Origin of the sequence: Endozoicomonas sp. ALE010, from assembly GCF_049310165.1 — a bacterium.
Lineage (GTDB): Bacteria > Pseudomonadota > Gammaproteobacteria > Pseudomonadales > Endozoicomonadaceae > Endozoicomonas.
Genome location: NZ_JBLYNV010000004.1, coordinates 57,672 through 114,329, shown reverse-complemented (window position 1 = coordinate 114,329; position 56,658 = coordinate 57,672). Strand labels below are relative to the sequence as shown.

General features: G+C 49.7%; 56 protein-coding genes, 5 tRNA genes and 1 pseudogene (2 of these 62 running past the window's edge). 29 read left to right on the top strand and 33 right to left on the bottom strand.

Annotated elements, in window-relative coordinates:
- On the top strand, window positions 1–1,336 hold the 3' portion of the coding sequence (locus tag ACO6UY_RS03470) for an F-box/WD repeat-containing protein (RefSeq protein WP_422449349.1). 758 nt of this gene lie to the left of the window's left edge; 1,336 of the gene's 2,094 nt are visible here — the last part of the coding sequence; its start codon lies off the left edge, out of view; its stop codon occupies window positions 1,334–1,336.
- 78 nt (window positions 1,337–1,414) lie between these two features.
- Here the strand turns inward: ACO6UY_RS03470 and rsuA are convergent, their stop codons facing one another.
- The gene (rsuA, locus tag ACO6UY_RS03465) at window positions 1,415–2,116 is read right to left on the bottom strand and encodes a 16S rRNA pseudouridine(516) synthase RsuA (RefSeq protein ID WP_422466747.1); all 702 of its coding nucleotides are present in this window, start codon (window positions 2,114–2,116) and stop codon (window positions 1,415–1,417) included.
- Window positions 2,117–2,345: 229 nt separating this feature from the next.
- Between rsuA and ACO6UY_RS03460 the strand changes: the two genes are divergently transcribed.
- The 4 genes from ACO6UY_RS03460 (at window position 2,346) to ACO6UY_RS03445 (ending at window position 6,250) form a co-directional block, all read left to right on the top strand.
- Window positions 2,346–3,698: a DEAD/DEAH box helicase gene (locus ACO6UY_RS03460; RefSeq protein ID WP_422466745.1), complete on the top strand. Its 1,353-nt coding sequence runs from the start codon at window positions 2,346–2,348 to the stop codon at window positions 3,696–3,698.
- A gap of 5 nt (window positions 3,699–3,703) precedes the next feature.
- Window positions 3,704–5,038, top strand: coding sequence for a DEAD/DEAH box helicase (locus tag ACO6UY_RS03455; RefSeq protein WP_422449355.1), 1,335 nt, complete (start codon window positions 3,704–3,706; stop codon window positions 5,036–5,038).
- A 103-nt stretch (window positions 5,039–5,141) separates the two neighbouring features.
- The gene (locus tag ACO6UY_RS03450) at window positions 5,142–5,543 is read left to right on the top strand and encodes an SMI1/KNR4 family protein (protein ID WP_163370593.1); all 402 of its coding nucleotides are present in this window, start codon (window positions 5,142–5,144) and stop codon (window positions 5,541–5,543) included.
- Window positions 5,543–6,250 carry a hypothetical protein gene (locus ACO6UY_RS03445; protein ID WP_422449358.1) on the top strand — a complete coding sequence of 236 codons (708 nt, stop codon included), beginning with the start codon at window positions 5,543–5,545 and terminating at the stop codon, window positions 6,248–6,250. The genes ACO6UY_RS03450 and ACO6UY_RS03445 overlap by 1 nt, the downstream gene beginning before the upstream one ends.
- A gap of 7 nt (window positions 6,251–6,257) precedes the next feature.
- On the opposite strand, the gene ACO6UY_RS03440 is transcribed toward ACO6UY_RS03445, so the two are convergent.
- Both ACO6UY_RS03440 and nfsA read right to left on the bottom strand, forming a co-directional pair.
- A complete protein-coding gene (locus ACO6UY_RS03440) occupies window positions 6,258–7,709 on the bottom strand; it encodes an NAD-dependent succinate-semialdehyde dehydrogenase (RefSeq protein ID WP_422449360.1) in 1,452 nt (483 codons plus the stop codon).
- A gap of 238 nt (window positions 7,710–7,947) precedes the next feature.
- The gene (gene nfsA, locus ACO6UY_RS03435; RefSeq protein ID WP_422449362.1) at window positions 7,948–8,685 is read right to left on the bottom strand and encodes an oxygen-insensitive NADPH nitroreductase; all 738 of its coding nucleotides are present in this window, start codon (window positions 8,683–8,685) and stop codon (window positions 7,948–7,950) included.
- Window positions 8,686–8,826: 141 nt separating this feature from the next.
- On the opposite strand from nfsA, the gene ACO6UY_RS03430 reads away from it, so the two are divergent.
- Complete coding sequence (locus tag ACO6UY_RS03430) at window positions 8,827–9,858, top strand: rhodanese-related sulfurtransferase (protein ID WP_422449364.1); 1,032 nt, start codon at window positions 8,827–8,829, stop codon at window positions 9,856–9,858.
- A 66-nt stretch (window positions 9,859–9,924) separates the two neighbouring features.
- Complete coding sequence (locus ACO6UY_RS03425; protein WP_101744843.1) at window positions 9,925–10,119, top strand: DUF4250 domain-containing protein; 195 nt, start codon at window positions 9,925–9,927, stop codon at window positions 10,117–10,119.
- A 49-nt stretch (window positions 10,120–10,168) separates the two neighbouring features.
- Here the strand turns inward: ACO6UY_RS03425 and ACO6UY_RS03420 are convergent, their stop codons facing one another.
- Entirely contained in the window at window positions 10,169–10,780 is a 612-nt protein-coding gene (locus ACO6UY_RS03420; protein WP_422489065.1) for a hypothetical protein, read from the bottom strand.
- Window positions 10,781–11,027: 247 nt separating this feature from the next.
- On the opposite strand from ACO6UY_RS03420, the gene ACO6UY_RS03415 reads away from it, so the two are divergent.
- Window positions 11,028–11,420, top strand: coding sequence for a DUF2750 domain-containing protein (locus ACO6UY_RS03415; RefSeq protein ID WP_422449368.1), 393 nt, complete (start codon window positions 11,028–11,030; stop codon window positions 11,418–11,420).
- 315 nt (window positions 11,421–11,735) lie between these two features.
- Here ACO6UY_RS03415 and ACO6UY_RS03410 read toward each other — a convergent pair whose 3' ends face one another.
- Together ACO6UY_RS03410 and ACO6UY_RS03405 are read right to left on the bottom strand one after the other, a co-directional pair.
- Window positions 11,736–12,233 (bottom strand): copper chaperone PCu(A)C, encoded by a 498-nt coding sequence (locus ACO6UY_RS03410; RefSeq protein ID WP_422489063.1) that lies wholly within the window; start codon window positions 12,231–12,233, stop codon window positions 11,736–11,738.
- Window positions 12,234–12,303: 70 nt separating this feature from the next.
- On the bottom strand, window positions 12,304–12,831 hold the full coding sequence (locus ACO6UY_RS03405) for a hypothetical protein (RefSeq protein WP_422489061.1): 528 nt from the start codon (window positions 12,829–12,831) through the stop codon (window positions 12,304–12,306).
- A 103-nt stretch (window positions 12,832–12,934) separates the two neighbouring features.
- Here ACO6UY_RS03405 and ACO6UY_RS03400 point away from each other — a divergent pair, with 103 nt between their 5' ends.
- Complete coding sequence (locus ACO6UY_RS03400; protein ID WP_422489060.1) at window positions 12,935–13,750, top strand: TatD family hydrolase; 816 nt, start codon at window positions 12,935–12,937, stop codon at window positions 13,748–13,750.
- Between the two features lie 3 nt (window positions 13,751–13,753).
- Here the strand turns inward: ACO6UY_RS03400 and ACO6UY_RS03395 are convergent, their stop codons facing one another.
- On the bottom strand, window positions 13,754–14,227 hold the full coding sequence (locus tag ACO6UY_RS03395; protein ID WP_422489058.1) for an Hsp20 family protein: 474 nt from the start codon (window positions 14,225–14,227) through the stop codon (window positions 13,754–13,756).
- Window positions 14,228–14,370: 143 nt separating this feature from the next.
- Window positions 14,371–14,859, bottom strand: a complete 489-nt coding sequence (locus tag ACO6UY_RS03390; RefSeq protein ID WP_422489056.1) for an 8-oxo-dGTP diphosphatase — start codon at window positions 14,857–14,859, stop codon at window positions 14,371–14,373.
- Between the two features lie 231 nt (window positions 14,860–15,090).
- Between ACO6UY_RS03390 and ACO6UY_RS03385 the strand changes: the two genes are divergently transcribed.
- Entirely contained in the window at window positions 15,091–16,770 is a 1,680-nt protein-coding gene (locus ACO6UY_RS03385) for an ankyrin repeat domain-containing protein (RefSeq protein ID WP_422489054.1), read from the top strand.
- 118 nt (window positions 16,771–16,888) lie between these two features.
- Window positions 16,889–17,545, top strand: a complete 657-nt coding sequence (locus ACO6UY_RS03380) for an NAD(P)H-dependent oxidoreductase (protein ID WP_422489052.1) — start codon at window positions 16,889–16,891, stop codon at window positions 17,543–17,545.
- Between the two features lie 7 nt (window positions 17,546–17,552).
- Here ACO6UY_RS03380 and ACO6UY_RS03375 read toward each other — a convergent pair whose 3' ends face one another.
- Together ACO6UY_RS03375 and ACO6UY_RS03370 are read right to left on the bottom strand one after the other, a co-directional pair.
- Complete coding sequence (locus ACO6UY_RS03375) at window positions 17,553–18,218, bottom strand: metallophosphoesterase (protein ID WP_422489050.1); 666 nt, start codon at window positions 18,216–18,218, stop codon at window positions 17,553–17,555.
- Window positions 18,219–18,266: 48 nt separating this feature from the next.
- A complete protein-coding gene (locus ACO6UY_RS03370) occupies window positions 18,267–19,640 on the bottom strand; it encodes a hypothetical protein (RefSeq protein WP_422489048.1) in 1,374 nt (457 codons plus the stop codon).
- Window positions 19,641–20,020: 380 nt separating this feature from the next.
- Here ACO6UY_RS03370 and ACO6UY_RS03365 point away from each other — a divergent pair, with 380 nt between their 5' ends.
- The 3 genes from ACO6UY_RS03365 to ACO6UY_RS03355 all read left to right on the top strand — a co-directional run bounded on the left by ACO6UY_RS03365 (window position 20,021) and on the right by ACO6UY_RS03355 (window position 22,954).
- Window positions 20,021–20,455 carry a YybH family protein gene (locus ACO6UY_RS03365; RefSeq protein ID WP_422489047.1) on the top strand — a complete coding sequence of 145 codons (435 nt, stop codon included), beginning with the start codon at window positions 20,021–20,023 and terminating at the stop codon, window positions 20,453–20,455.
- Window positions 20,455–21,771, top strand: coding sequence for an MFS transporter (locus tag ACO6UY_RS03360; RefSeq protein ID WP_422489045.1), 1,317 nt, complete (start codon window positions 20,455–20,457; stop codon window positions 21,769–21,771). The genes ACO6UY_RS03365 and ACO6UY_RS03360 overlap by 1 nt, the downstream gene beginning before the upstream one ends.
- Before the next feature lie 178 nt (window positions 21,772–21,949).
- Window positions 21,950–22,954, top strand: coding sequence for a phospholipase A (locus ACO6UY_RS03355; protein WP_422489043.1), 1,005 nt, complete (start codon window positions 21,950–21,952; stop codon window positions 22,952–22,954).
- 251 nt (window positions 22,955–23,205) lie between these two features.
- On the opposite strand, the gene nhaC is transcribed toward ACO6UY_RS03355, so the two are convergent.
- Window positions 23,206–24,633, bottom strand: coding sequence for a Na+/H+ antiporter NhaC (gene nhaC, locus ACO6UY_RS03350; protein WP_422449392.1), 1,428 nt, complete (start codon window positions 24,631–24,633; stop codon window positions 23,206–23,208).
- A gap of 273 nt (window positions 24,634–24,906) precedes the next feature.
- Here nhaC and ACO6UY_RS03345 point away from each other — a divergent pair, with 273 nt between their 5' ends.
- From ACO6UY_RS03345 to ACO6UY_RS03325, 5 genes are all read left to right on the top strand, one after another.
- Window positions 24,907–25,032: a hypothetical protein gene (locus ACO6UY_RS03345; protein ID WP_422449394.1), complete on the top strand. Its 126-nt coding sequence runs from the start codon at window positions 24,907–24,909 to the stop codon at window positions 25,030–25,032.
- A gap of 230 nt (window positions 25,033–25,262) precedes the next feature.
- Complete coding sequence (locus tag ACO6UY_RS03340) at window positions 25,263–25,628, top strand: hypothetical protein (RefSeq protein WP_422449396.1); 366 nt, start codon at window positions 25,263–25,265, stop codon at window positions 25,626–25,628.
- Between the two features lie 7 nt (window positions 25,629–25,635).
- Window positions 25,636–26,085 (top strand): hypothetical protein, encoded by a 450-nt coding sequence (locus ACO6UY_RS03335; protein WP_422449398.1) that lies wholly within the window; start codon window positions 25,636–25,638, stop codon window positions 26,083–26,085.
- A gap of 9 nt (window positions 26,086–26,094) precedes the next feature.
- Window positions 26,095–26,454 (top strand): hypothetical protein, encoded by a 360-nt coding sequence (locus tag ACO6UY_RS03330; protein ID WP_422449400.1) that lies wholly within the window; start codon window positions 26,095–26,097, stop codon window positions 26,452–26,454.
- Window positions 26,455–26,640: 186 nt separating this feature from the next.
- Complete coding sequence (locus tag ACO6UY_RS03325) at window positions 26,641–26,985, top strand: STAS domain-containing protein (protein WP_422449402.1); 345 nt, start codon at window positions 26,641–26,643, stop codon at window positions 26,983–26,985.
- A 159-nt stretch (window positions 26,986–27,144) separates the two neighbouring features.
- Here the strand turns inward: ACO6UY_RS03325 and ACO6UY_RS03320 are convergent, their stop codons facing one another.
- The 3 genes from ACO6UY_RS03320 to ACO6UY_RS03310 form a co-directional block, all read right to left on the bottom strand.
- Window positions 27,145–28,434, bottom strand: coding sequence for a uracil-xanthine permease family protein (locus ACO6UY_RS03320; RefSeq protein ID WP_422489041.1), 1,290 nt, complete (start codon window positions 28,432–28,434; stop codon window positions 27,145–27,147).
- Between the two features lie 23 nt (window positions 28,435–28,457).
- Window positions 28,458–29,084, bottom strand: a complete 627-nt coding sequence (upp, locus tag ACO6UY_RS03315) for a uracil phosphoribosyltransferase (RefSeq protein ID WP_422489039.1) — start codon at window positions 29,082–29,084, stop codon at window positions 28,458–28,460.
- Between the two features lie 172 nt (window positions 29,085–29,256).
- Entirely contained in the window at window positions 29,257–29,460 is a 204-nt protein-coding gene (locus ACO6UY_RS03310) for a hypothetical protein (protein WP_422489038.1), read from the bottom strand.
- Window positions 29,461–29,484: 24 nt separating this feature from the next.
- On the opposite strand from ACO6UY_RS03310, the gene ACO6UY_RS03305 reads away from it, so the two are divergent.
- Window positions 29,485–30,042: a hypoxanthine-guanine phosphoribosyltransferase gene (locus ACO6UY_RS03305; protein WP_209275615.1), complete on the top strand. Its 558-nt coding sequence runs from the start codon at window positions 29,485–29,487 to the stop codon at window positions 30,040–30,042.
- A gap of 74 nt (window positions 30,043–30,116) precedes the next feature.
- On the opposite strand, the gene ACO6UY_RS03300 is transcribed toward ACO6UY_RS03305, so the two are convergent.
- Both ACO6UY_RS03300 and ACO6UY_RS03295 read right to left on the bottom strand, forming a co-directional pair.
- Window positions 30,117–31,571, bottom strand: coding sequence for a coiled-coil domain-containing protein (locus ACO6UY_RS03300; RefSeq protein ID WP_422449408.1), 1,455 nt, complete (start codon window positions 31,569–31,571; stop codon window positions 30,117–30,119).
- A 53-nt stretch (window positions 31,572–31,624) separates the two neighbouring features.
- A complete protein-coding gene (locus ACO6UY_RS03295) occupies window positions 31,625–32,917 on the bottom strand; it encodes a hypothetical protein (RefSeq protein WP_422449410.1) in 1,293 nt (430 codons plus the stop codon).
- A gap of 354 nt (window positions 32,918–33,271) precedes the next feature.
- Here ACO6UY_RS03295 and ACO6UY_RS03290 point away from each other — a divergent pair, with 354 nt between their 5' ends.
- Window positions 33,272–33,562: a PA4642 family protein gene (locus tag ACO6UY_RS03290; protein ID WP_422449412.1), complete on the top strand. Its 291-nt coding sequence runs from the start codon at window positions 33,272–33,274 to the stop codon at window positions 33,560–33,562.
- A gap of 41 nt (window positions 33,563–33,603) precedes the next feature.
- Here the strand turns inward: ACO6UY_RS03290 and brnQ are convergent.
- The 3 genes and pseudogenes from brnQ to ACO6UY_RS03275 form a co-directional block, all read right to left on the bottom strand.
- Window positions 33,604–34,883 (bottom strand): annotated as a pseudogene (gene brnQ, locus ACO6UY_RS03285) (branched-chain amino acid transport system II carrier protein).
- A gap of 337 nt (window positions 34,884–35,220) precedes the next feature.
- A complete protein-coding gene (cls, locus tag ACO6UY_RS03280; RefSeq protein ID WP_422449416.1) occupies window positions 35,221–36,687 on the bottom strand; it encodes a cardiolipin synthase in 1,467 nt (488 codons plus the stop codon).
- A gap of 244 nt (window positions 36,688–36,931) precedes the next feature.
- Window positions 36,932–37,708, bottom strand: coding sequence for a TSUP family transporter (locus tag ACO6UY_RS03275; protein WP_422449418.1), 777 nt, complete (start codon window positions 37,706–37,708; stop codon window positions 36,932–36,934).
- Between the two features lie 467 nt (window positions 37,709–38,175).
- On the opposite strand from ACO6UY_RS03275, the gene ACO6UY_RS03270 reads away from it, so the two are divergent.
- Window positions 38,176–38,655 carry an Lrp/AsnC family transcriptional regulator gene (locus ACO6UY_RS03270; protein WP_422449574.1) on the top strand — a complete coding sequence of 160 codons (480 nt, stop codon included), beginning with the start codon at window positions 38,176–38,178 and terminating at the stop codon, window positions 38,653–38,655.
- A gap of 60 nt (window positions 38,656–38,715) precedes the next feature.
- Here ACO6UY_RS03270 and ACO6UY_RS03265 read toward each other — a convergent pair.
- The 7 genes from ACO6UY_RS03265 to trpR all read right to left on the bottom strand — a co-directional run bounded on the left by ACO6UY_RS03265 (window position 38,716) and on the right by trpR (window position 42,318).
- Window positions 38,716–38,790, bottom strand: a tRNA-Gln gene (locus tag ACO6UY_RS03265).
- Between the two features lie 31 nt (window positions 38,791–38,821).
- Window positions 38,822–38,898: transfer RNA gene (locus tag ACO6UY_RS03260), tRNA-Met, on the bottom strand.
- Between the two features lie 117 nt (window positions 38,899–39,015).
- Window positions 39,016–39,090: transfer RNA gene (locus tag ACO6UY_RS03255), tRNA-Gln, on the bottom strand.
- A gap of 103 nt (window positions 39,091–39,193) precedes the next feature.
- A tRNA-Met gene (locus ACO6UY_RS03250) sits at window positions 39,194–39,270 on the bottom strand.
- 169 nt (window positions 39,271–39,439) lie between these two features.
- Window positions 39,440–40,531: a redox-regulated ATPase YchF gene (gene ychF, locus ACO6UY_RS03245; RefSeq protein WP_209275607.1), complete on the bottom strand. Its 1,092-nt coding sequence runs from the start codon at window positions 40,529–40,531 to the stop codon at window positions 39,440–39,442.
- 146 nt (window positions 40,532–40,677) lie between these two features.
- Window positions 40,678–41,940, bottom strand: a complete 1,263-nt coding sequence (locus ACO6UY_RS03240) for an aromatic amino acid transport family protein (protein WP_422489036.1) — start codon at window positions 41,938–41,940, stop codon at window positions 40,678–40,680.
- A 105-nt stretch (window positions 41,941–42,045) separates the two neighbouring features.
- The gene (gene trpR, locus ACO6UY_RS03235; RefSeq protein WP_422489035.1) at window positions 42,046–42,318 is read right to left on the bottom strand and encodes a trp operon repressor; all 273 of its coding nucleotides are present in this window, start codon (window positions 42,316–42,318) and stop codon (window positions 42,046–42,048) included.
- Between the two features lie 256 nt (window positions 42,319–42,574).
- Here trpR and ACO6UY_RS03230 point away from each other — a divergent pair, with 256 nt between their 5' ends.
- A complete protein-coding gene (locus ACO6UY_RS03230; RefSeq protein WP_422489033.1) occupies window positions 42,575–43,816 on the top strand; it encodes a hypothetical protein in 1,242 nt (413 codons plus the stop codon).
- 70 nt (window positions 43,817–43,886) lie between these two features.
- Entirely contained in the window at window positions 43,887–44,888 is a 1,002-nt protein-coding gene (locus ACO6UY_RS03225; RefSeq protein ID WP_422449426.1) for a D-alanine--D-alanine ligase family protein, read from the top strand.
- Window positions 44,889–44,908: 20 nt separating this feature from the next.
- Here ACO6UY_RS03225 and pth read toward each other — a convergent pair whose 3' ends face one another.
- The 5 genes from pth to ispE form a co-directional block, all read right to left on the bottom strand.
- Window positions 44,909–45,523, bottom strand: coding sequence for an aminoacyl-tRNA hydrolase (pth, locus tag ACO6UY_RS03220; RefSeq protein ID WP_422449428.1), 615 nt, complete (start codon window positions 45,521–45,523; stop codon window positions 44,909–44,911).
- A 15-nt stretch (window positions 45,524–45,538) separates the two neighbouring features.
- Window positions 45,539–46,150 carry a 50S ribosomal protein L25/general stress protein Ctc gene (locus tag ACO6UY_RS03215; RefSeq protein WP_209200009.1) on the bottom strand — a complete coding sequence of 204 codons (612 nt, stop codon included), beginning with the start codon at window positions 46,148–46,150 and terminating at the stop codon, window positions 45,539–45,541.
- Window positions 46,151–46,296: 146 nt separating this feature from the next.
- The gene (locus ACO6UY_RS03210; protein ID WP_209275601.1) at window positions 46,297–47,238 is read right to left on the bottom strand and encodes a ribose-phosphate pyrophosphokinase; all 942 of its coding nucleotides are present in this window, start codon (window positions 47,236–47,238) and stop codon (window positions 46,297–46,299) included.
- 144 nt (window positions 47,239–47,382) lie between these two features.
- Window positions 47,383–47,457 (bottom strand) — tRNA-Gln (locus ACO6UY_RS03205).
- Between the two features lie 85 nt (window positions 47,458–47,542).
- Complete coding sequence (gene ispE, locus ACO6UY_RS03200; protein WP_422449430.1) at window positions 47,543–48,511, bottom strand: 4-(cytidine 5'-diphospho)-2-C-methyl-D-erythritol kinase; 969 nt, start codon at window positions 48,509–48,511, stop codon at window positions 47,543–47,545.
- Window positions 48,512–48,700: 189 nt separating this feature from the next.
- Here ispE and ACO6UY_RS03195 point away from each other — a divergent pair, with 189 nt between their 5' ends.
- Window positions 48,701–49,009, top strand: a complete 309-nt coding sequence (locus ACO6UY_RS03195; protein WP_422449432.1) for a hypothetical protein — start codon at window positions 48,701–48,703, stop codon at window positions 49,007–49,009.
- A 58-nt stretch (window positions 49,010–49,067) separates the two neighbouring features.
- Here ACO6UY_RS03195 and lolB read toward each other — a convergent pair whose 3' ends face one another.
- Together lolB and ACO6UY_RS03185 are read right to left on the bottom strand one after the other, a co-directional pair.
- Window positions 49,068–49,697: a lipoprotein insertase outer membrane protein LolB gene (lolB, locus tag ACO6UY_RS03190; protein WP_422489031.1), complete on the bottom strand. Its 630-nt coding sequence runs from the start codon at window positions 49,695–49,697 to the stop codon at window positions 49,068–49,070.
- An 80-nt stretch (window positions 49,698–49,777) separates the two neighbouring features.
- Entirely contained in the window at window positions 49,778–51,607 is a 1,830-nt protein-coding gene (locus ACO6UY_RS03185) for a tetratricopeptide repeat protein (RefSeq protein WP_422449436.1), read from the bottom strand.
- A gap of 415 nt (window positions 51,608–52,022) precedes the next feature.
- On the opposite strand from ACO6UY_RS03185, the gene hemA reads away from it, so the two are divergent.
- The 4 genes from hemA to nhaA all read left to right on the top strand — a co-directional run.
- The gene (gene hemA / locus ACO6UY_RS03180) at window positions 52,023–53,327 is read left to right on the top strand and encodes a glutamyl-tRNA reductase (RefSeq protein ID WP_422449438.1); all 1,305 of its coding nucleotides are present in this window, start codon (window positions 52,023–52,025) and stop codon (window positions 53,325–53,327) included.
- A gap of 45 nt (window positions 53,328–53,372) precedes the next feature.
- Window positions 53,373–54,458 carry a peptide chain release factor 1 gene (prfA, locus tag ACO6UY_RS03175; RefSeq protein ID WP_422489030.1) on the top strand — a complete coding sequence of 362 codons (1,086 nt, stop codon included), beginning with the start codon at window positions 53,373–53,375 and terminating at the stop codon, window positions 54,456–54,458.
- A gap of 3 nt (window positions 54,459–54,461) precedes the next feature.
- Window positions 54,462–55,325 (top strand): peptide chain release factor N(5)-glutamine methyltransferase, encoded by an 864-nt coding sequence (prmC, locus tag ACO6UY_RS03170; protein ID WP_422489028.1) that lies wholly within the window; start codon window positions 54,462–54,464, stop codon window positions 55,323–55,325.
- A gap of 209 nt (window positions 55,326–55,534) precedes the next feature.
- A protein-coding gene (gene nhaA / locus ACO6UY_RS03165; protein WP_422449444.1) for a Na+/H+ antiporter NhaA crosses the window boundary here: on the top strand, window positions 55,535–56,658 show its 5' portion. The gene runs 52 nt beyond the window's last position; 1,124 of the gene's 1,176 nt are visible here — the first part of the coding sequence; the start codon lies at window positions 55,535–55,537; its stop codon lies off the right edge, out of view.

Sequence of the window (56,658 nt, the reverse complement as noted above, 5' to 3'; positions counted from 1 at the left end):
GTCAGCGAAGAACCTTGACCACAGGGAGATCTCCATTCATCGCTGGGGCTGCGTCAGGGCGGTCTCCCTCAGCGCTGATAAACGCCATATAATGAGCCGCTGTGGCTACCGGGCGGTAAAAATCTCCAGCCGTACTGCCACTGACTGCTGGGCAGGGCAACTCTTCGTTGCCCATGAAAAGGAGATCGTATCGGCCACCTTCAGCCCCGATAGTCGCCATGCAGTGACGGCCAGCGAAGATATGAGTGCATACATCTGCTCAGTGGATCAAACTGGCTGCTGGGCATCAACAGCGAGGATTACCCATGAGGGGATTGTTAATTCAGCTGAATTCAGCCCTGATAGCCGCCTGCTAGTGACTGCCAGTGATGATCACACCGTAAAAATCCATGAGTTTGCCAACGGCACATGGCTGACAAGAACCACCCTGAACCATAATGGCAGGGTGTTCTCAGCCAGGTTCAGCCCGGATGGCAACCATATCATCACCGTCAGCCTTCATCAGAATGGCGGCCAGACAGCAACGATTTACAGCGTTAATGCCGATGGCCGTTGGACAAAAAAAGCCGACATCACCCACTCAGAACGGATTTGGACAGCTTTCTTCAGCCCTGACAGCAGACATGTCGTGACGGCCAGTAGTGATCATACCTGCAAAATCTTCAGTTGTGACACCGGCAACAATTGGCAGTTTAAAGCGGTTATTCACCATACCGGGCGGGTTAGATCTGCCCACTTTAGTCCCAATAGTCTCCTGATAATAACAGCCAGTGATGATTGCTCGGCGAAAATCTACGAGTTTGATGTAGACCACAGGAGTTGGTCACAGCAATATTCCATTACCCATAAACGTCAAATCACCTCCACCCAATTCAGCGCTGATAGCTGCCGAATTTTGACCCTGTCCGGAAACAACTCAACAAAACACAGCGTCAATCACCAAGCCAGAATCCACTCTCGTAATGCCAGTGGCCAGTGGTTGCAAATCGGCAATATTGTACCAGAAAGCGGGGTTCAATCAGGTCAGTTTAACCACGATGGCTCCCATGTTGCCATCTGTGACTGTAGCGGCAACGCTCTGATCATTGGCATTGAGGCTGATCGCAAAGAGTTACAGGTAAAAGCCTCCCTGCACCACTCTTACCGGCTCGGCCTGGCAGAATTCAATGCCAACAGCAGCCATATCGTCACCATAAGCCTTGATACCACGCAATTTAAAGTCTGGTGCCTGTATGGGAAGGATTTAGCGCCACCGTCGCCCTCGAAAATTACCTGTTTGCCGTTGCCGCCTCCATGCAAAAAAAGTCCGCAAGCTGATCCACAGTTAAATGATTAAAGACTGTCTGAGCATAGCGCCCGTGGCGAGGTGGCATTCATTAGCAGGGCTTATTTGCTATTCTTCCGGGTCAGCCGATCACACTGAGTCGATTTCATCCTGAGTCAGATAGCGCCACTCCCCGGGCCTCAGAGATACATCAAGGCCAATATCCCCAACCTGTTCGCGATGCAGACTCACCACTTTATTGCCAATGGTCGCAAACATACGCTTAACCTGATGATATTTACCCTCAGTAATGGTCAACAATACCTCTGAGGGTGTCAGAACTTTCAGCAAGGCAGGCTTGGTCGGTGCTTTCTCACCTTTCAATTCAATACCGCTGGCAAACCGCTCAATCAGTTCTGCGGTCTTATCTTCTGGCAGAGGGTCGGCTAATTGCACGCGATAGCGCTTGCCACACACTTTTACGGGCGAGGCCAAGCGATGGGACCATTGCCCATCATCGGTAATCAATACCAGCCCTGTCGTATCTGCATCCAGGCGGCCAGCGATATGGAGTGAATAAGCCTTGGGAATATCCAGCAACGAGAGAACCGATGGATAGACCTCATCCACATTGGAACAGAGCGTATCTTCGGGTTTGTTGAGCATGATATAGCGCAGCCCGCGAGCTTTGACCAGCTCACCCAGCAAACGGACTTCACAGGTATCCGGCACTTTGAAGGCACTGTTTTTTACCACAATGCCATCACAGGTCACTTCACCTCGGTGCAAACATTTTTTGGCATTGGCACGTGAGAGTTCGGTACTTTCGCAGAGGTATTTATCTAAACGCATTCGGGGAAGACTATGCCTGAAAAACGGGATGTTAATATCAAAGGAGCGTTATAGCCAGTAACAATGCAGGGAGTTGGGTAACTGAAACCCCATTGCTTCAGCCACCGCAAACCACTCACTATTTATGAATTTTCACATATTGGCTTTCCAAGTCATCAGTCATAGAATACTTCACCATTTATCTCCCTTCTAGAAAACCGTATTTCACCTATGGTCGAGGAACTCCCCATTGCTTTTTTCTGAGCTGGCTCTCCATGAACGGGTGCAAAAAGCACTCTCTGAACTCGGGTTTGAACAGGCCACCCCGGTTCAGGAACAAACCCTACCTCTGGCTATGACCGGCAAGGATCTGATGGTCAGCGCAGAAACCGGCAGTGGTAAGACCGCAGCGTTTCTGCTGCCCATGCTCAACCATATGCACACCACCCCTTCGCCCAAAACCAGTACCCGGGCACTGGTGCTCGTGCCTACCCGGGAGTTGGGCCTGCAGGTGTTAAAAGAGTGTGAAGCCCTGGCACGCTATACCTACATCAAGGCAGGGCTGATCGTTGGTGGTGAGGACTATCGCCATCAGGTAAACACTCTGCGGAAAAACCCCGAAATCATTATTGCCACCCCCGGCCGCCTGATTGAGCATATAAAAAACGGCAACCACGATTTCAGCGACCTGGAATACCTGGTACTGGATGAAGCGGACCGCATGCTGGATATGGGCTTTGGTCCCGATGTTTTGAGTATCGTGGAAGAGTGCCATGGCGATCGCCAGACCTTCCTGTTCTCAGCAACCCTGGAAGCCCGGGGCCTGGGTGAAATGGCCTACCAGGTATTGAACGACCCAGCCCGTCTGAAGCTGAACTCTGTCCAGGAAAAGCACGCCAATATCCACCAGCAGATTATTCTCTCGGACGATGCCGCCCATAAAGAAAAACAGCTGATCTGGCTGCTTCGGAATGAAACCTATGACAAAGCCCTGGTGTTCACCAATACCAAAGCCCGGGCTGAGGAGTTTGTCGGCAAAATCCGGGTTAAAGGCCTGAAGGTCGGCGTACTCCACGGGGATATGGACCAGCGGGAGCGCAAGCACGTTATGCGCCTGCTGCTGGATGGCAAGATCAACATTCTGATTGCTACCGATGTGGCAGCCCGAGGCCTGGATATCAAAGGTGTGGAACTGGTTATCAACCTGGAAATGGCCCGTAACGGTGATGACTATGTCCACCGGATTGGCCGTACCGGACGTGCCGGAGAACAGGGGCTGGCCATCTCCCTGATTGGACCGGACGAATGGAACCGGATGTCGGGTATTGAACGCTACCTCCGGCTGCGGTTTGAGAAACGCACCATCAAAGAACTGCCGGGCAGCTATAAAGGCCCCAAAAAGCTGAAAAGTTCTGGCAAAGCCGCCGGCAAGAAAAAACCGGCCGGTAAAAAAGGCGCTGGTAAAAAACAACCGGCGGATAAACAACGTCACCGGGAGCAGAAGAACGTGGGCAAACGTCGTACACCGGCGGCCGAAGCCAAACCCACCACTGCAACCACCTCAACCGATTCCGGTTTTGAACCACCCAGGCGCAGGAAATAATACACATGAGCAATAACCTACCTTTTTCCGCTCTTGGGCTGGATGAGTTGCTGATTCAGGCAGTCAATGAAGCGGGCTACCAGAATCCCACCCCAGTTCAGGCCAAAGCGATTCCCATGGCTTTAACTGGCCGTGACCTGATGGCATCTGCCCAGACCGGCACCGGTAAAACCGCCAGTTTCACTTTGCCAATCCTGCACCGGCTGGCGCAGATGAGAACCAGTAAAGCGATCCGCGCCCTGGTGCTGGTCCCTACCAGGGAGCTGGCCATTCAGGTTGATAATAGTTTCCAGACCTATGGCAAGCACACGGCTATCAAGACAGCTGCCGTCTATGGTGGCGTAGATATTGACGATCAGTTGCAGGTTCTGAAAGAAGGCGTTGATGTCCTAGTGGCGACACCCGGTCGCCTGGTGGACATGATCAACCGGAAGCATATCCAACTGGACAGTTTGAGAATACTGGTGCTGGATGAAGCCGACCGGATGCTGGACCTGGGTTTCCGTGACGATATTCAACACATTGTGCAAAACGCGCCGACAAAACGTCAGAACCTGTTGTTCTCCGCCACCTTTTCCAAAGACATTAAACAGCTGGCCCATGAATTCATGCGCCATCCGGTCAAGATTGAACTGGAAAACCCCAACTCTGCTGCTAACACCGTATCCCAGTCTTTCTACCCGGTGGACCAGCAGGACAAACCGGAGATTCTCAGCTATCTCATCCATGGTGGTCGCTGGCAGAAAGTGCTGGTGTTTGTCCGCACTAAAAAAGCCGCCAACAAGGTTGCCGAGTTGCTGGCAGAAGACGGCATCAATGCCCAGCCCATTCACAGCGATAAAAGTCAGTACCTGCGTATTCGCACACTGGAAGATTTTAAGGATAACTATTTTGATGTTCTGGTAGCAACGGATGTGGCCGCCAGAGGCCTGGATATCGAACAGCTGCCGCTGGTCATCAATTATGACCTGCCCAAAGTTCCCCAGGACTACGTGCACCGCATTGGCCGCACCGGCCGCGCCGGACAAAAAGGCAGGGCTATCTCCCTGGTGAACCCGGAAGAGAAAAAGTTATTGGCCGGTATCCAGCAGCTGATCAAAAAACCACTGGAAATAGAACCTCTGCCCTACTTTGAAGATGGCGAGGTGCGTCCTGCTGAGATTGATGAGCCAGCCGGTAAAACCCGCAACAAGCGAAGCAAACCTGACCTGAAAACAGGAAAGCCTGCGATAAAACAGCGTTCGGGTAATAAATCACGCAATGGCAGCACCAGAAAGCCTTCAGGTACTGCGTCAAAGAAAAGGCCTGCTGTTTTCTCAGGGAAAAAACGGAAGTCCTGACCAGGCTGATTCATTTCAGCCAGGTGAAAAGCAATAAGCTGGGAATACCCTGCCTCTGCCGGGTATTCCCACCGTAGAAAGCGGGTGACAAAGGTCGCATACAATGGAAGATATTATTGAAGAACTGCGGGAACGGGCCCTGGATGTGTCAGTCCCACTGGAACTGCCGGATGAAGACCAGCTGGTGGAAGTGGAAGAACAGATTCTGATTCCCCTTCCCTACGAACTCCGGGAGTTTCTGCTGCACGTCAGTGATGTTATTTATGGCTCCATTGAACCGGTGACGGTTACTGATCCCCAATCCCATACTTATCTGCCGGAAGTCGCAGCCAATGCCTGGGCTGAAGGTCTGCCGAGAGAGCTGATCCCCATTTGTGAATGCAATGGTGAATACTATGGCATTTCCGAAGAAGGAGAAGTGGTTCGCTGGGCTGACGGTGAAGTGACTGACGACAGCTGGCCATCCATCTGGTTATGGGCCAGGGATATCTGGCTGGAGAGCTAATGTCGAAACGAATTCTGATCATTATGGCCATGGCAGCGGAAGCCCGGCCAATCATTGATCAATTGGGTCTCAAGGCACTGCCCGCCGATCCCCGGTTGCAAAGTCACTTCCCCCGCTTTCAGGGTGAGTTTGCTGGTAATACCATCATGATCTCCCTGAATGGCACATCCAGTGAGTACGGTGTCGACAGGATAGGCACCGAGTTTGCCGCGCTGAATACCCAGTCCGCCATTATTGAGTTTGCTCCGGAGCTGATCATTAATGCGGGCACCTGCGGTGCTTTTTCAGCCGATGCTGATATTGCAGATATCATCACTTCCGACCAGCCGGTGGTTTACCATGACCACCGGGTTCCCCTGAAAGGCTTTGACCGTTTTGCCATGGGCGCTTATCCAACCGCCTATCGCCCCGAATACTTTCAGGGTATTGAGCATAAGCTTGGAGTGGTCACCACAGGCAACTCCCTCGATATGCCGGATATCGACAGGCAGTGGATCAGGCAAAACCAGGGTATGGCCAAAGAGATGGAGTGTGCCGCCGTTGCTGCCACCGCTCATCTTTACGGCATCGACTTCCTGCCGATCAAATCCGTGACCGATCATATCGATATCGAACTGGATAATGTTGAGCAGTTTCTGAACAATCTGGGCAAGGCCAGCCAAAAGCTGAGCGAAACCTTGATCAGGGTATTAACCAATATCAAATAAAACCCGATTATTCTCCTACACCAAGACAAACATATTTGATTTCAAGATAGTCTTCGATGCCATATTTTGAGCCTTCCCGCCCGATGCCGGACTCTTTGATGCCGCCAAATGGTGCTGCCTCGGTGGAAAGGATACCTTCATTAACAGCGACCATGCCATACTCCAATGCTTCGCTGACCCGCCAGACTCGTGACAGATCACGGGAATAAAAATAGGCAGCCAACCCAAACGGCGTATTATTTGCCCGATGGATGACGTCAGCTTCTGACTTGAACCGGAACACCGTAGTGACCGGTCCGAACAGTTCCTGGTGAGCCACATCCATGCTTTCATCAACACTGGTCAATATGGTGGGTTCAAAATACAGGTCTCCGACATTGGATCGGGACCCGCCCATATGCACGGTAGCCCCCTGTTCTTTTGCCAGGTTAACGAGGTACGCAATTTTTTCTATTGCGCGGCTATTTATCATAGGGCCTATGTCTGTCTCTTTATCAAGGCCATTACCCACCTTAAGTGCCGCAACAGCTGCAGTGTACTTCTCCAGGAACTCATCGTAGACCCCGTCCTGTACGTAAAGGCGGTTCGTACATACACAGGTCTGGCCAGCATTCCTGTATTTTGAAATCAACGCCCCTTGCACTGCCTTGTCGATGTCTGCGTCTTCAAAGACGATAAATGGAGCATTTCCGCCCAATTCCATGGAAACTTTTTTTACCGTATCGGCACTCTGACGTATAAGATGCTTACCAACCGGCGTTGACCCCGTAAAGGAAACCTTTCGAACCAAAGGGTGCGTGGTTAGCACCGAACCAGTCTCTACAGCAGACGACGACGTAATAACATTAATCACACCCGCAGGAATTCCGGCCTGCTGCGCAAGCCTGGCCATCGCAAACGCACATAATGGGGTGTCTTCAGCTGGCTTGATAACAATAGTACAGCCAGCTGCCAGTGCCGGTGCTGCTTTTCGAGCAATCATGGCAACGGGAAAATTCCATGGCGTTATGGCACTGACCACCCCCACCGGTTGCTTCATCGTTAAATAGCGGGCAGTTGCCATCGTAGAGGGAATGATATCACCATAGGTTCTCTTGCCTTCCTCGGCGAACCATTCGATAAAGGATGCGCCATACAATACTTCACCATATGCCTCCTTATAGGGTTTTCCCTGCTCAAGGGTTAACAGTTGAGCAAGGTCCTCCGCATACGAAGTCATGAGCTGGAACCATTTCATCAAAAGCCCTGCCCGCTCTTTGGCTGTGGTTCTTTTCCATGAACTAAAGGCCTCACTGGCTACTTCAACAGCCTGTTCAGCATCTGCTGCCCCCATATCCGGTACTTCCGCAATCTGTTGTCCGGTAGCGGGATTTGTTACCCAATAGGTGCGGCCACTTTGTGCACCAACCCACTGACCGTTAATAAATGCCTCGTTACTCTCAAAGAGAAATGGGTTCATTAGCTTGCCTCATTTTTTCTTGCATCAGTTTATAAAGTTTGATGTGTACAATCTCCGTTCACCCTGAGCGCCCTTCGGCTCCGCTCAGGATGCACGGACGAAGGGGGCTTGGCACGATCTATCGGGGGCCGGAGTTTGCGCCCTTCGACAAGCCTCAGGAAGAAAGGAATGCGGAGGCACGACAACCCGTCAAACTCATTGAAACAATGTACTAAAGCAACAGCTTATCTCAGTTGAATCAGCGCATCCTGAACCCTTTTTTCTCCAGAAACGACCTCATGTGAGGGCGGGATTCTTTACCCAGCAAGGCCGACATTTCCTGAGACCAGACCCGATCCAGCTTGCCTTTGGTCCGCCGCTGGTAATAGGCTCTCATAGTTTCATCATATTCAGCCACCAGCGCCTTATTCACTGGCTGGTAATGCTCCTCCATCAGCACAGCTTCCAGCGGCAGTCTGGGTTTACACTCCGGATCCTGATCCGGGTACCCAAGGCAGAGGCCAAAAACGGGGTAGACATATTCCGGCAACGCCAGCAAATCACTGACCTGTTGCGGGTCATTGCGCAGACCTCCGATATAGCAGATACCCAGCCCTTCTGACTCAGCAGCGACCACCACGTTCTGGGCAAACAGGGCAACATCAACCGTGGCAATAATGAAATGCTCGGTCATTCCGTCTGCCATGGTGTTGCCCGACTGTTCACAGCACCAGCCAGAGCGATGCAGGTCAGCACAGAACACCAGAAACTCAGCCGCCTGCTGCACATAGGTCTGGCCACCGGCAAGCTCTGCCATGGCTTTGCGGGTTTCAGGGTTTCTGACCCGAATAACACTGACACCCTGCAAATTGCTGGATGTGGCGGCACTTTGGCCCGCGCTGATCAAGTCTCTCAACAAGGACTCTGCGATCGGCTGTTCCGTGAATTTGCGAATGGATCGGTGCGATTGCAGCAGTTCAATTACCGGTTGGGTCATGGTGTTATTCTTAATCTGGCCATTATTATTCTGCACTATTGTAGCCTTGGCTGGATTTTTCAAGGCTGCCTGCCTCTGCTAGAATTCCTTTCCTAGCTCCGGACTTACGCTCCGGACCGCTAACCAAGGACAATAAAGACAATGACACTCTCGCCTCCAGAAAACACTCAAACAGACGCTCATATCGTGGTCTGTGCCCTCTATAAATTCGTTACCCTGAAGAACTTCACCAGCCTGCGGGAACCCCTGCTCAGAACCATGGAAGCAAACCATATCAGAGGGACGCTGCTGCTTGCCCGGGAAGGCATTAACGGCACCGTGGCCAGCACCCGGGAAGGCATCAATGCGCTGCTGGCCTGGCTTAACCGGGATACCCGTCTGAACCCCATTGAATACAAAGAGTCCCTCAGTGAATCCATGCCGTTCAAAAGAACCAGGGTCAAACTCAAAAAAGAGATTGTCACCATGGGAGTGGAAGACATTGACCCACAAAAGGCCGTCGGGACCTATGTGGAACCGGCAGACTGGAATAGCCTGATCAGTGACCCTGAAGTCCTTGTGGTGGATACCCGTAACGATTACGAAATTCAGGTGGGCACCTTCAAGCACGCCATCAATCCAAAGACAGATTCCTTCCGGCAGTTTCCGCAATATGTCAATGCCAACCTGAATCCTGAAACTCATAAAAAGGTGGCCATGTTCTGCACTGGCGGCATACGCTGCGAGAAGTCCACGGCCCTGCTCAAAGAACAAGGCTTTGACGAGGTTTACCATCTGAAAGGCGGCATCCTGAAATACCTGGAAGAGGTACCGAAAGCGCAGTCACTCTGGGAAGGTGAATGCTTTGTCTTTGATGAACGGGTGACGGTGAATCATGACCTTGAGCCGGGCTCCTACGACCAGTGCAACGCCTGTCGTTTACCCATTACGGAAGCCGATAAGCAAAGTGATATGTACCAGCAGGGTGTCAGCTGCCCGCACTGTTTTGACCTGCTGAGCGAACAGCAAAAAGCACGGTTTTCGGAGCGTGAAAAACAGATGCAGCTGGCCAGGGCACGAGGTGAAGCCCACATGGGCGCAGAAGTTGCCAAGACCGTTGTCCATCGTCGTCAATTAAAGAAAGACGAACGCAGGCAACAGCAACTGAGAACCCGGGCAGGCAAAGTTAAATAGCTGAGCTATGTTTTAAGTACAGCCAAGTGGTGTTTTTTCATCAGCTGACTTGAACGGAGTGCCGCCATGGAACTCGAAAACCCCGAGAACCTCAACCCTTTTATCCTTCTGGGCATTGTCAACGAAAAGCTGAGGCTTACCTGCAACTCACTGGATCAGCTGGCCGATGAGATGGACATGAGTAAACAGGAGATCGAAAACCAGCTTCATAAAATCCGTTTTCATTATCAGTCGATCAATAATCAGTTCGTTCATGACTGACCGGTAATCGAGGGTCTGTTGAACTTGTAACAAAAAACATCAACAGACCCTAAACAAAATATTGCCACACCTGCTTTACCGATAAAGTTCCCCCCCGTACTGCATGAACCAGCAAAACAGCAAACCCCAGGGTCATCAACGGTAACAGTGGGCGCTTTTCCTCCTGGAAAAAATACCAGCCAGCCCCCATTAAACAGAGTGCCATTATCATCAGCCGGGCATCCACAGGTTCACCGGAAACCACTTCCATAAAGATCGCCAGACAACCAATCACATTGGCAATTAACCAGATGGGCGACAGCATCCCGATACTGCCCAGCAACGGAAACTTGATCAGTGCGCCACCGGTCCAGGCTTTGGGTTGCAGATCCGACGACAGGTGAAAGGCAATTCCCAGGGCCATACCTGCGGCAATGGCTGAAAAACCGAAAGCCCAAACCACCAGCGCAGGAATACAGGAATGGGTTATTGCTGAGCGGTGGGACAGCCCCGGTATCACAAAATCCAGATCCGGCAATCGGATGCCGGCAATCAGACCGGCCAGGAAAAACAGAATCTCTTCCATGAAAGCCATAGTGGGCCAAAATGGGCAAAGCTCTCTGGCTGCCAGAACCAAACCCGCCAACAGACAAGCCTTCAGCGGTGTACTATACAACTTCATAGATCACAAAACAGACTATAAAACAGGGGGCGGACTATACCGTTTTAGTAGTAGTAAGCCCAGAGCCAACGCCTTATTGACTATTTATAGCTGGCAAACCCATCGCCAAACAGAGCTTCCGGGGCTTTTTCTTCCGTTATTATTTTTTATCCGGAATTCTGAACACCATTCTATCGTACCATTTGCTTTCAATCCTGCGCTGGTAATACACTCCCCCCACTATTTTATGCATTAGCGTTGATGACTGATGACTTACAAACTCAACGACAGGCAGTTCGAATCTATTCAGAAGCTGGCTGACCATGAGCGTTATGATTACTTTCTGAAAAAAGTGGCGGACTGGGAAGAGATCTGGAGCCTGCACAGTCCCGAGGGTTGGGTAGAGCTGTCATCCAGTGATGGTGAAGAGTGTCTGCCCATCTGGCCACACCCTGATTTCGCCAAAGCCTGGGCAGTGGATGACTGGTCAGACTGCCAGCCAAAAGCCATCAATCTGGAAGTGTGGCTGGAGCGCTGGACGCCTGGTCTGGAGCGGGATAACACCATGTTGGCCATATTCCCGGTTAATGAAGAAGAAGGGCTTGTTGTGACACCTTCTGAACTGCAGGAAGCCATTCTTGGCGAGTTGGAGCAGGGATAAGGCGTTACCCTCTTTTAACCTTACTCTTTTAACCCTACTCTTTTAACCACAGAGGCACAGAGACGGTTAGGGTGAAGGCCTTTTTTCTGTGCTCCTGCTGTTTATGACCAGGCAATAGTTCCGCTTAGGAATGTCCCGAAATAATTTCCACATTTTGGACTCGATCTCCGTTCATCCTGAGTGCTGAGCTTGTCGAAGTATCGAAGGGTGATTGGCACAATACATGAGGCCGGAGTTCACGCCCTTCGACAGGCTCAGGACGAACGGAGTTTTGAAACTCAGAAATGTGGAAATTATTTCAGGACAGCTCCTTACTCAATGCGCCATATGCTGGCCTTTGATCTCATCCGTGGCATGAGCAACCACTGTCTTCTGATCACCATTACTGAAAGTGATCGTCACCGGCACTTTACTGTTTTTGGCTATAGGCTTGTTAAGGCCCATCAACATAACATGATAGCCACCGGGCTTTAGCTCCAACCTGTCGCCCGGGTTGATGGTAAGGTTATCCACACGGCGCATTTTCATCATGCCATTGTTCATTTCTGTGGTATGAAGCTCTGTTTTCCCGGCAACTGGGCTGCTCAATGAGCGAATCTGTACGGCCTGATCAGTACCATTGTAGATGGTCATATAAGCAGCTGATGAGGACATACCCGGCTTGGTTGCACGGGCACTGGCGTTCAGTAACTGCAACGCTGGTTCAGAGTGCTCTTTTGAGCGAGCATGACTGTGCCCGCCCTGTGCAGCCATTGCAGTGTGCGCAGTCAATAGCATCATCAAAGCCATCGCACTATGTACGATTGTTCCCATAACCCTGACTGCCTTAGCATACAAAATCGTTCCGCTTTTCATTAATCAACTCCACTATTCATTAGAAGTATTATGGGAGGATAGCAATCTGCTGTGAGTTTGCTTCTAAAGGGTCCAGTTCAAAAAGAACATCATATACCGCTTCTCTGGTTTCCATTTTCAGCCTGGCGATCCAGACCATGTTGCGGTCGGTGGCACAAAAAGCGATATTGCCGGTACCAGTATACAGTTCAGTGTCTGCAAAATGTCCAGATTGTTTCTGTAAATTGAATGGCATCAACCCCATGGGCATATCACGCCCGACGAACTCCATGCTGACCTTTTCAGCAGCAAGCCCTGAAACTTCTGCCCTGATAGCCAGTGGCTGCCCCGTCGGTATGGACGCCGGCAAAATATTAAGCGTGATCGAACCATTCCCTAGCTTGCTCTGACACCCTTTGTACGTGTTGCAATAAGCAACCGTTTGAAACCTTTGTTTATCGACGAAATTTTCACTCTTGTTCAACAAGCGGGATCCGTAAAATACCAGCAGTAAGCCAAGTAATAATGCTATCGGAAGGAGAAGCCGGAATAAGTGCCTTGACAGGTTTTTCATCATTATTTGAATCAAAATTGACTTGCAGGTGGGCATTATAGGCTTTTTACTAACGGAAAACAGAAGAACATTCTCCTGAAATTCATTTTTAGAGGAAAAATCAGCTGTGACAAAAGAGAACGATACGCTGTCTCTGTTCGACAGCCATTGCCATCTTAATTTTTCAGTCTTTGATGAGGATCGTTTACAGGTGTTGAGTCAGGCAGAAAAGGCAGCAGTCAGTCACATCTGCATCCCTGCCACTCAACAGGTGGAATGGCCTTCCCTGATTAATGAGTCAGAATTACTGTCGCAAGTGAGTCCCGTAAGTATTGTAACGGCCCTTGGTCTGCATCCCTGGTTTATTTCTGAACATCATCCCGAACATCTGAATGTATTGGATACGCTATTACAACAACGTCCCGCCGGGGTCGTTGCCATAGGGGAAACCGGGCTGGATTTTTTTGACCGGAACACGACTCCCCAGACAAAGGCCAAACAACTCGAGCTGTTCACTGGCCAGGTTAAACTGGCCTGTCTGCACCAGATGCCACTGATTATTCATGGCCGGAAAAGTCATGATGATATTTTAAAAGTACTGCGACGATACAAACCAGAACGGGCCGGGATTATTCACGGATTTTCCGGTAGTGAACAACAGGCCGGAGAATATCTGAAGTTAGGCTTTAAGCTGGGGTTTGGTGGCGGTATCACCTACCCGAGAGCCCGTAAAACACGACACTTGGCAGCCACTATGCCAATCGACAGCATTGTGCTTGAGACAGACGCTCCGGATATGCCATTGAATGGCTATCAGGGACAGAGAAATGAGCCGGGAAGAGTGAAACTGGTGGCTGAGTGCCTGGCGGAACTACGAGGAATCTCTTTGCCGGAGGTGGCAGAAGCCACCTCTCATAACTGTCTTACGCTATTCAGAATATGATGGTTAAGCACCATCGGCGGCTTCAGCTTCCAACAGCTTGTTCTTACCGATATTGATTTTTCTTGGCTTCATCGCCTCTGGAATTTCACGTTCCAGATCAATATGCAAAAGACCATTATCTATGGTCGCACCGGTGACACGGACGTAGTCGGCCAGCTGGAAACGGCGCTCAAAGTTACGCTCGGCAATGCCCTGGTAGAGGTATTTGCGCTCTGCATCGTCTGGCGTTTTCTTGCCCTGGACAATCAGTACACCCTCACGGCTTTCTATTTCCAGTTCATCTTCGGCAAAGCCGGCAACCGCCATGGTGATACGGTATTCGTTCTCATCCAGCAGTTCGATATTGTAAGGAGGGTAGCCATTATTCCGGGGTGTCTGGGAATGCCCGGCATTCATGGACTCCAGAAGGTGAGCCATCCGGTCAAAGCCAATAGCAGAACGGTACAGGGGAGTGAAATCAAAATCAAAGGTACGCATAGTCATATCCTCAATAGAGCAATATGTTGATCAAATCGGCTTTTCATTATGAACAAGCCTTGGTTGACAGTGCTGCTTTGAGCCACTGTTATCCCTAATATATGTACGTTTAATTCGATTCCAACCCCTGTATGTTATTTTTTTTAAAAAATATCCAGGTGGTAATCCAGCATCCGGTCACCATCGAACAGATAGCGTCCTTTGAACCTGTTCCCCTTCAGCATTTCAGGTAACCAGATAATGTCGTCTGCCCACATTTCTTCATAGGGGATCTGATCAAGGGAGAACCACAGCGGTATGGCCTCATCCGTCTCTGCCGGTGAGCCGGTAAAATCCCTTGCCACATAGGTATGCACGTGAATAGAGTAGCCATCGGTAAACTGGAAACAGCTCTCTCCACAGAACTCAGGATTCACCGGGGTGATGCACAGTTCCTCCTGCACTTCGCGGATAGCGCACTCCAGCAGGGATTCACCGGCTTCAAGTCGTCCTCCCGGCCCATTGATTTTTCCGGCCCCCAGGCCACGCTTTTTACGAATCAGCAGAATTTGCCCATCCTTGATAACAAATGTCAGCGTAGCGGGGTCTTTGGCCTGCCAGGAGCTCCAGTCAATATCCTGCAATGATTGCATCAATCAATTCCTGCTTAAAGATAATTAACATACCTCAGCTGCGCGTTGGGAGGCAGCATTATTGGTCATGTTTTTGTGTGTGGGTATAAACGCTTTTCTGCGCTAGTCTTGCATTGGCAAAGGAGCCAAAAGGTCATGCAACAACAGCGATAACGCGGTGCCTGGCAGCTTGAGTTCTTTTCCCGGCTCATGAGGCACTTAATTGTCTTGGACTAATCCAGGAGTTTAACAATGAATCCAATTCATTCAGAGTTGTTGCCCGGTTCTTTGCCGGGCTCTCCGTCAGCAGCGAGTGCTCTGCCCGAGTCAGCTCCTGAAAAATGCATTGTATGCAGGGACCCATTGTTCAGTGGACGGTCTGTTGTGATATTGCCATGTCAGCACAGATTCCATAACGCCTGCAATGATATCTGGATTGATAGTCGCCAGCTGGGTGACTGGACTTGCATCCTTTGCGATACAACGCCCAAAACTCTTGATATTGTTGCTTTGAATGATGACCGATACTCATCTCTGGCAAGCCGTTCTGAAAGCCTGAAACTGCAGCTGTTCAAAGCTTGTCAGGACGGAAATGTCGCTACAGTGATCGGTGCAGTAGAGAAGGACCCATCGCTGATTTCCGGAAAAATTAAGCTTGAGGACCGCTTGGGACACTATAGGCCCATTCATGTTGCCTCCCTCAACGGGCATGTACCGATTGTCAAGTTTCTACTTGACCAGGGGGTCGATATTAATTTGCCAGAGGCGTTCGGTAAACTTTCTCCCATTGAACTGGCCGCCACCGAAGGCTTCGTGGAGTTGGTCAGCTGTTTGATTGAGCGCGGTGCCAAAGATTTAAATTCATCACTCTTGTTCGCCACTCGTCATGGCCACGTCAATGTGGTTCGGAAATTGATCGATAACGGAGCTGACATTAACCATACGCTAGAGATCATTTTGCGCGACAGGTTAATTCGGTATACCCCTCTTGTCAGTTCTGTTACTTCGGAGTCTGCTGCACAACTGGTTGAGTTGTTAATATCGAAAGAAGCCAAAGTCACTGGTGAGGCACTGTGGGTTGCTATTGGATTTGGCAAGCTGGATATCGTTAAACTCTTGATCACCCATAAAGTCGATGTCAACGCCATGGATGGGTGGATAATCTGCAGTGCAGCCAGATATAATCAACTGGAGACCGTCAAGTTGTTACTTGCCAACGGTGCCGAGGTTGATAAGCCTTACGATGTTCAGACCGCTCTTGGGTACGCAGCTGAATACGGCTGTGTTGAAATGATTCATTTACTGGTAGATGCTGGTGCCAGTCTGGAATCCACGGTATTGTCCAATGGCAAAAGAAGCCTCAGCCCTCTGTGCATTGCTACTTTTGCCTGGCAGCAGGACTGCATCAAGGCACTTATCGAGCTGGGCTCCGGGATTGATAACGCCGATTTTCGAGGTCTTACACCGCTGACCCAGGCCATTATCGCCAATAATATCGACCATGTCAGAGAGCTGGTTGAGCATTTCCACGCGTCGGTGAATTGTTCTCCAAATTATTCTATACCCCGGGCAAATGTAATGCCCCATGAGTTATTCAGGTGCAGGGAGCAGTTTGTTATCTCTCCGCTGGCATTTGCCGTGCATTTGGGTAGGAGTCCAATCACTCAGTTTCTGATTGATTCCGGCGCAGAGATTAATGCCCTTCACGGGTTGGCACTGCGACTGGCAATTGTACATAACAATGCCGGGATTTTATTGAAGCTGATTCATGGCGGTGCTGACCTTTGTGGTGTTTTTGATAACGGAGAAACGCCTCTGGCATTAGCAAATCGTCTGAAACGTTCGACTTTGGTTATAGAACTCTTGAGTCATGGGGCACCGGCTTCTGAAATCAGTCTGGCAGCGGATTTTCGGGATTTGAGTATTGTTTAAGTGCTGAAATTTGCAAGTCAGGCCTGTCATTTCTGTGATTTCTTCCTATTTTAACCTGATGCCAATAGAATGCAGCTCTCGACTATTGTTGTATAGGGTCTGAACAATGAACACCGACATGCGTAAACAAATTCTGGATGCCTTCAATTTCCGTCACGCCTGCAAAAGCTTTGATGTCAGCCGGAAAATACCCGATGAGGATTTTAATTTCATTCTGGATGCCGGGCGCCTTTCTCCCAGCTCATTTGGTTTTGAACCCTGGAAGTTTCTGGTCATCCAAAATCCTGAGTTAAGGGAAAAGATCAAAACCGTCAGCTGGGGAGCCCAGGGACAATTACCCACCGCCAGTCACTTTGTCATCATTCTGGCCCGCAAAGAAAATAGCATGCATTATGAGTCCGAATACATCCTGGATCACATGCGCACTGTTAAACAGCTGCCTGAAGATGTCGTGGATATGATCAGCGAGTTCTACCGCGACTTTCAAAACAGTGACTTCCGGCTGACCGAGTCACCCAGGGCCATGTTTGACTGGGCCTGTAAACAGACCTATATCGCCCTTGGTAATATGATGAGCGTAGCCGCCCAGATTGGCATTGACTCCTGCCCGATTGAAGGTTTCAACCGTGACCGGCTGGAGCCACTGATGGCACAGGAGGGTCTGCTGGATAGCGGGGAGTTTGGCGTCAGTGTGATGGTCGCCTTTGGATACCGGGAAAACGAGCCTTACCCAAAAACCCGCCACCGGCAGGCGGCAGTTGTCGAGTGGCATTAATCCCCGGTCACTCAGCAAGCTCACTGAGGCATAACAGCGTCAGGCAGTTGCTCTCAAAGCCACCGGTATCGATAAAGTGAGTATTTCCCAGGGTAACCGGTTGATCAACAATGGTATGACCACAGAAGATGTGGTCAATACCGGCAACCACAGAATCATCCTCACTTTGAATCCGGGTCCTGGACCATTGCATCGCCCGGACCAGGTCCGGATCAGATGCTATTTTCTCTGGATTCCAGACCGGCAACGGGTACTCAGCATGGCAAATGGCCACCTGCCTGTCGCCAGGAAGATCAACCGAGATCAGAACCGGCTGTTCAGAAGCCATGTCCGCATACCTGTTCATTCTTTCTGATGAGACTTGCAGATGCCAGTCACCGCCACAAAGCACCCATTGGGCAATCTCATGGGCGGATGGGTGTCTGACCGTATCAATCATGCACTGCTCATGATTGCCACGAACACAGTGGAACCATGGCTCCTCCATCAGAGAGAGGCACTTCTCGGAAGCGGGTCCCCGGTCGATCAGGTCGCCACAACTGAAACAACGATCCTTTTCCCGGTCAAAACCGACGTTGGCCAGTGAGGACATCAGGAGATCGTACATGCCATGCAAATCACCAATAACAAAATCACGGCCAACGATATTCTGACGAAAATGCTGGTAAAACATAAATCCTCCCTGGATTTCTGATTAGCGTTCAGGTGTGTACATCCACGTTTACGGTTTATCCTTCATTACCAGTTTAGCCACGCCATCATCGGGATTGATGACGGTGGTGAATTGCCGGTGACTGGTCAGAATGTTGTTAAGCATCGGCTCCCGGGCCAGCTCCCTGAACGACAAGGGCATATCAGCAGCTAACTGGCCTTCAGCCCTCATCTGTTCCGCCTGTTGATAAAACCTGAGCATCACTGGCAGCACTTTACGAACGGTTTCCGGTAACCCGGCCACAGCAATGGCATTGGCATAAACGGCAGGCCCATAGGTTGCGGGTGGTGTAGCCAAAGCCGTTAATTGCCGTTTGCTGTACTGAACCCACTGCTTCTGCTGATCCTCTGGCAGACTTTTAAAGCTGGCGTATAACGCACTGCCTTCGGCCGGTGTAAACAACCTTGCAGTGGCCCCCAGGGAGGCAAGGGCAAGAAACTCACTGGGATTTCTGGTCAACGTATTCAGTTGCAACCATTGCCCCCGCTTTTGCAGGTAGACCTGCATGGGGTTCAGCTTCGGCTCCCTGGACAGCCTGTCCAGCAGTAACTTCAGTTGATTCATGGACCGCCAGGTATTCTGGGTGAGATAAACGGAGCCTTTTGCCTCCAAATGGCCACGGAATCCGGCAATATTCACCACCCAATGGTCGTACCATAGATTCATATCATCGTGACTGATGCTCTTGTTCTGTATCCCGGAGTTAAGCACGGTATACATGGACAAAGAGCCCTCGTTATACATCATATGGCGAAGGTGGCTATGAGGCAGATAGACAATTTCAAACAACCGGGCAGCTGAAGGGTGTTTGGTAATAATCGAGCGAGCCAGCGGGTAGATCTTCTCAGCATAGGGTGCTGTAACCGATAGGAAATCCACCGAATTTTCAGGAACAGGCTTAGCCAGAGCTTTAGCAGCGCGCTTACGTGCCTCCGGCGATAAAGTGACTGCATCGAGAATGGCTGTTGCCCGGAGAACTTCATAAGAGACAGCGTCCAGCCCCGCAATCTCCCTGGACAGCTGCTGGAACGATGGCTCTGACAACCTGGGAGTATCAGGGTCAGTCTGAGGTGCCACAAATGCCTTATAGGCCTCATGTGAGCCGTTTCTTAACAGCTGCAGGCAATATAATCGGGACAGTGCTCTTGACACCTCCCGATGGATGGCCGCCGATGACCACTGTGTAGATAACTCCGGTGTAACCACTGGATTAGCCAGCACCCATGAGAGTTGCTCTATTTGCTCCCGGGTAATCTCCAGCTGATCGGCAAAATGCTTGTGGATATACTTTTTTATGGGATCGAGCCGGTTTTCAGCCACAATCAACGGGCTAACCAACAGCAGAAGCACCAGCGAAACCCAGGACAAGGTCATTGTTTTCATAATAAGCTTTCTTTTCTGGAATTGTTGCCATGACTGGAAACCGTTGTGAGCAGACTTCCCGGGGATGAACACCCCATAAGGCGGCAAACTATTATGTCAGCCAGGGTCAACACCAATATCCGTATCCAATGCTCGCAGCAACAGGTCTCAGGAATGCTAAGTAAGATAGATGCTGATGGTTTAGTCAGCCACATGAAAGCAGCATTATTTCTTAACGGTATATAAGACCTCTCCAAAGCCTGGGCTTTAACTCCAACACAACCATCGATTTTGCATTATCAGTCATATTGTTTTATTCGGCTGTCAAAACGGGGGCTATTCTTAATCGATGTTCCAAACCCGATTGCCATTGAACTCCATTGACAGGGGAGAAAACAGCCATGGCTGACCTCGACCTGGCAACCAGACTGGTAGACCAGTTTTTCTCAGAGATCGCTGACAGCTATTGCCGTAAGGATCTCGACGCAATCATCGGTCACTACCAACCCGATCCGGGTCTGCTTTTCTGGAACGCTGAGGGTGACACCATTACCTCTGTTGACCAGTTAACCCTATGGTATGAAGAACTGTTCCGGCGATTTGATATCAAATCGGTCAATTTTCGGCTTGAAGAGATTTATACAGATGAAAGCACCATTGTTTCCGGGAGCCTGTGGGTACTTTCCACGCAGCGAAAAATTGGGGAAGAAAAGTCCGGGGAAGAAAAGCTTGAAGAAGAGCAGGCCCTGAGAGCCACTCACCTGCTTAAAAAACACGATGGCAGATGGCTTATCCATCACCTGCATGTTTCACCAACCCACTTTCTACCGGATTGATGACTCAAACAACGCCCAAACGATGCATTACCGCATCTTCCAGTCAATACAAGCTGGCATCTTCAGTATCACTGGGAGGCATGCTGGAGATCTACGATTTCTTGATATATGGCTTGATGGCCAGCTATATTGCCGAGAACTTTTTTCCTGCTGAAGACCATACCACCTCATTAATCAACACATTTGCCACCTTTGCCATCGGTTACCTGACCCGCCCCCTGGGTGGTGTTGTCTTTGGCCACTTCGGGGACCGCTATGGCCGTAAAAAGACCTATACCTTTTCCATCTTTCTGATGGCGATAAGCACTGCATTGATGGGCTGCCTGCCCGGCTGGAACAGTATAGGTGCAGCAGCCCCCATCACGCTGATCCTGTTACGGCTACTGCAGGGGTTCTCCCTGGGGGGAGAAATTCCGGGGGCCATCACCTATCTCAGTGAGACGACACCTGAAAGAAGTGGCCTGGTGACCGGCATTCTGTTTCTGGCCGTTATGATTGGTGTATCGTTCGGGACATTCGTGCACGGCATGCTTGAAATGTACCTTCCGACAGAAGATATGAAGGAGTGGGGCTGGCGTGTCCCTTTCTGGATCGGTGGATCCCTGGGAATCATCAGCTATCACATTCGCAAACACTTCTCCGAATCCGGATTTTTCGAAGCACTGGACCAGACCAAAGCACAGGCTTCCATACCGATTGTTCTCCTTTTCACACAACATACCCGGGGGATTATCTGCGGGTTCATGACCATTGGCCTGTGTGGAGCAACCGTGACTATCTACAGCATTTACATGCCGGGTTTCCTCTCGTCGCTACTGGGTTTTCCCAGGGAAGCCGTTGCCTGGCAAACCACCCTGGCGTTTTTGATGCTATCGCCACTCTGTCTGATATTCGGGCTGCTGTCCGACCTGATAAATCACAAACTGATTCTTGGCATTATGGCCATTATTGTCGCCACCACTTGTTGGCCAGCGTTTCAGTACTTCTCTTCTCCAGACGCCGAACTGAATAAGATCCTGTTGATCTGTGGCCTGCTGGCAGCAACTGCATCGGGTGCACTGCCGCCATTGTTGATCAGTTTTTTTCCAACGGAGATTCGCTATACCGGCATTGCCACCTGCTACAATATCGGGTTTGCAATTTTTGGCGGCATCGCCCCTGTTACCTCAACATTACTGGCTAAATACTCCAGTAATACCACGGGGCCGGCTATCTACCTTTCTCTTGTTGCTGTGATCAGCCTGATCGCCCTGTTTATTCCCTGGCCAAACGTTCAGCTGACAACAGAACAGTTTGATGAGGAAAGAAACCTTTAAGTCTGCCAGTCAAAATACATTTCCCTGAATCAGGGGATTGAGCGTCGAAACATTTTCTGGCCTGAAATGCAAAGCGGGTTAACACACAGGCCATCCAATGATTTATGGTAATCATCAATAGCCAACCGGATAATTTCCTGTATAAATTAGCTTTAGATAACAAATGCAAGGCTTAATAATGAATGCATTGACTTGGTATAAAAGTACGTTTTTTCCAGCGCTAACCCTGTGCCTGTTGCCAATAGCGGCCTATTCTGATGCTTATGACGACTGTTTATACAAACAACTCAAAGAAGGTGATGATTCACTGACACTGGTTGAAATCCGCCAGCAATGCCAGACAGTTGTCGCTGAAAGTACGGAAGACACTGATAACGTCGTTGAACAGCGGTTACAGGAAGAAGAAGAAACTCTGGACAACCGGTTTGCCATCACACCTCACCGACCCAACTACCTGCTGCCCATTTCCTACAATAAAAGCCCTAACCCAAGCCCCTTTGAAATCCGCAATATTGATGATTTCTCCAGCACCGAGATCAAGTTTCAACTGAGTATGAAAGCTCCCCTGGCCCAGGGTGTATTCAATGGTTACGGTGATATCTTCGTTGCCTACACCAACACCTCCTGGTGGCAGGCTTATAACAGTAACTCGGCCCCCTTTCGGGAAACCAATCATGAACCGGAAGTGTATATGGTTTTCCCCACCAGCTATCAGTTCGGGGGATTTGAGTTGAATGCGGTTTTGGCCGGGCTGACTCACCAGTCCAATGGCCGCAGCGGAGAACTTTCCAGAAGCTGGAACAGAGTCTACGCACAGTTGGTTTTTTCCAGAGACAATGTTGTGGTGAGCATCAAACCCTGGTGGCGGATTCCGGAGCCGGAAAAAAAACCTGGCCAGCAAAACAGTTCCCGGGGGGATGATAACCCTGATATTGAAAAGTATATGGGCCATGGTGAGTTGCATCTGGGTTACCAGGTCCGGGAGCACAATCTTGGCATGACGCTAAGAAATAATTTGCGAAGTGATAACAAAGGTGCCGTTCAACTGGACTGGTCATTTCCAATTAACAAAAGATTCCGGGGTTATATTCAATACTTCAATGGCTACGGTGAAAGCCTGATTGATTACAACGATAGCGCTAATCGACTAAGTGTTGGCGTTATGTTGACCGACTGGTTATAAGTAGTTAACCAAATGAAATCATATATTTCTGACTAAGTTGTCAGTCACTCCCGGCAACTGCTCCTGCGTTGCTCTATCTCCTGCATCCATGCAGTCGTGCGGCGTTGCAACTCCGGTCACATAGCTACGGCTATGCTCCCTGCGTTGCGCCGTGCATAGCAACTGCCCACTTAGCCAGAAATATACGATTCCATTTGGCCAACTACTTAGCCCGGAAACAAGGGAAACCATGAACGCTTCCCGTTAAATGTTTAAACTGCCGGACTGGTTTGTTGAAGATCCTGGCCTTTGCGGAACAGGCCAAAACCCACCATGGCAAGTACCACAGCAAGAACCGGACTGAGCCAGTTTAAAAGAGCCCAGGGCGCATACTCAATCACGGCAACACCCAGGGTCGAGGCAAAAAACGCACCTCCGGTAGTCCAGGGTATAAGCGCTGTGGTGAGTGTCGCCCCTTCTTCCAGAGAGCGCGAAAGCACACGGCGATCTACACCCTTTTGATCATAGGCTTCACTGAACAGCTGACCACCCAATATGATCGATATGTAAGCTTCCCCCATGGTCAGATTGCCCGTGAAGCAGGCAATAACAGTGGTCGCAACCAGAGTGGATGCCCTGGTTATTTTTATCACAATCGTTTGAATAAGCACCCGCAAAAAACGGCAACGCTCCAGAATGCCACCCAGTGCCAGGGCCATAAGAGATAATGACAGTGTCCACATCATTGAGGTGATCCCCCCTCGTCCAAGCAATGCATCCAGGCTCTCCAGGCCTGTCGCAACCGTGCCGCCGCCATAAAGGCTGTTAAGCACCGTGGGCAGACTCTGATCCTGCAGGACGATAGCCAGCACCACCGCAACAGATGATGCCACCATCATGCTGGGTTCAGCTGCAACACGGGCCATACTGAGCAGCAACATAACGATCAGCGGTAACAAAGTCAGGCCATTGATCGTGAAGGTATCCTTTAAAGCCGCCTGCATGGCGAACAACTGTTCAGCGGGCAACGGGTTCTCAGCGTAACCGAGCCCCATCAGCGAGAATATCACCAGGGCCAACAAATAGGCCGGTCCTGTAGTAAACAGCATGCTCTGAATATGGGAGTAGAGATCAACCCTTGAGGTCATGGCAGCCAGGTTAGTGGTATCGGAAACCGGTGACATCTTGTCACCAAAGCAGGCACCGGAGATAACCATTCCGGCAACCAGGGGAGCGGGTATGCCCATGGAGGTCCCGATCCCCATCAGGACAACCCCCATGGTGCCAACCGTTCCCCAGCTGGTACCGGTGGCCAGGGACATCAGGCTACAGAGAAGCAACCCGGCAGGCAGGAAAAGCGCCGGACTGACAAATTCAATGCCGTAGTAAATCAATGTTGCCAGCGTACCACTCTGAATAAACGCGGCAATCAGCACCCCGATCAGAATAAAAATATAAACCGCCGTCAGCGCTCCGCTAATCCCGGCATTCATGGCACCCCGAATGGCACGAAAGTCATAGCCAAGGGCAAAGGCACTGATGGAAGCGATCATCAGGGACAACAGAATCAAGCTGTGCAGGCTGGTTTCCAGAACAAAAAGCCCGACACTGATGACGCCAATGATTGCAGCAAGGGTGATAAAAGCATGGAGAAAACCGGGCTCTTTCCATGACGTTTCTGCCGAAGTCGATACAGCCAAACCAGAACTCCTTTGGATACTGGGCAAATAGCCAGATATAAATATCTATTTCCCAGTATGAAATACGTTATTTTTAAGAATTTGATCGTTTTATATCCCAATCAATCTATTTAGCAAGTGTAATGACAAAAATATTGCTCTGCTGGACGATAATCGGGATCCTCTTCAACAACCATCAGGCGTGATCACTTATCCACAGGCAGACACCATCCATGCCAGCCCGGTCTCCCTGCGCTGGCGGCAGAGGGAGAAGGCTCCAGTGAATTTCCCTTGGTGGCAACATCGGTTCACCCTCTTAAGCCACCACCATTGCAGTACGATACAGGGCCTGAGCTGGATTTTGCCCGGGTCGCCACCCGAATAACATCCATTGTTATTGACTTGAAGGATCTCGCGTAGTCGTGACTGATAAGACTCATAAGTAATGTAAATATTGTTTTATTAATCAAGATGATAAAATCACCGTTCAAATTTAGTGAACTTATTACTTTTGGAATTGTATATGTAATTTAAGAAAACCAACTTTAAATCGCTTTTGTTGCCACCATACTGGCCACTTCTATCGATCAAGTTGATTCTGAAATGGCTCTTGAATCCAAGGAGAAGGGAAGCCCCCCCCCTGATTAATAATGAAAAAATTATTTTTAGCATTGATGTTCTCCTCTTCTGTTTTTGCCCAGACACAAAGTCCCATTCACATTGGTGGCAAAGACAATATCGAAGAAGCGATTCGAATGACACGAGTCACAACAGTAGAGATCAAAGTGTCATCGATATCGAAATCGTCTGACTATGAAATCACTGTAGATGGTGAAGTGATTGATACAACTGGAGTGATCCAGGCTCATTCCACCAGGAAGATTGATGTACCTCTTATATTCAAAACATCAAATAAGCCACAGAGGTTTCAAATCTGTTCTGTTTCGATCCCCGGTGAGCGTGATCTATTCAGGACTCGTGTTTGTACCAACGCTGATCTCGTATTCATTATTTGATGAAATCATGAAAATCAAATCAATTTTCGCTGCAACACTTTTCATTTCTGCTTCTGCAATGGCTCTCGATGATAATCAAATGCAGTTCTCTACTGACGTTGATCCAATGTATGGAATCGAAATTACCGATGCACAAGGTGCTCTTCGCTTCAAAGGAGAAGCTGCTTCCAATCCAACGGCATTCAAAGTTATTTCCAATACAGGAGAAACATTGACTGTCCATGTCGAATTGGAATCCCTGAATACTCCATCGGGTCAACCTGTTAATAATCTTGAAGATGATCTCTATATGGGTATTGGCTCAAAATCCAGCAAGATAGGCGACGGTGCTGATTTCAGCAATCTGAAATCAGACAAAGTGTATCTTGCTACAGCTCAGTTCGTACATATCGAACGGACAGATGTCAAAGCAGGAACGTATGACGCGATCATCACTCTGACAGTTCAGCACAAGTAAGAGAGACAAATGAAGAAACTTATTGCTATTGCCGCTATGACGCTTTCCATGCATGTATTTGCTGACTCGATTCGTACTGCTGATGGAATCTCCTGTTCTTTCGATGCTGATGATTCTCCATGGAGTGTGGAGACCTATGCTGAAATGGGAAATGATGATTACGATAATCAGTATGAAAGAGGGCACAACAATAGCGTAAGAGATAATAATAAGTTTGGTGTGAAGCTCGTGTATAAATTTGGCGGACCGGGGAGACTCCAGTGTAATGATCTTTATCAACTGGAGCTTCGAGATAAAGAAGCTCGTGTAAAACAATTGGAAGCCAAGCTCAAGATGTACGAAAAAGCTTCGAACCTGGCATGGGACTGATTTGTCAAACTAAAAAATAATTTATATTTCAACCAATTACCGCAAAACATTCCTCACAAAAAAAACCTCCTGAAATGAACTATGGCCTGGCAATATTGTCAGACCCTGTAACCAGAGTGTTATGCAAAAACAAAGCCCCAGCCCTTACTATTTCGATCATTAAGGGATCACACCGGGAGAAGGAGTATGGAATTAACCATTAATCTCGAAAGCTATCAAAATTACACACTGATTATTCTGGATGGCGATCTTAATGCCAGTACCATCCAAATTCTGGAGAATGCTGTAGAGAATGCCACCAGAATCGACACCAGCCATATTGTGCTGGATTGCACCCTGCTCAAAAGCATCAGTAGCGATGGGTTGCAATTACTCCTTCATTGTCAGGTACAACTGGCAGGACATTTCTATCTCTCGCTATATAACGTACCCAACAATGTTGCCTCACTGATGGAGTTATGCGGCATTACGTATTTTATCCAGATGAACACGCAGGAGCAGAATCAAAAAAAACAACCGGCATCAGCCTGATCCATAATAACGGCGGCACTTAAGTAGTTGGCCAAATGGAATCGTATATTTCTGGCTAAGTGGGCAGTTGCAACGCCGCAGAGTGACTGACAACTTAGTCAGAAATATATGATTTCATTTGGTTAACTACTTAACAACAGTACCGCCTGTTTCCGCTTCTCAGGCAACGTCTTCTTTGCCAACTTCAGCAGACTGGTATCTATCTTCCCCGGCACGATGGGGTAGCAGCAAATTCAGAATGACTGCAGTCAGTGCGCAAAGACTGACGCCCTTCAGTGAAAATTCACCCAGTGAAATGCCCATATTACCGATACCAAATACCAGCACGATAGAGACAATCACCAGGTTGCGGGGCTGTCCCAGGTCAACCCTTGCCTTAATCAGCGAGTTAAGGCCAACAACGGCAATGGAGCCAAATAGCAGCATCATAATACCGCCCATCACCGGCACTGGAATGGTTGACAGGAATCCACCAATTTTACCGATAAACGCCACACCAATAGCAATGACTGCGGCCCAGGTCATAATAGCGGGGTTGTAGGCTTTGGTGAGCATCACCGCACCCGTGACTTCGGAATAGGTGGTATTGGGCGGCCCACCCAACATACCCGCAGCCGTCGTCGCCAGGCCATCACCGAGCAGTGTATTTTTCAGCCCCGGTTTTTCCAGATACTTTTTCCCGGTCACTGAACTGATCGCCAGCATATCACCAATGTGCTCAATGGCGGGGGCAATGGCCACCGGAATCATATAAAGCACCGCATTCCAATTAAGTTCCGGGGCGGTGAAATTCGGAATAGCAAACCAGGGGCGGTCAAACAAAGGCTGAAAGTCCACAACCCCCATGATCACCGCAGCAATATAGCCTGCACCAATACCACAGATGATGGGAATCAGTCGCAGAATTCCACCGGCCATGGTCGCCACCAACAGGGTGGCCAGCAGCGAGATCGCGGCCAGGAACAGAGCCTGATCAGCAGAGATTAACCCTTCAACAGGGGATGTTGCCATCCCAACGGCAACCGGTGCCAGGCCAAGGCCGATCACCATAATCACCGGCCCGACCACCACGGGTGGAAACAACCGGTACAGTATGCCGGATCCACGCAACCTGACCAGCACACTCAAGGCGGCATACAGAACGCCGGCGGCCATAATGCCACCCATGGTGGCCGCCAGGCCCCAGGATTGAATACTGAACGTCATCGGCGCAATAAAGGCAAAAGAAGATGCCAGGAAGACAGGCACCTGCCGACGGGTGATCAGCTGGAAAATCAGGGTACCGATACCCGCGGTAAAGAACGCTACATTGGCGTCCAACCCGGTCAGCAACGGCACCAGAACGAGAGCACCAAAGGCAACAAACAGCATCTGCCCCCCCATCAGCGCCTGCCGCCAGAGCGACATCTCTGAGTGCAGGCTGTCCCCCGACTGTGCTGAATGATTCATTGCTGGATATCCTTATTCGTTACTTATCGTGTACCAAAAATCTTGTCACCGGCATCACCCAGGCCCGGAATAATATAACCGTTGTCATTAAGACCCCGATCAACAGATGCGGTAAAAATCTTCACGTCAGGATGCGCTGAGCAAATCTTTTCAATACCTTCCGGCGCAGCCACCAGCACCAGACAGCGGATCTCTTTGCAACCGGCCTTCTTCAGCATATCTATAGTCGCCAGCATGGAACCACCGGTAGCCAGCATTGGATCCAGGATCAGGGCAATACGCTCATCGATATTACTGACCAGTTTTTCAAAGTAAGGCACCGGTTCCAGGGTTTCTTCATCGCGGTACAGGCCTACCACACTGACCTTGGCATTGGGGATCATATCCAGAACGCCATCCATCATACCAATGCCGGCACGCAGGATCGGCACAATGGTGATTTTCTTGCCCTTGATTTGCTGAACGGTCACCGGACCATTCCAGCCTTCAATCACCGTATCTTCCAGCTCGAGGTCTTTGGTTGCTTCGTAGGTCAGCAGGCTGCCAACCTCACTGGCCAGGGTACGGAAGCCCTTGGTACTGATATCGTGGGATCGCATCAGTCCCAGCTTGTGTTGTACCAGCGGATGCCTGATTTCCTGTACGCTCATGCATGACCTCAACTGTCTGATTGGAGGTGGATGGGTAATGAAGTAAAAAAATGAATGGCTGAGATAGAAAACGTTTCTGAGTAAGCACTCATTGAGAGAATGATCGTGCAACAGCTTTCAACGCCTAAACCTTCTTATTCTCCCACAGGATGTCCGCACTGCCCATAGGTTTTTACAACCGCAACAATCGTGTAGTTTTCTCTTGCCCATTGACGACAACAACGGTATTTTTTCCTGCTTTGCTTTTCGTGAAAACTGTTTCCAGCTCTCCACAGGAGAGTAAAAATGGTTTTTTAATCAAAAATGGACTGCCGCTCGCCAGGGTGTCCGACACCTGTACTGCATGAGTTGACTCACTGGCGTGACCGGCCGCCAATCAAACGATCAGGGTTTGCACAACATGTCTGTTGATCTCGACCATATCCGGCAAGTGATGGATGAAGCCGACTGTCTCTATAACGAGCAGCAGATTGAAGATGCCATCGCCACCATGGGACGCAACATTACCAACCAGCTGGCGGATAGCAACCCGCTGGTATTCTGCGTAATGAATGGAGGCCTGGTGATTACCGGCAAACTGCTGACTCATATGCAGTTCCCCCTGGAAGCCTCCTACGTGCATGCAACCCGTTACCGGGACCAGTTGACCGGTGGCGGCCTGGAGTGGAAAGTTCGCCCAACCCAGACCATCAAAAATCGTACCGTCCTGATCATCGACGATATTCTGGATGAAGGGCATACTCTCGATGCAATTATCGATTTTTGTAAGGAAGAAGGTGCAGCCAGCGTTCTGACTGCGGTTCTGGTGGATAAAAAGCATGATCGTAAAGCCCGTCCGGGCCTGAAGGCTGACTTTACCGGCCTGGAAATCGAAGATCGCTATATTTTTGGCTACGGTCTGGACTATCAGGGTTACTGGCGTAATGCCAATGGCATTTATGCCCTGAAAGGTCATTGAAATCCTGCAATTTCTTAGAAAAAAAGCCTCCGGTCCGGAGGCTTTTTGATTTGGGTTAATCCATTTCGCCAGTGTTATGCTTCAGGATTATTTTCCTGGTCATTTTGTGGTTGGGCAGTGTCTTTCTTTTTAAATCCAGAGCCACTGAACATTTTGGTTACCGTCTGGTTTTGAGCCTTGATATCCTGGTCATACAATTTGCTCATCTCCGAAGTTTTATCATCGTATTGGTTTTCGATTTTCTTTCGTGCTTTTTGTAATGCTGTCATCTCTTTCTTTTTCTCAGCTTGCAGAGTTTTTAAGTCTTTCATAACCTGTATTTGATCATCCTGATTTTTTTTCAGGGCATATTGCAGATTTTCAAGCTTTTTCTGTTCAGCTCCAAGTTCTGAGAGAAGCTCTGTTTTACCCACGTTGATTTTTTTAATGTTTTCAGCAGTTGTAATTTTGGGTGCAAACTCAGGCAGCTTGACCTCAGATTCCTCAACAAACATTAACGACATTTCGTAACCTTGTAGTTTTTGTTGTTTCTCGGCAATGACAGTTTGAATCTCACCAATGCGGGTTTGGTTTTCTTTTATTTGATTACTCAGTTTATTAGCTTCAGAAATTTTATTATCAATTTTTTTATTTATTGTCTCAGTGTATTCGACTTCAGCTTTTTTCAAGTCTGAAATGGCTTCATCTTTCATTTTCTTACTATGAAGGGCCAGAGTCTCTTTGAAGTCATCAGCTCTCTCATTAATAAGCCCCTTATGTTCTTTTTTAAAATTATTTGCCTGCTTAGCCAAAGATGACTTCAATTCATTACGTTCTTTTTCAATATTAGAAACTTGATGCACATTCCTGCTGAACAGATCGTAAGCCTCACTATCCATGAAAATATTTGCAAGTTTTCTCACAGCATTTTTACGCACTCTCTCTGAACCACTTTTCAAAGCCACCAATTGAGGCTCCCCATCCTCAGTGGCCGGCGGTAAAACAATCACTGATCCGTTACGTAAAGAGGTCAAATCCCCATCAACAATCGACAATATAGTTTTGTACTTTTCTCTGAATTGATCATTTTGCATTTTTAACTCGTTAAGATCCTCTTTCTTCTGACCGAGCGTCTTCAAATCTGTATTAAATTTCTGAATCTCTTCCGCCAATATTTGCTTTTTGTCATTACTGTGAGTAGCTTTTAAAGCTTTTTGAGCCTGAGCTGGGGAAATTTCTCCCCAATTCTGATTTTTCACCATCCTCTTGCCTTTGCCCATCACCAAATGCTTTATTCCTTTAACAGGACGGCAGTTACTGAGCCACTGACGAAAATCTTTAAAGGCAACCTTTACAGGCCTGATGCTTTTAGGAAGCTCTTCAAACTTACCCGCAGAAACCTGGATACCGACAAACTCTTCTGGATTAATCTCCTGAATAGTAACCTGCTTCCCATTCAGAAACCCTACTTCTGGGTTAACAATATCTGCTTTTATAGCAAAAGGTAGTTTTTGAATTTGATCAACCCGGTTGTTACTTATAGCGGTCATTTTTATGACTCCTTCCTTTCCATGGTTTAAGAATATTTTTTTTCGATAAAAGATTATTTTTTCCGAAGATTTCTACCTAATTGCTGTTTAAGCATATTCTGTTCAGCTTCCATTTCTCTCTTGTCAGCTTTCTCCTGTTGTTTTAATTCTTTACCTTTTTGCAAGCTATCCACTTCTTTCATCTTAGTATCAAGCTCTGCTTTTTTCTCCTTCATCTCACCGGGTATTGCTTCCAACCTGGCACTACCATTTTCAATAATCTTTTGCGCTTTCTCAATACTATTCACCGTAGCAGTGAATGCTGTCGGTATTCCCTCACGCTCTTTTGGGATCATACTGAGCAGACTCAGTTGTTTTTTCAAGTCTGACAGAAGCTTCTTATGCTCAGCAACGGACTCCTGTGTTTGTTGCTTCTCTGCTTTCAGTGCTCTGATTTCAGTCTGCAACTGGTCAACCTTATCGTCCAGCTTGATACGCTGCTGAGTCAACGTATCCTGTAATTCAGATAGCCTGGTATTTCTACCCTTGCCCTGTTCCAGAGTATGCTGTTGCTCCTTAAAATGTTTGAGAATTTCTTTACCACTATCTTTTATTGAAGATTTCAACTGCTTCTGCTCAGATCTCAGCTTTTGTATTTCTGAATCAAGCCGTTCCATTCGATCAGACAAACCTGAATTTTCAACCTGCTTAATCACCATATTGACCAGATCTTTCCGAGCATCAGGATCCGTTGATGCAATTATCACAGGATCAGCGTCCTCAATAGGAATTGGGAGAGATATTCTCTTTTTGCTATGGATCACGCCATCAGGATTTTCACAAACCTTAATGGTATCTTTGTAGAGCTGCTTGAGCTTATCCAGTTCTGTTTGCTTATCAACCTCCTGTTTCTCAGCACTCTCAAGTTGATCAATTCTGTCATTGTGTGCTTGAGCTTCAAGCTTCAACTGGTCAGAGCCGCCCTTTATTGATTCTTCTGGAATTTTTTCCCAGTTTTCATGCTTGACGGCTTTTTTGATACCATTGAATGAACTTTTTAATTTTTCGCTAACGCTGGTTTTAAACTGCTTCAGTTTCTTAAATACTTTTTCCCGAACGGATACCGTATCTTTTTCAGCGGCTATCCCAATTTTTCTCCGCTCAAGGGGTATCTTTTTGGGTCCGGATACACCTGGTTCCTGGTCTGATAACTTAAGACCCGGTGTTGATAAAACCTTTACTGCCGTAATGGTAACCGTACCCTTAGGACCAAATGTAATGGTACATTCATTCCCCTCTTGAAGAAGACTTTTGATCGTGTCCAGTTGTTGTAAACTAAGCGAACCTGTATTAGATGCCCTTTCCATAATGGCCCTCAAACATTCCTTTGATCACTCAATCAATTGTAGCTGCGCAAGAAAACTTTAATAACAAAGCCAATAGTGATTTCAGAAAACAGGCAACCGGACAGTGATTCCCGGTAAAATAAACTCTTTGTCAAAATCATGTCGCCTTATAGGCCGCTTTTCCGGCAATGGATTATCTGAGCCTGTCTAAATCCCACTGCAAACATTTACTTTTATTCTTTTTATGCTTAACGTAATCTCAAAATATCCTATTGAGGTTATATATCTTTGTTTTCGACTCAGTAAAATATCCATCTGCTTATAGATTTCGCCCAGACAAACCCTACCCATAAAACACTGGACAGTGAGTCAGCCATGAAGAAAGACAAACAGAAAGTCATTGGAGAGGAATTAAGTGATGAGCGCCTGAAAGCGCTGCTGACACTGCAGCCAGCCGCTGGCAGCAGTCGAGACTATCACATTCTGTTAAGAGCCTACCGCTACCTTCGTGCGGATGATTTTGCCCGTTTTATCCCATTTTATCTGGAAGCCGGCCTGAATCTGGACGCCCGGGACAGCGCAGGGAAAACTCTGGCTGAAACCATCACACAACATCACCACGGTCAACCGTATCTCAAAGCTCTTACTGACCCGGTCAGGCATTAAACATCAGAGGCTGCCCGATACAATGGGCAGCCTGATACCTGTTACCCCTGAACAGGCCTGGCGTCCTGCGAGGAACGAACTGACGTGATCATCGCAAAAATACCACCCAGAATACCTGGTAACAACCAGACCAGACCCTCTGTCTGCAAAGGCAAATACGCAAGCACTGCGTAAGCTGGCTCAATGAAAGCCAGGCCAGCGGCGTGCAGACCTTCTACAAGACTGATCAGACCCACTGGAATTAGTACAAACGCCATTACCCGCTCAGGTTTCGCCAGCCACGATTGCAACAGTGTCACCACAATCAAAGCAATCGCGACAGGATAGATAATCAGCAACGGGTAACCTGCAATAATGTATTCAATCCAACATTGGCAATCAGTGCGCTGGCCAGGGCGCAGAGAATCACCCAGGTGCGATAATTAAATGCCGGAAATACCCGGGAAAAATATTCACCACAGGCACTGAGCAAACCAATCGCAGTGGTCAAACAGGCCAGAATAACTGTGATAGCCAGTACCACCTTCCCCCAGGACCCAAACACCGCGTCGATGAACAGGCTGATAATCTCTGCGCCATTTTGCGGAGCACCCACCAGCTGATGACTGGTAGCACCAATGTAACCCAATACCAGATACACCAGTGACAGACCGACAGAAGCGATCAAGCCTGCAATAAAGGTATAGCGCGCAACCTGCCGTGTATCCGTAACCCCCTTATTTTGAATAGCATTGATGATAACCACGCCAAATACCAGTGCCCCCAGGGTATCCATGGTCTGGTAACCCTCACGGAAACCATTAAAGAAGCCCTGACTGATCATGGACTCGGTGGCAGCACCAGCTTCTCCCTGGGGAAAAAGCAAAGCACCAACGGCAATAATCACCAGAACACCCATCAGTAGCGGAGTGATCACTTTGCCTACCGTCTCAACCAACCTGCCCGGAAACAGTGCCAGATACAGCGCAACAGCAAAAAACGTTATGGAAAACAGCGCCAGCGAAACCGCACCGGACTCAGCAATAAACGGCAGAAGACCCAGCTCATAAGAAACAACAGCGGTCCCGGGCGCGGCAAACAAAGGACCGATAGCCAGAAACAGAACAACTGCAAAGGTTAAGGCGATTTTTGCCGGGAAAATGGTAGTCAGCTTTTCCAGACCACCACCGACACGAGCACAGGCAAGCACACCCAGCAACGGCAGGCCTACTCCAGTGAGCAGAAATCCAAGCATCGCAATCATCAGCTCAGTGCCCGCCATATGCCCCAGAAATGGAGGAAAGATAATATTTCCTGCGCCCAGAAAGAGCGCAAAGGTCATCAGGCCCGTGGCCATAATATCTGTGGCTTTTAAAGTCTGCGACAAAACCTGTCCCCTGTACCCACTCTCTCTGGCAAACGACCGGTCAGCCATACCAGAACGGCAAACCCTGTAACCAGAAAGAATAGTGTTGGAAGTGAGCATGGAGAGGCGAAATAAAGGCCTCCCGAGAGGCCTCTTTATTTCATACATGAGGCTCTAGCTATATCAGTGCTTTCACCTAAAAATAACAAAAAAGCAGGATTTATTGCGTTTTAATCAATAATAAAGAAGAAATCCCTTAAGTAAGCATCAAACCTCAGCAGTAATCACTATTAACGTTATTCCCAGCGCCCAATCACAGCAGCGGACTTAATAGCTGCAGCGTATTTTCCAGCAGTTTCCGTCGAAAGGGTCTTTTTGACCAACGGTTGATATCCACCTCACCCGCCTGATTCATATAGGACTGGAGCACATGAAATATCTGCTGGCCAAAGCCATCATCATAAACAATCAACGTCACTTCATAATTCAGCCAGACACTGCGCATATCCAGGTTTACGGTACCAAACAGCGCTGTTTCACGGTCCACCAGAACACACTTGGTGTGCAGCAACCCCCCTCTGAACTGCTGAATAGTCACGCCAGCCTGCAGCAACTCCTGATAATAGGAGCGACTGGCATGATGAACCATTCTCGAGTCATTTTTCTCTGGCACCAGCAACTGGACATCCACACCACGCATTGCTGCTGACTTCAAGGCCGTCAGCAAAGACTCATCGGGCACAAAATACGGTGTACTGATCAGGAGTTCCTGACGACTTTCGTAAATAGCCGTCAGCAGAACCTGCTGCAGCATTTCCCGGTCCACATCAGGTCCGGACGGCAGAACGTGTACAAATGCACCGTCCCGGCCACGATGCTCAGCCGAAGGGTACTCATACTGCCGGTTGAACGAGGGGTGCCCCTGCCCGGTTTCCAGTGCCTTATCCCACTGCACGATGGCTCCGAGCACATGGGCAGCAACACCATCAATCCTGACCATGGCATCCACCCACTGTCCGACCTGAGCATCCTGCTTAAACAGGGATGGATCTACCAGGTTAAAACTGCCGGTCCAGGCCACCTGATCATCAACCACCAGAATCTTCCGATGGTTACGAATATCCATACGCTCCACCAGCATGCGCAGAGGGCCGGCTGACATGGATGCGGTAACACTGATCCCTTCAAGGCGAAAACGACGCGCCCATACTCCATTCAAAAAATCCCGACTGCCGACATTATCCAGCACAACCAGACAATCAACCCCTCGCCTGGAAGCGCGGATAACCGCTTCCGCCACCTCTTCAGCCCGACCGACCGGCTCCCATATATAGAACTCAATCAAGAGACTTTGCCGGGCATTTTCTATATCACGCAGCAGAGGTTCGATAATGTTTTCAAAATCTGAAAAGAGCTGCAGGTGGTTACCCGGCAGCAAAGGAATACTCATGCTTTTTTCTGCCAATGAGAAAATGCCATGATGACTGGTCACCGGACAGCGGGATGGCTCACCACCTGAGATAATCCGGGCCAGGTGCTGATACCACTGGGCATAATCCGGATAAAGTGTGCGCATGCGTTTTAAACGACCAATGCCCAGGCGGGGCGAACCCAATAACAGATACAGCACAAACCCTGCCACCGGCAACGCGAACAGCAACACCAGCCAGGCCAGAGAAACCCCCACAGGCCTTCGGGTCATAATCACTACAACCGCAAAAGCAATAATGGCACTTAAATAGGCAGCGCCAAACAGCCAGCTATACCAGGTTGTTTCCATGCACTAAAGTTCCGAAATTAAACCAGCTGAATTACCCAAATGTCCGGCTGATCTGGCTAGAAGTACTCTGTTGAGGTGTTCGCCATTGCTCCGGCTATAAACCAGCCGCCAAGACTATTGTCTTTCTAACCAGTCACCGGGAATAACGGGGTTTGCAAACTCAGCTGGCATTACCCACAAAGCTGCCCGGTAGCGGGCAGCCTCGACAGATAAAAAGGGACAATGGTTTCAAACAAGATGCCTTTCACTGGAGCAAATGTCCATAATTACCCCAAAGAAGTTTGGCCGTCATAGCCAGAGACACGCAGACAATCATGGGACGGATCAATGCCTCGCCGCGGCTAAGTACCACATATGAGCCAAGTCTGGCACCAATAACCTGGCCCACTATCATGACCAGACCAACCGCCCAGACCGCATGCCCACCAATAATGAAAAACAGCAAAGAGGCCAAATTGCTGGTGCAATTCAAAACTTTGGTATGAGCGGTGGCACTGGTGATGGAATACCCCAGCAAGCCTGCAAACGCCATGGTAAAAAACGAACCGGTACCCGGCCCAAAGAAGCCATCATAAAAACCGATCAGCAACGCCACGGTAAACGCAAACACCGGCACAGAGATCAACTGTCGTGACTGGTCACAGCTCAGTCGTGGAGAAAACAGAAAGTAAAGGACAATACCGATCAGCAGGAAGGGAATGGCCTGTTCCAAAACCCCGGCATCAATCCTCTGCACCAGCAGCGTCCCCATCATGCTGCCAATAAAGGTCATCACTATTGGCAGACGTATCTCCCGCAGGTTAACCGCACCTTTGGAAATAAAGTAAACACTGGCAGACAGCGTACCAGCGGCCCCCTGAAGCTTATTGGTTGCCAGCGCCTGAACCGGTGAAAGCCCGGCAGCCAGAAGCGCGGGCATTGATATCAGCCCCCCACCACCCGCAATGGAATCAACAAATCCAGCCACCGAGGCAACAGTAAAAAGGAAAAGCACAAGATCCAGAGTAATGGTTGCGTCCAAGGTCAATCCTTGCAGATAAAGGTTGATAATTTATGGAAGCGTAATAATAGAACGTCCAGCAAAAAATATTCAGATAAAGTTCACCCCGCAGCAAACGGAATCTACTTACTTTTCGATTACCGGGTTATTAAAAACCCGTAAAAAAATATTCGTACCAATAGCAAAAACCGCTGATTATCTCCCCAGATAATCAGCGGTTGGTAATCTCGCTTGAGCTCATAACACCTGGCCTGCTAATACGCTCTCCGTCATTGAACCTTGTGAGTTCCTCTGACCAGCATTCCTGATTGGGAATACTTTTTCATCTCAGGCTTGTGGCCGGGATGGCTGAAGGTCACTTTTGGCGACACTCTTTATTACGGGATAATTATAGAAAAAACGGCGTGGCAAAAGATTGCGAATTGGTGGATAAAACCCAAAAACAGCGCAATAATATTCCAAAGACTTAATAATTATTAAAAGAAAATATCATGAAACTCGATCGTTACGATATCCGGATACTTCAAGCGCTGCAACAGAATGCCCATATCAGCAATCAGGATCTGGCCGATCTGATTGGACTGACGCCATCCCCATGCCTGCGCAGGGTCAGGCAGCTGGAGGAGTCAGGATTAATAACCGCCAGAGTAACACTGCTCAACCCACAGAAGCTGGGACTAAGCCTTACCGTTCTGATTCATATCAGTATGGATAGACACACCCCGGAGCGATTTGAACACTTTGAAGAAACCATCAACAGTTATGACGAAGTGATTGAGTGCCTGTTGATTACCGGGCAATCGGCAGACTATATGGTCAAGGTGATGGTGCCGGACATGAATTACTATCAGGATTTTCTGCTAAACAAGATCACAAAAATTACTGGCGTCACCGGCGTACATTCCAGCTTTGTACTCCGCCAGCCGGTTCATAAGACCGCTTTACCCCTGAACCATCTCAAGCCTTAACGGCCTGATTAAAAACAGAGGCACAAAAAAACCTTCCTGATATCTCAGGAAGGTTCTGTATGGCTGGGGTGGAGGGATTCGAACCCCCGCATGTCAGGATCAAAACCTGATGCCTTACCGCTTGGCGACACCCCAATAGATTATGCAGGATGCATATTCGAACTAGTGGTAGCTAGGGGCAGATTCGAACTGCCGACCCCAGCATTATGAGTGCTGTGCTCTAACCAACTGAGCTACCTAGCCACTGAATCGGGCCGCTATTGTCGTGATTCAGAATGCTCATGTCAAGAAACATGCCATTCTTTATCTCTACAGCTGTTACAACGACTGTTACAACAACTGCCACAGCAACAGGATAAATGGCTGGGGTGGAGGGATTCGAACCCCCGCATGTCAGGATCAAAACCTGATGCCTTACCGCTTGGCGACACCCCAGCAAATTAGCGAATTGTTATCTCTTCGCTCACAAAGGCCTTTCGATGCTACTATACGAAAACTCGTTTTAGCAACCATCATAAATCTTGCAGAAAAGATTAGATGGTAGCTAGGGGCAGATTCGAACTGCCGACCCCAGCATTATGAGTGCTGTGCTCTAACCAACTGAGCTACCTAGCCGCCGAAAGATGGTGCGCACTTTAGTGATTTCACCTGAGCCTGTCAAGCAAAAAGCCTATAAGCAACGCAGATTCATAACACGACGACAGGCAAATACCCGACGCACTGGCACAACGAAAAAAGGCACGCTTTCGCGTGCCTTCTTCCGTCGTTTTTTTTTCAGCCAGGTTCAAACATTAAACAGGAAGTGCATAACATCACCATCCTGAACAATATACGCTTTGCCTTCTACGCGCAGACGGCCAGCTTCCTTGGCACCCTGCTCACCATTGTATTTAATGAAATCATCATAGCCGGTGACTTCCGCACGAATAAAACCACGCTCAAAGTCTGTATGAATAACACCGGCAGCCTGCGGCGCAGTGGCACCCACCTTCACCGTCCAGGCCCTGACCTCTTTCACCCCTGCGGTAAAGTAGGTTTGCAGACCCAGCAGTTCATAACCGGCGCGGATAACACGATCCAGGCCAGGCTCTTCCATGCCAAGATCCGCAAGAAACTCTGCTCGCTCGTCATCATCCAGTTCGGCGATTTCCGATTCCAGCTTGTTGCAGATTGGGACCACCACGGCTCCTTCCTGAGCAGCGATTTCCCGAACGGTGTCCAGGTATTCGTTATCCTCAAAACCATCCTCATCCACATTGGCAATATACATGGTGGGCTTGATGGTCAGCAGGTGGAATAAACGAACAAGCTTCCGCTCATCATCACTCATATCCAGAGAGCGAACCGGATTACCAGCTTCCAGATGCGGAATGATTTTTTCCAGCACCCCCTTCTGGGCTACGGAATCCTTATCACCACCTTTGGCAGAACGGGCAACACGCTGCAGCTGTTTTTCGCAGCTTTCCAGATCCGCCAGCACCAGTTCCATATTGATGATTTCAATATCTGCACGGGGATCAATCTTGTTGGCCACGTGAATAACATTGTCATTGGCAAAGCAGCGAACCACATGGGCAATTGCATCCGTCTCACGGATATTCGCCAGAAACTTGTTACCAAGGCCTTCCCCTTTGGAAGCACCTTCAACAAGACCCGCGATGTCCACGAACTCCATGGTGGTCGGCAACACTCGCTGAGGTTTAACGATTGCCGCCAGCTTATCCAGACGGGGGTCTGGCATGGCGACAACACCGGCATTGGGCTCAATGGTGCAGAACGGGAAGTTTTCTGCATCAATACCCGCCTTGGTTAAGGCATTAAATAGCGTTGATTTACCAACGTTTGGCAATCCAACGATGCCACATTTGAAACCCATAGCGCTTCTGCTCGCTCCTGAAGATAGTTAATGGGGGCGAATTATAAAGACTGGGGGAAAAAATTTCAGAAATTTTATGTCGGCAGATAAAAAAACGCCCGGAGAAGTACTCTCCGGGCGTTCAATCCAATCACATCAAACAGGCATCAGCCAAACTTTGGCAGAGCCCCCACCAAATCAAGCCCCGCCAGCACCATGGCCACAATGCCAAAGAGGAAGATCAGTGCCATTCTCACGGTCCCGCCCGGCACTTGGTAGCCACCCCCACCCCGTTGACGGCCAACCCAGGCCATCACTACCGGAGAGAGAATACAGAAAACAACCAGCACCAGCCCGGCGAAGCCAATGGCAGTAATAAAACCATTGGGCAGGAATACACCCAACAGAGTTGGCGGAATAAACGTGATGGCGGCTGTTTTTAACCGGCCCACAAAGCTGCTGTCGAAACCGAACAGGTCTGCAATGTAATCAAACAGACACAGGGCAACGCCCAGGAATGAGCTAGCCACCGCCATATTGGCAAACCACTGCAACACATTGGAGACTTTTACATTAAGACCAGACCCGGAAAGTGCGCCCAGCATATCCCCAATATTGCCTCCGGCAGCAATAATGGCCGGGAACGCCTCACGGGGCAGATTGCCAAAGAAACTGAACTGCCACAGGGCATAAAACGCCAGGGCCAGCAACGAGCCGGTCAAAAGGGCAAACCTTACCTGCTTGCCATCCTTATTGAGATAGCGGGTGATACTGGGCACAGCGGTCTGCATACCGAAACTGACGGTCAGAAAGCCCAACGCTCCGAAAGAGAACGGGGACACCTCGGCAAACGACAGGCCCGGCATCAGATTGTCAGAGGACGCATTGCCCAGTAAGCCACTGATACTCCAAAGAAAGGTGATCACCATTCCACCAATCAGCACCGTACTGACCCGGTCAACGGCACGGGTTCCGGTCATTACGATAGCGGAAAGCACCAGGGCAAAAACAAAGCTGGCCATCGGTGGAGAAAGAGAAACACCATCCACGGCTTCCAGAGAGTAAGTAATGATGGAACTACCGCCCGAAATGTAAGCGTAAGTCAGGATGTAACAGAGAAAGGCAACAGAAGCACCGTTAACAATACGACCAAAAGAACCAATGGTGCCCTCGGCAATAGAATCAAAACTCGCCCCCAAAGGAAAGCGCAGATTGGCTTCCAGCAGGTAGAGTGATGCGCTGTACATGCAATACCAGGTAAAGACCATCAGCAGCATTGAGTAACCAAACCAGAGACCGCTGGTGGCTACTGGCAGTGAAAAAATTCCGGCACCAATCGCGGTTCCGGCAACGATCACCGTTCCTCCAAGAACCGAACCCTGCTTCCCGGCAGAGCCCGCAGAACTTTCCGTTATAACTGCTTCAGGCATTCTTATTCCTACTGCTATGGGTCTATTTGCTTATCCAGCTCAGGGCTGTTTCCGGCTCAGGGCTGTTTCCGGCTCAAGGCTGTTTTCTAATAAGACACTAACTATTTAAATCTGTTCAATCATGGCTATTTCAGTAGCAGACAGCGTTTTCAGATAATTTGAACTGCGGGTTACTTTGGCGATACTCACCCCGATCCGCGCAGCTATCTCCCGTTGAGACTCTTTTCCCGAAATCAGGGCCCGCATAATGGCCAGCCTTGAGCCAATCGCTTCCCGTTCTTCTCGAGTCAGTAACACCGCCATAATTTCATGGAGCGCTTCCACATCCTGCTGGCTCTTCAGCAGTTTGATTACCTGAAACCAGGACTCAGTCTTCATGCCTTGTTCAATTTATCTCAGCCGCCCGTACTGCCGTAACAGTACAAAAGTACACTCGTTTCCGATATTACGGAAAACACTAAAAATCACAATCAAAATAATCAGAAATTCAGACCCCGGCCAAACAAATTTATGGTCGTTCGCAAAAAATAGAATTATTCGCACAAAAAAATGTCCAAGCACTCAACATTAAAACGAATTACCCAAAAGCGCTTGCGACCACCCCATGGAGACAAGCCGTTTCAACTTTAACAAGGTGTATTACCTGAATAACCAAGGCGACAATCCTGTGAAACAATTGATCAAAACCGTTATTTGTAAACTGATACTTGCCCTGTCAGCTTTGCCACTCACAGCCATTGCAGCAGAAAGCACTCAACCAATGGCAACCGGCGACCCTGCCGATTCATATCTCACAACCACCGGCTACACCCTTGAAAAGCATTCCAACGCCACCCCAGTCATTACCGCTCACTTTGACCACTGCAAGGGCAACCCCCTTGCCAGGCAAAAAAGAATGGCAAAAGGTATTCTCATTGGCAACGATCGAGTGCTTGCCCCGGCGGATTACTTTATCGACCCATGCTCTCCTCCCATTGTTTTACCTGAAAGCCCTCCTCAACTTTCAAACAACTTTTATTGCCACGACCAGCGAATCAAAAAAATCTCCCACCTTTCTCTTATTACACCGAGCCGCACAGAAAACGAAACCGATGAAACCTGGCAACCGGCCAGAGCGGCCACACCCAAAATCACCAGAGTGTTAAATGAATTACATTTTGACGGAACTTCAACGGTCGACGCCCTTCTATGCCACAGGGTCGAAAATGGCACTATCAACGTGGCACCAGCGGTAGCTGTTCTTTCTCTCAGTAAACGAGGCGTTAGTGCAATACCAACAGAAATAGCAACGGCTCAGCTATACGATAGCAGTGACAACAACGGGAGCGAGCTTCCTGTAACCTACAGCTCTTTACTCCTTAGAAACCATATGCACTTTCTAAACAATGAAACAACTGCCAGACCAGAATCACAAGAGATCAATCAGCTTATAGAAGCCGCCAGGCAATTACAGCTTGCCGAAGAAAGCAAAGGCAACACCCGTTTTGATGCTCAACCAGCTGCACTGATAACTTCCACCGATGACAGGCATTATCTGACTGCGCTGGTTAATGACTGGGAAATAATCGAGGAATTTCCCTCCCTATACGATCTCCCCGATTATGCCCAAAGACACCCCTATATCAGCAAACTCTGGAAAGGCTCCAGCCCATTGACAGGAACTATTAGCCATACTTTAGGCATGCAAAGCATTCCCAGCCTGACGGGTGCCGCGGGAGGCATTCTGGCCACCGTAGAAATCGCAAGTACGGCCATGCTTTTTTATATTATTGCCAGCTACCTCTCAACATCCCCTCACATCTATACCGTTATGAAAGCCGGGCTGGGCATCATTCTGGCCTCTGGATTTTATCGCTGGGCAACCTCGGAATATTAATTAACAAGATGCAGGACAACAAAAACAACTACATTTGATGAACTGCACCCTTAATCTTGTGGATCATTAGATGCCAGACAGAAGTATTACCGTGGGAATCATTTGTGGCGGTCCTTCCCCTGAAGCCAGTGTTTCAAGACTCTCTGCGGGTCGCATCAGCCCGCCCCTGGAGAAAAACTATCGGAAAGTAGTCACTCTTGAGCTGGACAAGATGCTGCCTGCCAACCTGACCCTCCACCAGGTCGATGTGGTTTTTCCCGTCGCCCACGGCCCCATGGGGGAGGATGGCTGCCTGCAGGGGCTTCTTGAGATTATGGGCATCCCTTATGTTGGCTCAACGGTCCTTGGAAGCGCCTGCGCCCTGGACAAAGTCGCTACCAAGCGTATTTTACAGGCTGCGGGCATCCCCATGGCGAAAGACTGTATCGTTTCCCGTGGAGACCCGCTAAACCGCTCCGTCAGCCAATGCATGGAAGCCCTCGGGGAGAAGGTGATTATCAAGCCCTTCGCCCAGGGCTCTGGTATCGGCATTCAGTTTGCCCGGGGCGAGCAAGAGCTGGAAGAACGACTTGGAAGCGGCTTTGAGAAAGATGAACAACTATTGGTGGAGACATTTATTCATGGCAGAGAAGTCACCGCCGGGGTACTTGAGCTGGATAGCCCACAAGTGCTGCCAACCACAGAAATCATCACGCCTGATAATGCCTGGTATGACTATACCCATCGCTACACACCGGGCCTGAGTGAACATATTATTCCCGCCCGTATTACGGATTATCAGCGAAAAAGAGTTCAGGAGATCGCTCTGCAAGCACACCAACTGCTTCGCTGCCGGGATATCAGCCGCTCCGATTTTATGGTTCCCGAAAACGGAGAGCCGATCTTTGCTGAAATCAATAATCTTCCCGGAATGACGCCCACCAGCCTGTTTCCCGATGGAGCAAGGCATGCCGGAATAGAGTTTGAGGAACTGATCTGCCGATTGATCGACAACGCCATGCTGAGAAAGGGGAAACTGTTTAATGGCAATGATTACTGGCCAATTCCCGAATTGAATGTGTCAAGTCAGTAAGCAGGCAATAGTGGAAACTCTCAGGCAGAGAACGTATGCAACTCCTGCACCGCTTTGGATCGTTTGCCATTCAAGGCTTCAGGTGTGACCCGGATCGATTCATCAATAACCGCATCAATCTTTTGCCGCTCTGCAACCGATGGTTTGGTCAACACATAGTTCACCACATCTTTGCTGTTGCCGGGATGGCTGATGCCAAGCCGAAGCCGTAAAAACTCACGACTGTTACCAAGGGAAGAGATAATATCTCTGAGACCGTTATGACCACCATGGCCGCCACCCTGCTTCAAGCGGCCAACGCCAGCGGGCAGGTCAAGCTCATCGTGAACCACAAGGATAGATTCAGGAGGGATTTTAAAGAAAGTCGCCATGGCAGCAACAGCCTGACCACTTCGATTCATAAAGGTTCCAGGATTGAGCAGGCGAACTTCCTGTCCGCCTATCAGCACCCTGGCAGTCATGCCAAAAAACTTCTTTTCTGGCTGCAAGATAGCACCGTAGCTTCTTGCTAACTGCTCAACGTACCAGAAGCCGGCATTATGGCGGGTATCTTCGTACTGTGACCCGGGATTTCCCAGACCCACAACCAGTCGAATCGACTCATTTGAGGGTAAAAGCTCCGAAGATTTTGCCATAACGCCTCCTTCTGCTTACTCTTCGCCAGCTTCTTCAGCAGATGCTTCTTCGTCAGAACCACCGCGAGTAGCCTGAACACTGGCAATGTCCAGATCCTGACCGTGAGCGATAACTTCAACGCCCGCAGGAATGGTCAGGTCGCTCAGGTGAACGTGGCCGCCCACTTCAACCTTGGCCATGTCAACTTCGATGAACTCTGGCAGGTCACCTGGCAGACACTTGATTTCCAGATCCACACGGTTGTGTACGATCGCACCACCCGCTTTCACACCGACACACTCTTCTTCATTGATGAAGTGCAGAGGAGCGTTGGTAGTGATCTCATGGTCCGCATCAACACGCAGGAAGTCCATGTGCATGGCGAACTCTTTAGCCGGATGACGCTGCAGGTCCTTCAGGATAGCCTGCTGCCTGGTGCCATCGACCGTCAGGGTCAGAACCTGAGAGTAGAAAGCTTCAACTTCCAGAACCTTACGGATGGCTTTACCTTCCAGAGTGATCTGTACCGGCTCAGCTTCACCACCGTAGATGATACCAGGCACCAGGTCAGCACGACGGAGGCGGCGGCTCGCACCTTTCCCGATATCCTTACGCGCTGTTGCGTTTAAAACGATTGCTTCAGACATGATAATCTCCAATAGACCTGCCGCCGCCTTGCGACCAGGCAGCGTCAGGCTGTTCAAACAGAACCCCCCAAAGGGATTCAAAGGTGCGATATCATACCGGCATGGCGCAAAAAAGCAAAATATGTTTCCCGCACCAGACTGGGTATTTACTGAAACATCGCACTAATGGATTCGGCATTACTGATACGACGCACAGACTCAGCCAGCAGAGTAGACATATCCAGCTGACGAATCTTATCCAGCGCCTGGGCCGCCGGACTCAGAGGAATGGTGTTGGTCACCACCAGCTCATCCAGCTGGGAGTTGGCAACATTTTCCAGGGCACGGCCAGAGAGGATCGGGTGAGTACAGTAGGCATAAACGGCTTTTGCTCCCTTCTCTTTCAGGGCAGCAGCGGCCTGACACAGGGTACCGGCCGTATCCACCATATCGTCAACAAGAATACAGGTGCGCCCGGACACATCACCGATGATATTCATGACTTCACTCTTGTTGGCCTCTGGACGGCGCTTATCGATAATAGCCAGGTCAGAGTTCAATCGCTTGGCCACGGCACGGGCACGAACGACACCCCCATGGTCCGGTGAAACCACCATCACATCACTGTAATTACGACGCTCAATATCGTCCAGAAGAATGGGTGAACCGTAGACGTTATCCACAGGGATATCGAAGAAGCCCTGAATCTGGTCCGCATGCAGGTCAACCGTTAACACACGATCCACACCCACACTGGCAATCATATCCGCCACCACTTTGGCACTGATCGGTACACGGCTGGAACGGGGGCGACGATCCTGACGGGCATAACCAAAATAAGGCAGAACGGCCGTTACACGAACCGCCGAAGAGCGACGCATGGCATCCGCCATTACCAGAAGCTCCATCAGGTTATCATTGGTCGGCGCACAGGTTGACTGGATGATGAATACATCCCGGCCACGGACATTTTCCTGGATTTCTACGGCGCACTCGCCATCACTGAAACGGCCAACGTAAGCCTTGCCAAGTGGGATATGCAGGTGATTGACAACTTTGTGAACCAAATCCGGATTTGAGCTGCCGGCAAACACCATCATTTTCGACACGGGAAATTACCTTGCTTGGGTACTGGGCGTAGGTGGAAAAATCGAGTAACGAGAGAGGGTTCAGGCAGGGCACTGCCTGAAAAATCAGCATCAGTAGATGACAGGAGACGACTTTCGGTGTGACGGAGAACACGGACAGAATACTGGCTGGGGTGGAGGGATTCGAACCCCCGCATGTCAGGATCAAAACCTGATGCCTTACCGCTTGGCGACACCCCAGTAAATCTCTTTATCAATCCGCGCACAATCCAGGCCGATTTATCGTAGTTAACACCAAAACAGTCTTGAGCGATAAACAAACAGATTACGCAGTAAGCGTAAAACCTGCCTGCTGCAAAGCCGTATGCAGGGGCGAACGATTAATGCCGCGCGCCACGAAGCTGTGTAGCTTTGATGTATCCTCTGCAATCTCAGGACGAGTGACGCTTTGAGTCAGTTCAGCCTGTGCCGTTAACGCCTGTTCACGACTGGCAAACCGGGCAAATACTGATGCCCCGGAACCACTCATCATGGCCCGCCCGATGCTTGAATCTGCGAGATTATCCAACAGAGAGAGCGTTTTATCAACCTCGGGATACAGTGAACGAACCAGAGGTTCGAAATCGTTTCGCCGCTGTTGCCTGTGATGCCGCTCCAGATAGTTACCCGGAGCCTGATCAAGGGCCGCCCCCTCTCGTTCAAGGACGTCGCGCACTGTAATTGGCAATGAATCTCTTGTCAATTCACTGTGGCCATACATCGCAGCGGTATTCACCTGAGCATTGGGAACCAGAACCAGAAACCACGCTTCCTGAAGCTCGATTGGAGTAAGAATTTCACCCACCCCTTCGGCAAAAGCGCTGTGCCCGCGCACAAACACCGGAACATCGGCCCCCAGTCTTAAACCAAGTGCCGCCAGCTGATCAATCGAAAGGCTCAGCCCCCACAAGGCATTAAGTCCTAACAGAGTGGTCGCGGCATTGGAACTACCACCACCAAGCCCTCCCCCCATGGGCAGCTGTTTATCAAGATGAATCTTTGCACCAAGACGACAACCGGTCTCCTGTTGCAGAAGACGGGCGGCCTTAACAATCAGATTATCCTCATGCTCCACTCCTTCAAGGTCAGTAACCAGCTCAATACCCGAATCACTGCTGGTGATAGTCAGCTGATCACCAAAATCCAGACATTGAAAAAGTGTTTGCAGATTATGATAGCCATCAGGTCTGCGGCCAGTGATATGCAGAAACAGGTTCAACTTGGCAGGGGCTGGCAACACTAATTCTGTCAGCATCCAGAATACTCCAAAAAAAACACCGTCATCATAATGGCTCAAAATGCCCAGGAAAGCATTAAGACAGAAGTACTCGAAGAAAAACATCCAACCTTGAACTTAACACCGGAAAACAAGGTCTGATTGATCACTTTTGACCCATCACTTAATTGCAAATCATTCACCCTGACTCAAACGAGGATGGTAATTATGGGCTATGACTTTCAGATGAAAGGGTATGGTGAAGATACTTTCGTCAATTGTTCCTATAACGTAACACCAATGTTTTGTGCTGCAAAACCAGGTACAGGAATACATGTTATCGAAGGCATGACAGGAAGCCGTGCGGTAAAGCCATTATTGGAAATTCGCAACTACATGGTCGAAAACAGGGCTGCAATGGAGGCCCTGAACCCACCAAATGGCTGTGGAAGCTACCACGATACCGTTTATAGAGTGTTAGACAGATTAATAACCATTTCTCAATACAACCCGGAAGGCATCTGGGAAATACTCTGACCCGGGAATGACCTCCCCACTTGCCACCATTAACATAGGCAAAAACTGACTGGCAGTATTAAAGCTGCCAGCTACTCACTATCAGACTCAATCGAACATCACCACGGCTTACAACCAGGCGGACAGGTAATCGCTGACTGCCACTCAATCCGTATTGCTGGTAAGCAACCACCCAACCCTGCTGTTCAATTTTGTCAGGGTATCCCAGGTTATTCAGCTGGACCCTGGCATCATCGCCAGGCACTGGCAACCCCCGAACCCAGTACTTCAGATTACTGACCGGAAACTGCCACCCGGTCAGCGAATACAGCAGCATCTCCGGTGACGGACCATAACGGGTTTCATCCGAGGCAGTGACCGACACACCCTGACGCCCCCCCGAGATACGAGCAATGGATGCACCCAGGGGGCCTTCCAGGGCCAACCTGTATTGATCACCTTGTTGTTGCCAGTCAAGCGACATCGTACCTGATTGCCCTGGAACCTTCATGTTAAGACGGCCGGTCATATCCCAGGCCTGAATCAACCCCAAACGTTCCTGGTGCCTCTGCCAGCGCTGTTCTCTCTCTTCGCCACTGACCTGCCTGCCCGAATCAACCGCTCGGGAAGCACAGCCGGCAAGGATGAAAACACACAGAACCAGTAAAATTCTCAAACCAGAAAAGTACTTTTCAACACCCATTCCCATATACACCAAGCTATTTTATGCGCACACACCGCAAAATCTTCTTCAGACCACTGAAGGCGTGGCATTTACTGTTAAAAAAATCACGGCGCAGTACTGACTGTTTCTGCCTGACTCATGGGATCACCCCCTGTGAGCCGCCCCATCGTATCCTTTAAAATCTGACTATCAGGGCTTTTCCGCAGCGCTTCCGCCCACAGAGACCGGGCAGCATCCTGCTCACCTTTCACCCAGAGCACCTCACCCAGGTGAGCAGCGATCTCCGCATCAGGAAACTGGCTGTATGCCATTCTCAAATACTTCTCTGCCTGATCCAGGTTCCCGAGACGAAACTGCACCCACCCCATGCTGTCCAGGATAGCCGGATCCTCGCTGTTCAAATCATAAGCCTGTAAAATCAGCGCTTCCGCTTCTTTAACCCGGTCGGTTCGATCAGCCAGGGTATAGCCCAGGGCATTCAATGCCGCAGCATTGTCAGGATCAAACGCCAGAATAGAACGCAGATCCTTCTCTAACCCCTCCAGATCATTCAGCTTTTCATAAACCATCGCTCTTGAATAGAGAAGATTGACCGATTCAGGGTTTGTTTTAAGTGCCCGTTCAAACAATATCAGCGCCTTGCCCAGCTGACGATCATTAACCAGAAGCTCTCCCTCCAACAGGAAAAGCGACTCCATCCGGGCAGGATGACGGCTTCTTGCTTCCCCCACATGGGTCAGCGCCTCCTCCAGTTTGTTCTGCCCAACCAACATCTGAGTCAGTGCCACCTGAGCCGCCATAAACTCCTTTCCGGGACCTACAGAAAGATAATGCTCTTTGGCAGCAGAATATTTTTCCTGCTTCTCACTCAAACGTCCAAGATAGTAATGGGCTGTATTGTTTCGCTCACCAAGGGCCAACAGCTGTTCAAAGTACTGCACAGCTTCCTGCTCCAGACCATTTTCTGAGGTGATAAGTGCCAGAGACAAGACAATATCACTCTCTCCGGGAGCCCTCTCAAGCAGAATTTCAAACTGCTTCCTTGCCAGGTCGAGCTTACCGGCATGAACAAGAACTCTGCCATATAACAAGCGCAGGCGGTTTTTCTCCGGGTGACGCCGAATCGCGTCAGCAAGCATAATTTCAGCTTCAGCATCCCGTTTCAATTTGTGTAAGGCCCGCCCTTTCACCATCATGGCAGGGACAAACCCGCGATCCTGCCGCAGAAGCTCATTAGCCAGAGTCAGTGCCGATTCAAACGCACCGGTCTGCTGACGCAAAATGGCTCTACCCAACTTCAGCACAGGATAATCCGGGTAAGCCTGAGACAATTGGTCAAACTGTTGGATAAGTTCAAGCTGGCTATCTGTAGCCAGCCGCCCCTGCTCGTTGCCAGCGGCACTGGCAAGCACATCAAAGGCCGGACTGCCCCCCAAAGAAAGTTGTTGACTCATCCGGGCAAAGGCCCGGTCATACTGACCGGCATACAGCAGCTCAAGAGCAGACCCATGCAGTGCATCCGGGTTTTCCGGCTCCAGTTCGACCCAGAGTAATGAAGCATCCAGCGCTGCCTGCCTTGCCCCTACATAAACGGCAACCTGGTAGGCTCTCCGGGCTACGCCAATATCTCTGGTTTTGTGTGCCTGTTTTAAATAATTGCCCAGCGCCAGATCATAACGCTGACGCTGGCCGCCAATCTCTGCCACCAGCAAATCATAAAGCGTCTCCGCGGCAAAAGGGGTAACAGGCTCATCAACCCCGGCCTGTGATTGACCGTTCGTTGCAGTTACAGCGCTATGATCCACTTGCTGAACATTCTTACTGGCACAACCCGCCAGGAAAACAGCAAAAACAAGCGTCAACTTTTTACAATATTTTCTGAAAACCTCAGCCCCGTTGATGAATAATTCAGCCCCGGCAATCGTTCTAATCATGGATGGTATGCCCTTTCCCCTGATTTCCATTAAAAAACGTGAAGAGAGTTTGCAGTTACACGCTTTCCATTGCAGAATTGATCGGCCGAAACACCCATCAATCCAGCAGCCCCGCTCCTGAGTGTGAACCTGATAACTGCGATTGAAGTATCGGACATGGTCATAAGTCAGAAAAAACATAAGCAGGATTTGCACAACACTCCAGCAATCAAGAGCTTTCCTGAAAGAAAGCCTTAAGCAGAAAATGTCAGGCCTTGCCCCCCTTCACCAGGGAATGCGCCTCTGAAAGCATTTTCAAATGAACAATTGAGCGACATAACTCCCTGCCCAGATGGCATTGAACGCCTTATAATCCGGGTACGGATATGTCAGCCAATCTATAGTAGCAGTGAACCTGGACAGCAACAGAGGTCTGATGGGGTATATTACCGCCGGTATCAATCACAGGACAGCACCAATCACATTGAGGGAACAGGTCGCCTTTTCTGCTGAGCAGCTGTCCGATGCGCTGCAAAGCGCCAGAATCCACACTGGTATTGAAGAAATTGCCATCCTGTCTACCTGCAACCGTACCGAAATCTACTGTGCTATTCACAGCTCCGGGGCCGAAACAGTCAGACAGTGCTACGACAAACTGATTGACTGGCTGAGCGGTTACCATCAGACCAACGGCAAATTACTATCAGAACACAGCTACCTCTTCCATGATGAACAGGCGGTCCGCCACCTGATGCGGGTTGCCTGTGGGCTTGACTCCATGGTGCTTGGCGAACCCCAGATTCTGGGACAACTAAAATCCGCATACGCCAGCGCACAGGAAGCCGACACCACCGGCCCTGGTCTGAATCGATTGTTTCAGCACAGCTTCACCACGGCCAAACAGATTCGCACAGAAACCGCTATCAACGCGCAGCCGGTATCCGTTGCCTATGCCGCTACCGGACTGGCCAGACAGATTTTTTCTGACCTTAGCGAAAATACGGCATTACTGATCGGAGCCGGCGAGACCATTGAACTGACCGCACGACACCTGTGCCAGCAGGGCGTTGCCAATATTATCGTGGCCAACCGTACCTTGGAGCGAGCCCGGCGCTTGACCGACATGTTTGGCGGAAAAGCCGTCCTGCTATCGGACCTGCCGCACATACTCCATGAAAGCGATATTGTTATCAGCTCCACCGCCAGCCCGGTACCGGTGCTCGGCAAAGGAACGGTTGAAAAGGCGCTGAAGCAGAGAAAACACAAACCCATGTTTATGGTGGATATTGCGGTTCCCCGGGACATTGAACCCGAGGTCAGTGATCTGGCTGATGTTTTTCTCTACACAGTGGATGACTTGCAGGATGCAATTGAAGACAATCTGCAAGAGCGCAAAAATGCAGCCCAACAGGCTGAACGCATGATTGAGGCCGATATCTTTGAGTTCATGACCCGCCTGCGTGCGCTGGATGCCGTCAGCCTGTTACGCAACTATCGCCAGAGCACCGAAGCGATCAGAGACCTGGAGCTTGAGAAAGCACTGCAATGGCTGGCCAGAGGCGGCAGTCCGGAAGAAGTACTGCAGCAATTTGCCCGCTCGCTGACCAACAAACTGATGCACCACCCCAGCGTACAGCTGAAAAGTGCTGCCGCAAAAGGGCAACATGAAAAGCTGGAGTGGGCCGAGAAACTTCTGGGCCTGAGCCCCAGTCGTCAATCCGATTCAACTCAGGATGCCTGATGGCATTCTGAATCCACCCTTATATAGACACCTTTTACAGACATCATGAAAGAGTCCATTCTCGTCAAACTGGAAAACCTCGGTGAGCGCTTCGAAGAGCTTTCCGCACTGTTGAGTGACCCCGGGGTTATTGGTAACCAGGATCAGTTCCGCAAGCTCTCCCAGGAATACGCTGAACTGGAACCGGTGGTTAAAGCCTACAAAGAGTATGACCAGGTACTCAGCGACAAAGCCGAAGCCGAAGCCATGATGGCGGAAGGCGACCCGGACATGACGGAACTGGCCCGCGAGGAACTGGCCAGTTGCGAACAACAGCTGCCAGCAATGGAACAGAATCTTGAAGTGCTGCTGTTACCCAAAGACCCAAGGGACGGCCTGAACACCTTTCTGGAAATCCGTGCCGGAACAGGCGGCGATGAGGCCGCCATTTTCGCCGGCGACCTGTTCAGAATGTACTCAAGGTACGCAGAAAAACGCGGCTGGCGAATTGAGGTGATCAGTGCCAGCGACGGTGAACACGGCGGCTATAAAGAGATTATCACCCGCGTTATTGGCAGCGACGTCTACGGTCGAATGAAGTTTGAGTCGGGAGCCCATCGCGTACAGCGGGTTCCTGAGACTGAATCCCAGGGCAGAATCCACACCTCTGCCTGCACCGTTGCCGTGATGCCGGAGCCCGATGAACAACAGGCGATTGAGATCCGTAAGGAAGACCTGCGCATCGATACCTACCGCTCATCAGGTGCCGGTGGTCAGCACGTCAACACCACCGACTCAGCCATTCGTATCACCCACCTGCCAAGCGGTATTGTGGTTGAATGCCAGGATGAGCGCTCACAGCACAAAAACAAGGCCAAAGCCATGACCTGGCTGGCGGCCAAACTCCAGGATGCCCAGGATGCCGCTGCCGCGAAAGAGATCAGTGATACCCGGAAAAGTCTGGTAGGCAGTGGTGACCGTTCTGAGCGTATTCGTACCTATAACTATCCCCAGGGGCGGGTCACCGACCATCGTATCAACCTTACTCTTTATAAATTGCTGGAAATCGTGGAAGGTGAACTGGACCCGGTTATTGACCCTCTGCTGCAGGAGCATCAGGCTGAGCTATTGGCCAGTCTGGCTGGCGAATAAGTCATGAGCAGCGCCCGAATTGACACCGCTCTGGCAGAAGCATCCCGCATGCTTTCTGCCAGCCCTACTCCCCGGCTTGATGCAGAACTGCTGCTGGCACATGTTCTCCACAAGCCTCGCAGTTATTTTTTCACCTGGCCTGAAGCGCTTCTGACCAGTGAACAGATGGCTCAGTTGGTAAAGCTCGTCGATCAACGAAAAGCAGGACATCCCATAGCCTATCTGATCGGGCAACGGGAGTTTTGGAGCTTGCAGTTAAAAGTTACCGAAGCCACCCTGATCCCAAGGCCAGACACCGAACTACTGGTTGAGCTGGCACTTGGCTTAGATAGCACGCCGGATCAAAACACCGAATCAACAATGAAAGTGGCCGACCTGGGAACCGGTACCGGCGCAATAGCCCTTGCCCTGGCAAAGGAACGGCCGAACTGGGAAGTTACCGCTATCGACAAAAGCCCGGACGCCCTGGCTGTTGCGGCAGAAAATGCGGTGATCAATGATATCCGGAATACCGTATTTATTGAGGGCTCATGGTGTTCACCACTGGCTGAAGGCTCAATGGATATGATCGTCAGCAACCCCCCCTACATTTGCAGCAATGACCCGCACCTGAAAGAGGGAGACGTTCGCTATGAACCCCTGTCAGCGCTGGTCTCTGGAGTGGATGGACTGGACGATATTCGTGTGATTGCCGAACACTCACTGCAAAGCCTGAAGCCCGGGGGATGGCTCCTGTTAGAACACGGCTATGACCAGGGCAGCCCTGTCCAGACAATCCTTTCCCGGGCAGGCTTCACACAAATTCGCACAGAAACCGATCTGGCCGGTCATGACCGCGTAACCCTTGCCCGCAAACCTGCGGCCTGAACTACCAATAACCCTATAGGCTTACTCCGTACTGCCGCCATAAGTAATAGCCCGTAATACCAAGCGGCATTCAGTGCAGATAAACTGAATGCTATTTTTTGCCCGCTGGACCAACGTACTTGTCAAGCAACAACTGGCATGAAATCCTTACGGAGATACTGGTGTAATCAATGGGCTACGGGCGGTTATAGCGGGCACCTGGAGAAAACATGTTTGCCAGACGATTTCATAGCTTCTTGCAGCAGGATTACGCCATTGGCGTACTGCTTTTTATTGCCTCGGCACTGGCGATGCTCGCTGCCAATACGTTTTTTGCAGAGTATTATGACTTACTGCTATCAACCCCCATCCGTTTTACCGCAGGCCCCCTGGATATCCACAAACCACTGCTGCTGTGGATTAATGATGGTCTGATGGCAGTTTTCTTCCTTTTGATCGGCCTCGAAGTTAAACGGGAAGTGCTTGCAGGGGAACTCAGTACTCCGGCTCAGGTTATACTGCCAGGTATTGGTGCCATCGGCGGAATGCTGGTACCGGCACTCTTCTATGTTGCTTTTAACTACTCAGACCCTATTGCCATTAAAGGCTGGGCAATCCCCGCCGCCACTGACATTGCCTTTGCCGTAGGCATTCTTGCCTTACTCGGTAAACGCGCACCCGCATCACTGATGACATTCCTTCTGGCCCTGGCCATCATTGATGATCTTGGTGCCATCATTATCATTGCCATTTTCTACACTGAAGAGCTATCTCTGATGTCCATGGGCATTGCCTCTGTCTTACTGGCAATCCTGGCTTTCTTCAACCATAGGGATGTTACCAGGATCGGACCTTACATGGTTGTCGGCGTATTGCTCTGGATCTGCGTGCTAAAGTCAGGCGTTCACGCTACGCTGGCTGGCGTGCTTCTGGCATTTACCATTCCATTGAAAACCGTTGACCGCAGCGGTCGATCACCGCTGAAAGCCCTGCAACACAACCTGCACAGCAGTGTTCATTATGTCATTTTGCCTATTTTTGCCTTTGCCAACGCCGGACTTGAACTGAATGCCGAACAGATCAAAAGCCTGTTTACCCCAATTCCCCTGGGGATTGTGGCCGGCCTCTTCCTGGGCAAACAGATTGGCGTATTCAGCTTCTGCTGGCTGGCGGTTAAATCCGGACTGGCCAAACTGCCCACCGGAACCAGCTGGCTCCAGATGTACGGCCTCTCTATACTCTGCGGTATTGGTTTTACCATGAGTCTGTTCATTGGCTCACTGGCCTTTGAAAACGTGAATACCAACTACCTGGTATCAGATCGCATCGGCGTACTGGCTGGCTCCATACTCTC

Excerpts from the sequence above, each read along its gene's own strand:
- rsuA (WP_422466747.1), bottom strand. The coding sequence starts at position 2,116 with ATGCGTTTAGATAAATACCTCTGCGAAAGTACCGAACTCTCACGTGCC.
- ACO6UY_RS03455 (WP_422449355.1), top strand. The coding sequence starts at position 3,704 with ATGAGCAATAACCTACCTTTTTCCGCTCTTGGGCTGGATGAGTTGCTG.
- ACO6UY_RS03450 (WP_163370593.1), top strand. The coding sequence starts at position 5,142 with ATGGAAGATATTATTGAAGAACTGCGGGAACGGGCCCTGGATGTGTCA.
- ACO6UY_RS03445 (WP_422449358.1), top strand. The coding sequence starts at position 5,543 with ATGTCGAAACGAATTCTGATCATTATGGCCATGGCAGCGGAAGCCCGG.
- ACO6UY_RS03440 (WP_422449360.1), bottom strand. The coding sequence starts at position 7,709 with ATGAACCCATTTCTCTTTGAGAGTAACGAGGCATTTATTAACGGTCAG.
- nfsA (WP_422449362.1), bottom strand. The coding sequence starts at position 8,685 with ATGACCCAACCGGTAATTGAACTGCTGCAATCGCACCGATCCATTCGC.
- ACO6UY_RS03430 (WP_422449364.1), top strand. The coding sequence starts at position 8,827 with ATGACACTCTCGCCTCCAGAAAACACTCAAACAGACGCTCATATCGTG.
- ACO6UY_RS03425 (WP_101744843.1), top strand. The coding sequence starts at position 9,925 with ATGGAACTCGAAAACCCCGAGAACCTCAACCCTTTTATCCTTCTGGGC.
- ACO6UY_RS03420 (WP_422489065.1), bottom strand. The coding sequence starts at position 10,780 with ATGAAGTTGTATAGTACACCGCTGAAGGCTTGTCTGTTGGCGGGTTTG.
- ACO6UY_RS03415 (WP_422449368.1), top strand. The coding sequence starts at position 11,028 with ATGACTTACAAACTCAACGACAGGCAGTTCGAATCTATTCAGAAGCTG.
- ACO6UY_RS03410 (WP_422489063.1), bottom strand. The coding sequence starts at position 12,233 with ATGGGAACAATCGTACATAGTGCGATGGCTTTGATGATGCTATTGACT.
- ACO6UY_RS03405 (WP_422489061.1), bottom strand. The coding sequence starts at position 12,831 with ATGATGAAAAACCTGTCAAGGCACTTATTCCGGCTTCTCCTTCCGATA.
- ACO6UY_RS03395 (WP_422489058.1), bottom strand. The coding sequence starts at position 14,227 with ATGCGTACCTTTGATTTTGATTTCACTCCCCTGTACCGTTCTGCTATT.
- ACO6UY_RS03390 (WP_422489056.1), bottom strand. The coding sequence starts at position 14,859 with ATGCAATCATTGCAGGATATTGACTGGAGCTCCTGGCAGGCCAAAGAC.
- ACO6UY_RS03385 (WP_422489054.1), top strand. The coding sequence starts at position 15,091 with ATGAATCCAATTCATTCAGAGTTGTTGCCCGGTTCTTTGCCGGGCTCT.
- ACO6UY_RS03380 (WP_422489052.1), top strand. The coding sequence starts at position 16,889 with ATGCGTAAACAAATTCTGGATGCCTTCAATTTCCGTCACGCCTGCAAA.
- ACO6UY_RS03375 (WP_422489050.1), bottom strand. The coding sequence starts at position 18,218 with ATGTTTTACCAGCATTTTCGTCAGAATATCGTTGGCCGTGATTTTGTT.
- ACO6UY_RS03370 (WP_422489048.1), bottom strand. The coding sequence starts at position 19,640 with ATGAAAACAATGACCTTGTCCTGGGTTTCGCTGGTGCTTCTGCTGTTG.
- ACO6UY_RS03365 (WP_422489047.1), top strand. The coding sequence starts at position 20,021 with ATGGCTGACCTCGACCTGGCAACCAGACTGGTAGACCAGTTTTTCTCA.
- ACO6UY_RS03360 (WP_422489045.1), top strand. The coding sequence starts at position 20,455 with ATGACTCAAACAACGCCCAAACGATGCATTACCGCATCTTCCAGTCAA.
- ACO6UY_RS03355 (WP_422489043.1), top strand. The coding sequence starts at position 21,950 with ATGAATGCATTGACTTGGTATAAAAGTACGTTTTTTCCAGCGCTAACC.
- ACO6UY_RS03340 (WP_422449396.1), top strand. The coding sequence starts at position 25,263 with ATGAAAAAATTATTTTTAGCATTGATGTTCTCCTCTTCTGTTTTTGCC.
- ACO6UY_RS03335 (WP_422449398.1), top strand. The coding sequence starts at position 25,636 with ATGAAAATCAAATCAATTTTCGCTGCAACACTTTTCATTTCTGCTTCT.
- ACO6UY_RS03330 (WP_422449400.1), top strand. The coding sequence starts at position 26,095 with ATGAAGAAACTTATTGCTATTGCCGCTATGACGCTTTCCATGCATGTA.
- ACO6UY_RS03325 (WP_422449402.1), top strand. The coding sequence starts at position 26,641 with ATGGAATTAACCATTAATCTCGAAAGCTATCAAAATTACACACTGATT.
- ACO6UY_RS03320 (WP_422489041.1), bottom strand. The coding sequence starts at position 28,434 with ATGAATCATTCAGCACAGTCGGGGGACAGCCTGCACTCAGAGATGTCG.
- upp (WP_422489039.1), bottom strand. The coding sequence starts at position 29,084 with ATGAGCGTACAGGAAATCAGGCATCCGCTGGTACAACACAAGCTGGGA.
- ACO6UY_RS03305 (WP_209275615.1), top strand. The coding sequence starts at position 29,485 with ATGTCTGTTGATCTCGACCATATCCGGCAAGTGATGGATGAAGCCGAC.
- ACO6UY_RS03300 (WP_422449408.1), bottom strand. The coding sequence starts at position 31,571 with ATGACCGCTATAAGTAACAACCGGGTTGATCAAATTCAAAAACTACCT.
- ACO6UY_RS03295 (WP_422449410.1), bottom strand. The coding sequence starts at position 32,917 with ATGGAAAGGGCATCTAATACAGGTTCGCTTAGTTTACAACAACTGGAC.
- ACO6UY_RS03290 (WP_422449412.1), top strand. The coding sequence starts at position 33,272 with ATGAAGAAAGACAAACAGAAAGTCATTGGAGAGGAATTAAGTGATGAG.
- cls (WP_422449416.1), bottom strand. The coding sequence starts at position 36,687 with ATGGAAACAACCTGGTATAGCTGGCTGTTTGGCGCTGCCTATTTAAGT.
- ychF (WP_209275607.1), bottom strand. The coding sequence starts at position 40,531 with ATGGGTTTCAAATGTGGCATCGTTGGATTGCCAAACGTTGGTAAATCA.
- ACO6UY_RS03240 (WP_422489036.1), bottom strand. The coding sequence starts at position 41,940 with ATGCCTGAAGCAGTTATAACGGAAAGTTCTGCGGGCTCTGCCGGGAAG.
- trpR (WP_422489035.1), bottom strand. The coding sequence starts at position 42,318 with ATGAAGACTGAGTCCTGGTTTCAGGTAATCAAACTGCTGAAGAGCCAG.
- ACO6UY_RS03225 (WP_422449426.1), top strand. The coding sequence starts at position 43,887 with ATGCCAGACAGAAGTATTACCGTGGGAATCATTTGTGGCGGTCCTTCC.
- pth (WP_422449428.1), bottom strand. The coding sequence starts at position 45,523 with ATGGCAAAATCTTCGGAGCTTTTACCCTCAAATGAGTCGATTCGACTG.
- ACO6UY_RS03215 (WP_209200009.1), bottom strand. The coding sequence starts at position 46,150 with ATGTCTGAAGCAATCGTTTTAAACGCAACAGCGCGTAAGGATATCGGG.
- ispE (WP_422449430.1), bottom strand. The coding sequence starts at position 48,511 with ATGCTGACAGAATTAGTGTTGCCAGCCCCTGCCAAGTTGAACCTGTTT.
- ACO6UY_RS03195 (WP_422449432.1), top strand. The coding sequence starts at position 48,701 with ATGGGCTATGACTTTCAGATGAAAGGGTATGGTGAAGATACTTTCGTC.
- lolB (WP_422489031.1), bottom strand. The coding sequence starts at position 49,697 with ATGGGAATGGGTGTTGAAAAGTACTTTTCTGGTTTGAGAATTTTACTG.
- ACO6UY_RS03185 (WP_422449436.1), bottom strand. The coding sequence starts at position 51,607 with ATGATTAGAACGATTGCCGGGGCTGAATTATTCATCAACGGGGCTGAG.
- hemA (WP_422449438.1), top strand. The coding sequence starts at position 52,023 with ATGGGGTATATTACCGCCGGTATCAATCACAGGACAGCACCAATCACA.
- prfA (WP_422489030.1), top strand. The coding sequence starts at position 53,373 with ATGAAAGAGTCCATTCTCGTCAAACTGGAAAACCTCGGTGAGCGCTTC.
- prmC (WP_422489028.1), top strand. The coding sequence starts at position 54,462 with ATGAGCAGCGCCCGAATTGACACCGCTCTGGCAGAAGCATCCCGCATG.